Annotated in this window: 55 protein-coding genes and 1 tRNA gene (1 of these 56 cut by a window edge); 35 read left to right on the top strand and 21 right to left on the bottom strand. The window is 71.7% G+C overall.

The annotated features are described in order from the left end of the window. Together ACGFYQ_RS36795 and mshD are read right to left on the bottom strand one after the other, a co-directional pair. Positions 1-260, bottom strand: the 5' portion of a protein-coding gene (locus ACGFYQ_RS36795; RefSeq protein WP_393750810.1) for an RNA degradosome polyphosphate kinase. Its footprint begins 2,014 nt before the window's first position; only the first 260 of its 2,274 coding nucleotides appear in the window; the start codon lies at positions 258-260; the stop codon falls past the left edge of the window. A 296-nt stretch (positions 261-556) separates the two neighbouring features. After that, entirely contained in the window at positions 557-1,489 is a 933-nt protein-coding gene (mshD, locus tag ACGFYQ_RS36790; protein WP_393750808.1) for a mycothiol synthase, read from the bottom strand. A 170-nt stretch (positions 1,490-1,659) separates the two neighbouring features. Here mshD and ACGFYQ_RS36785 point away from each other — a divergent pair, with 170 nt between their 5' ends. Next, positions 1,660-3,474 carry a bifunctional metallophosphatase/5'-nucleotidase gene (locus ACGFYQ_RS36785; RefSeq protein ID WP_393750806.1) on the top strand — a complete coding sequence of 605 codons (1,815 nt, stop codon included), beginning with the start codon at positions 1,660-1,662 and terminating at the stop codon, positions 3,472-3,474. Between the two features lie 116 nt (positions 3,475-3,590). Here ACGFYQ_RS36785 and ACGFYQ_RS36780 read toward each other — a convergent pair whose 3' ends face one another. Then, positions 3,591-4,370, bottom strand: coding sequence for an alpha/beta fold hydrolase (locus ACGFYQ_RS36780; RefSeq protein ID WP_393750804.1), 780 nt, complete (start codon positions 4,368-4,370; stop codon positions 3,591-3,593). Between the two features lie 122 nt (positions 4,371-4,492). Here ACGFYQ_RS36780 and ACGFYQ_RS36775 point away from each other — a divergent pair, with 122 nt between their 5' ends. After that, positions 4,493-5,062 carry a TetR/AcrR family transcriptional regulator gene (locus ACGFYQ_RS36775; protein ID WP_393750802.1) on the top strand — a complete coding sequence of 190 codons (570 nt, stop codon included), beginning with the start codon at positions 4,493-4,495 and terminating at the stop codon, positions 5,060-5,062. Positions 5,063-5,163: 101 nt separating this feature from the next. Next, the gene (locus tag ACGFYQ_RS36770) at positions 5,164-6,042 is read left to right on the top strand and encodes a phosphatidylinositol-specific phospholipase C (RefSeq protein WP_393750800.1); all 879 of its coding nucleotides are present in this window, start codon (positions 5,164-5,166) and stop codon (positions 6,040-6,042) included. Here ACGFYQ_RS36770 and ACGFYQ_RS36765 read toward each other — a convergent pair. From ACGFYQ_RS36765 to ACGFYQ_RS36745, 5 genes are all read right to left on the bottom strand, one after another. Then, on the bottom strand, positions 6,022-7,458 hold the full coding sequence (locus tag ACGFYQ_RS36765) for a sensor histidine kinase (protein ID WP_393750856.1): 1,437 nt from the start codon (positions 7,456-7,458) through the stop codon (positions 6,022-6,024). The two genes, ACGFYQ_RS36770 and ACGFYQ_RS36765, sit on opposite strands and share 21 nt — an antisense overlap. A 5-nt stretch (positions 7,459-7,463) precedes the next feature. Further along, positions 7,464-8,198: a response regulator transcription factor gene (locus ACGFYQ_RS36760; RefSeq protein ID WP_393750798.1), complete on the bottom strand. Its 735-nt coding sequence runs from the start codon at positions 8,196-8,198 to the stop codon at positions 7,464-7,466. A 50-nt stretch (positions 8,199-8,248) separates the two neighbouring features. Next, positions 8,249-9,427, bottom strand: a complete 1,179-nt coding sequence (locus tag ACGFYQ_RS36755) for a S1C family serine protease (RefSeq protein ID WP_393750796.1) — start codon at positions 9,425-9,427, stop codon at positions 8,249-8,251. Between the two features lie 230 nt (positions 9,428-9,657). Continuing rightward, entirely contained in the window at positions 9,658-10,680 is a 1,023-nt protein-coding gene (locus tag ACGFYQ_RS36750) for a LacI family DNA-binding transcriptional regulator (RefSeq protein WP_362395952.1), read from the bottom strand. A gap of 96 nt (positions 10,681-10,776) precedes the next feature. Next, a complete protein-coding gene (locus tag ACGFYQ_RS36745; RefSeq protein WP_393750793.1) occupies positions 10,777-11,565 on the bottom strand; it encodes a response regulator transcription factor in 789 nt (262 codons plus the stop codon). Positions 11,566-12,036: 471 nt separating this feature from the next. On the opposite strand from ACGFYQ_RS36745, the gene ACGFYQ_RS36740 reads away from it, so the two are divergent. The 13 genes from ACGFYQ_RS36740 (at position 12,037) to ACGFYQ_RS36680 (ending at position 21,897) form a co-directional block, all read left to right on the top strand. Further along, positions 12,037-12,291, top strand: coding sequence for a MoaD/ThiS family protein (locus ACGFYQ_RS36740; protein WP_328926396.1), 255 nt, complete (start codon positions 12,037-12,039; stop codon positions 12,289-12,291). Between the two features lie 10 nt (positions 12,292-12,301). After that, positions 12,302-13,825 (top strand): hypothetical protein, encoded by a 1,524-nt coding sequence (locus ACGFYQ_RS36735; protein WP_393750790.1) that lies wholly within the window; start codon positions 12,302-12,304, stop codon positions 13,823-13,825. A gap of 64 nt (positions 13,826-13,889) precedes the next feature. Continuing rightward, positions 13,890-14,606, top strand: coding sequence for a DUF2993 domain-containing protein (locus ACGFYQ_RS36730; RefSeq protein WP_393750788.1), 717 nt, complete (start codon positions 13,890-13,892; stop codon positions 14,604-14,606). Positions 14,607-14,761: 155 nt separating this feature from the next. Next, positions 14,762-14,851, top strand: coding sequence for an Ms5788A family Cys-rich leader peptide (locus ACGFYQ_RS36725; RefSeq protein ID WP_353962781.1), 90 nt, complete (start codon positions 14,762-14,764; stop codon positions 14,849-14,851). Between the two features lie 202 nt (positions 14,852-15,053). Then, positions 15,054-15,899, top strand: a complete 846-nt coding sequence (locus tag ACGFYQ_RS36720) for a sulfurtransferase (RefSeq protein WP_393750786.1) — start codon at positions 15,054-15,056, stop codon at positions 15,897-15,899. A 64-nt stretch (positions 15,900-15,963) separates the two neighbouring features. Next, the gene (locus ACGFYQ_RS36715; RefSeq protein ID WP_393750784.1) at positions 15,964-16,254 is read left to right on the top strand and encodes a DUF1416 domain-containing protein; all 291 of its coding nucleotides are present in this window, start codon (positions 15,964-15,966) and stop codon (positions 16,252-16,254) included. Between the two features lie 147 nt (positions 16,255-16,401). Further along, positions 16,402-16,665: a DUF3099 domain-containing protein gene (locus ACGFYQ_RS36710; RefSeq protein WP_393750782.1), complete on the top strand. Its 264-nt coding sequence runs from the start codon at positions 16,402-16,404 to the stop codon at positions 16,663-16,665. A 124-nt stretch (positions 16,666-16,789) separates the two neighbouring features. Continuing rightward, positions 16,790-17,557, top strand: coding sequence for a hypothetical protein (locus ACGFYQ_RS36705; protein WP_393750780.1), 768 nt, complete (start codon positions 16,790-16,792; stop codon positions 17,555-17,557). Next, complete coding sequence (locus ACGFYQ_RS36700) at positions 17,554-18,459, top strand: hypothetical protein (protein ID WP_393750778.1); 906 nt, start codon at positions 17,554-17,556, stop codon at positions 18,457-18,459. Before ACGFYQ_RS36705 ends, ACGFYQ_RS36700 begins: the two co-directional genes overlap by 4 nt. Then, positions 18,456-19,475 carry a hypothetical protein gene (locus tag ACGFYQ_RS36695; protein WP_393750776.1) on the top strand — a complete coding sequence of 340 codons (1,020 nt, stop codon included), beginning with the start codon at positions 18,456-18,458 and terminating at the stop codon, positions 19,473-19,475. The genes ACGFYQ_RS36700 and ACGFYQ_RS36695 overlap by 4 nt, the downstream gene beginning before the upstream one ends. A 270-nt stretch (positions 19,476-19,745) precedes the next feature. Next, entirely contained in the window at positions 19,746-20,318 is a 573-nt protein-coding gene (locus ACGFYQ_RS36690; RefSeq protein WP_215139645.1) for an FABP family protein, read from the top strand. A gap of 101 nt (positions 20,319-20,419) precedes the next feature. Further along, entirely contained in the window at positions 20,420-20,875 is a 456-nt protein-coding gene (locus ACGFYQ_RS36685; RefSeq protein ID WP_393750773.1) for a Fur family transcriptional regulator, read from the top strand. Between the two features lie 53 nt (positions 20,876-20,928). Beyond that, positions 20,929-21,897: a YgfZ/GcvT domain-containing protein gene (locus ACGFYQ_RS36680; protein WP_393750771.1), complete on the top strand. Its 969-nt coding sequence runs from the start codon at positions 20,929-20,931 to the stop codon at positions 21,895-21,897. A gap of 27 nt (positions 21,898-21,924) precedes the next feature. Here ACGFYQ_RS36680 and dtd read toward each other — a convergent pair whose 3' ends face one another. Continuing rightward, the gene (gene dtd, locus ACGFYQ_RS36675) at positions 21,925-22,350 is read right to left on the bottom strand and encodes a D-aminoacyl-tRNA deacylase (protein WP_328299532.1); all 426 of its coding nucleotides are present in this window, start codon (positions 22,348-22,350) and stop codon (positions 21,925-21,927) included. 137 nt (positions 22,351-22,487) lie between these two features. On the opposite strand from dtd, the gene ACGFYQ_RS36670 reads away from it, so the two are divergent. From ACGFYQ_RS36670 to ACGFYQ_RS36660, 3 genes are all read left to right on the top strand, one after another. Beyond that, the gene (locus ACGFYQ_RS36670; protein WP_393750768.1) at positions 22,488-23,087 is read left to right on the top strand and encodes an AmfC protein; all 600 of its coding nucleotides are present in this window, start codon (positions 22,488-22,490) and stop codon (positions 23,085-23,087) included. A gap of 51 nt (positions 23,088-23,138) precedes the next feature. Then, positions 23,139-24,383, top strand: coding sequence for a GNAT family N-acetyltransferase (locus ACGFYQ_RS36665; protein ID WP_393750766.1), 1,245 nt, complete (start codon positions 23,139-23,141; stop codon positions 24,381-24,383). Between the two features lie 118 nt (positions 24,384-24,501). Next, the gene (locus ACGFYQ_RS36660; RefSeq protein WP_393750764.1) at positions 24,502-25,263 is read left to right on the top strand and encodes a putative protein N(5)-glutamine methyltransferase; all 762 of its coding nucleotides are present in this window, start codon (positions 24,502-24,504) and stop codon (positions 25,261-25,263) included. A 120-nt stretch (positions 25,264-25,383) separates the two neighbouring features. Here ACGFYQ_RS36660 and ACGFYQ_RS36655 read toward each other — a convergent pair whose 3' ends face one another. Beyond that, positions 25,384-26,109: a HEAT repeat domain-containing protein gene (locus ACGFYQ_RS36655; protein ID WP_393750761.1), complete on the bottom strand. Its 726-nt coding sequence runs from the start codon at positions 26,107-26,109 to the stop codon at positions 25,384-25,386. Between the two features lie 135 nt (positions 26,110-26,244). Between ACGFYQ_RS36655 and ACGFYQ_RS36650 the strand changes: the two genes are divergently transcribed. The 3 genes from ACGFYQ_RS36650 (at position 26,245) to ACGFYQ_RS36640 (ending at position 27,758) form a co-directional block, all read left to right on the top strand. Then, positions 26,245-26,679 carry a helix-turn-helix domain-containing protein gene (locus tag ACGFYQ_RS36650; protein WP_393750759.1) on the top strand — a complete coding sequence of 145 codons (435 nt, stop codon included), beginning with the start codon at positions 26,245-26,247 and terminating at the stop codon, positions 26,677-26,679. Positions 26,680-26,702: 23 nt separating this feature from the next. Beyond that, positions 26,703-27,293, top strand: a complete 591-nt coding sequence (locus tag ACGFYQ_RS36645) for a hypothetical protein (RefSeq protein WP_393750757.1) — start codon at positions 26,703-26,705, stop codon at positions 27,291-27,293. Between the two features lie 126 nt (positions 27,294-27,419). Next, positions 27,420-27,758 carry a DUF2516 family protein gene (locus ACGFYQ_RS36640; protein ID WP_393750755.1) on the top strand — a complete coding sequence of 113 codons (339 nt, stop codon included), beginning with the start codon at positions 27,420-27,422 and terminating at the stop codon, positions 27,756-27,758. 62 nt (positions 27,759-27,820) lie between these two features. On the opposite strand, the gene ACGFYQ_RS36635 is transcribed toward ACGFYQ_RS36640, so the two are convergent. The 3 genes from ACGFYQ_RS36635 to ACGFYQ_RS36625 form a co-directional block, all read right to left on the bottom strand. Further along, positions 27,821-29,167: a PP2C family protein-serine/threonine phosphatase gene (locus ACGFYQ_RS36635; RefSeq protein WP_393750753.1), complete on the bottom strand. Its 1,347-nt coding sequence runs from the start codon at positions 29,165-29,167 to the stop codon at positions 27,821-27,823. A gap of 1,109 nt (positions 29,168-30,276) precedes the next feature. Then, entirely contained in the window at positions 30,277-31,344 is a 1,068-nt protein-coding gene (locus ACGFYQ_RS36630) for an NlpC/P60 family protein (protein WP_393750750.1), read from the bottom strand. Positions 31,345-31,609: 265 nt separating this feature from the next. Continuing rightward, positions 31,610-32,440 carry a class I SAM-dependent methyltransferase gene (locus ACGFYQ_RS36625; RefSeq protein WP_393750748.1) on the bottom strand — a complete coding sequence of 277 codons (831 nt, stop codon included), beginning with the start codon at positions 32,438-32,440 and terminating at the stop codon, positions 31,610-31,612. A gap of 219 nt (positions 32,441-32,659) precedes the next feature. On the opposite strand from ACGFYQ_RS36625, the gene mshA reads away from it, so the two are divergent. Next, positions 32,660-34,030 (top strand): D-inositol-3-phosphate glycosyltransferase, encoded by a 1,371-nt coding sequence (gene mshA, locus ACGFYQ_RS36620; protein WP_393750746.1) that lies wholly within the window; start codon positions 32,660-32,662, stop codon positions 34,028-34,030. Next, positions 34,023-34,523: a YbjN domain-containing protein gene (locus ACGFYQ_RS36615; protein ID WP_393750744.1), complete on the top strand. Its 501-nt coding sequence runs from the start codon at positions 34,023-34,025 to the stop codon at positions 34,521-34,523. The genes mshA and ACGFYQ_RS36615 overlap by 8 nt, the downstream gene beginning before the upstream one ends. Before the next feature lie 18 nt (positions 34,524-34,541). Here the strand turns inward: ACGFYQ_RS36615 and ACGFYQ_RS36610 are convergent, their stop codons facing one another. Then, on the bottom strand, positions 34,542-35,876 hold the full coding sequence (locus ACGFYQ_RS36610; protein WP_393750742.1) for an MDR family MFS transporter: 1,335 nt from the start codon (positions 35,874-35,876) through the stop codon (positions 34,542-34,544). Between the two features lie 152 nt (positions 35,877-36,028). On the opposite strand from ACGFYQ_RS36610, the gene ACGFYQ_RS36605 reads away from it, so the two are divergent. Beyond that, positions 36,029-36,790 (top strand): phosphoglyceromutase, encoded by a 762-nt coding sequence (locus ACGFYQ_RS36605; RefSeq protein ID WP_362395876.1) that lies wholly within the window; start codon positions 36,029-36,031, stop codon positions 36,788-36,790. A gap of 94 nt (positions 36,791-36,884) precedes the next feature. On the opposite strand, the gene ACGFYQ_RS36600 is transcribed toward ACGFYQ_RS36605, so the two are convergent. Both ACGFYQ_RS36600 and phoU read right to left on the bottom strand, forming a co-directional pair. Continuing rightward, positions 36,885-37,370, bottom strand: coding sequence for a hypothetical protein (locus ACGFYQ_RS36600; RefSeq protein WP_393750739.1), 486 nt, complete (start codon positions 37,368-37,370; stop codon positions 36,885-36,887). Between the two features lie 811 nt (positions 37,371-38,181). Next, positions 38,182-38,859: a phosphate signaling complex protein PhoU gene (phoU, locus tag ACGFYQ_RS36595; protein ID WP_190187206.1), complete on the bottom strand. Its 678-nt coding sequence runs from the start codon at positions 38,857-38,859 to the stop codon at positions 38,182-38,184. Positions 38,860-39,073: 214 nt separating this feature from the next. On the opposite strand from phoU, the gene ACGFYQ_RS36590 reads away from it, so the two are divergent. Together ACGFYQ_RS36590 and ACGFYQ_RS36585 are read left to right on the top strand one after the other, a co-directional pair. Continuing rightward, positions 39,074-40,312, top strand: coding sequence for a sensor histidine kinase (locus tag ACGFYQ_RS36590; RefSeq protein WP_393750737.1), 1,239 nt, complete (start codon positions 39,074-39,076; stop codon positions 40,310-40,312). After that, entirely contained in the window at positions 40,309-40,989 is a 681-nt protein-coding gene (locus ACGFYQ_RS36585) for a response regulator transcription factor (protein WP_030387286.1), read from the top strand. Before ACGFYQ_RS36590 ends, ACGFYQ_RS36585 begins: the two co-directional genes overlap by 4 nt. A gap of 276 nt (positions 40,990-41,265) precedes the next feature. Here the strand turns inward: ACGFYQ_RS36585 and ACGFYQ_RS36580 are convergent, their stop codons facing one another. Then, on the bottom strand, positions 41,266-41,946 hold the full coding sequence (locus ACGFYQ_RS36580; RefSeq protein ID WP_393750734.1) for a DUF461 domain-containing protein: 681 nt from the start codon (positions 41,944-41,946) through the stop codon (positions 41,266-41,268). A 647-nt stretch (positions 41,947-42,593) separates the two neighbouring features. On the opposite strand from ACGFYQ_RS36580, the gene ACGFYQ_RS36575 reads away from it, so the two are divergent. The 6 genes from ACGFYQ_RS36575 to ACGFYQ_RS36550 all read left to right on the top strand — a co-directional run bounded on the left by ACGFYQ_RS36575 (position 42,594) and on the right by ACGFYQ_RS36550 (position 48,825). Further along, positions 42,594-43,076, top strand: a complete 483-nt coding sequence (locus ACGFYQ_RS36575; RefSeq protein ID WP_003953493.1) for a CarD family transcriptional regulator — start codon at positions 42,594-42,596, stop codon at positions 43,074-43,076. A gap of 264 nt (positions 43,077-43,340) precedes the next feature. Next, positions 43,341-44,096 (top strand): 2-C-methyl-D-erythritol 4-phosphate cytidylyltransferase, encoded by a 756-nt coding sequence (ispD, locus tag ACGFYQ_RS36570; RefSeq protein WP_393750732.1) that lies wholly within the window; start codon positions 43,341-43,343, stop codon positions 44,094-44,096. Next, positions 44,086-44,589, top strand: coding sequence for a 2-C-methyl-D-erythritol 2,4-cyclodiphosphate synthase (gene ispF, locus ACGFYQ_RS36565; RefSeq protein ID WP_393750730.1), 504 nt, complete (start codon positions 44,086-44,088; stop codon positions 44,587-44,589). Before ispD ends, ispF begins: the two co-directional genes overlap by 11 nt. A 94-nt stretch (positions 44,590-44,683) precedes the next feature. Then, the gene (gene cysS / locus ACGFYQ_RS36560; RefSeq protein WP_393750728.1) at positions 44,684-46,084 is read left to right on the top strand and encodes a cysteine--tRNA ligase; all 1,401 of its coding nucleotides are present in this window, start codon (positions 44,684-44,686) and stop codon (positions 46,082-46,084) included. 95 nt (positions 46,085-46,179) lie between these two features. Continuing rightward, on the top strand, positions 46,180-47,151 hold the full coding sequence (rlmB, locus tag ACGFYQ_RS36555) for a 23S rRNA (guanosine(2251)-2'-O)-methyltransferase RlmB (protein ID WP_393750726.1): 972 nt from the start codon (positions 46,180-46,182) through the stop codon (positions 47,149-47,151). Between the two features lie 171 nt (positions 47,152-47,322). After that, on the top strand, positions 47,323-48,825 hold the full coding sequence (locus tag ACGFYQ_RS36550; protein WP_393750724.1) for a DoxX family membrane protein: 1,503 nt from the start codon (positions 47,323-47,325) through the stop codon (positions 48,823-48,825). A gap of 147 nt (positions 48,826-48,972) precedes the next feature. On the opposite strand, the gene ACGFYQ_RS36545 is transcribed toward ACGFYQ_RS36550, so the two are convergent. The 3 genes from ACGFYQ_RS36545 to ACGFYQ_RS36535 form a co-directional block, all read right to left on the bottom strand. Then, a complete protein-coding gene (locus ACGFYQ_RS36545) occupies positions 48,973-49,749 on the bottom strand; it encodes an NDP-sugar synthase (RefSeq protein ID WP_393750721.1) in 777 nt (258 codons plus the stop codon). A 26-nt stretch (positions 49,750-49,775) separates the two neighbouring features. After that, positions 49,776-50,189: a hypothetical protein gene (locus ACGFYQ_RS36540; protein ID WP_393750719.1), complete on the bottom strand. Its 414-nt coding sequence runs from the start codon at positions 50,187-50,189 to the stop codon at positions 49,776-49,778. Between the two features lie 210 nt (positions 50,190-50,399). Beyond that, positions 50,400-51,488 carry an ABC transporter ATP-binding protein gene (locus tag ACGFYQ_RS36535; RefSeq protein WP_393750717.1) on the bottom strand — a complete coding sequence of 363 codons (1,089 nt, stop codon included), beginning with the start codon at positions 51,486-51,488 and terminating at the stop codon, positions 50,400-50,402. Between the two features lie 397 nt (positions 51,489-51,885). Here ACGFYQ_RS36535 and ACGFYQ_RS36530 point away from each other — a divergent pair. Next, positions 51,886-51,963 (top strand) — tRNA-Thr (locus ACGFYQ_RS36530). 85 nt (positions 51,964-52,048) lie between these two features. On the opposite strand, the gene ACGFYQ_RS36525 is transcribed toward ACGFYQ_RS36530, so the two are convergent. Continuing rightward, entirely contained in the window at positions 52,049-53,431 is a 1,383-nt protein-coding gene (locus tag ACGFYQ_RS36525; protein ID WP_393750714.1) for an NAD(P)/FAD-dependent oxidoreductase, read from the bottom strand. A gap of 307 nt (positions 53,432-53,738) precedes the next feature. On the opposite strand from ACGFYQ_RS36525, the gene ACGFYQ_RS36520 reads away from it, so the two are divergent. Further along, entirely contained in the window at positions 53,739-54,668 is a 930-nt protein-coding gene (locus ACGFYQ_RS36520) for an aminoglycoside phosphotransferase family protein (RefSeq protein ID WP_393750712.1), read from the top strand. The last annotated feature ends 86 nt before the right edge of the window (positions 54,669-54,754 follow it).

Genomic DNA, 54,754 nt, shown 5'->3' with positions numbered 1-54,754 from the left:
TCGTTGAAGGCCAGCCAGCTGCGCTCACGGTCGAGGAAGCGGCCGGCCGGGAGCTCGCCGCCGTCCTTGTCGTCGTAGGCGTCCAGGTCGGCGTCGAGATCGGGCTCGAGATCGACGTGCGGGCGGTGCGCGGAGATGGAGCCTATCCGCGCGTGGGCGCCGGTGACGGCGTTGGCGGTGCCGTTGCCTGCGGCGCCGGGCGTGTGCGACGGGTGCTGGGCGGGGACCTCGGTGGGACCTGCGCTGGGCTGGTGGCTCATGACTCCATTCTTCCGCGTACGCGGGAGGACAGGCGCGTCGGAAGTGTCGGCCGTCAGTCGGAGTCGGGGGTACATGCGGGGAGGGTCGCAAGCGTGTCTTAATGCCCGGTTAATGGCGTGTGGCTTCCCGGGTCTCGCTGGCGCACGAGTCCGTCGTGTGTGCGCCGGGGTGTGCGGGGGTGCGGGGTGCGCGGGGGGTCCGGTGCGGCGCCGTTGCCGGGGCTCCGCCCCGGACCCCGCGCCTCGAACTCCCCCGGCTACCGCTGGGAGGAGCCCCCGGGCGGGGCTGAAAGAGCTCAGCTCTCCGTGCGGTACATCAGGTCGACCTCGTGGGTCGTGAAGCCGAGGCCTTCGTAGACGGCGAGGGCCGCCGGGTTGTCGGCGTCCACGTACAGCATCGCCGTCGGGAGGCCCGCGGCGGCGAGGTGGCGCAGGCCGATCGCCGTGAGGGCCTTGCCGAGGCCGCCGCCCTGGGCGCCGGGGCGGACGCCGATCACGTAGACCTCGCCCAGCTGCTCGGCCGCGTGGATCTTCGTCCAGTGGAAGCCGACCAGCTCTCCCTCGCGCTCGGCGAGGAAGAAGCCCTTGGCGTCGAACCACGGCTGCGCGATCCGGTCGTTGAGGTCACGCTGGGTCAGCGCGCCCTGCTCGGGGTGGTGGGCGAAGGCGGCCGCGTTCGCCGCGAGCCAGGCCGCGTCGTCGGTGCCGGGTACGAAGGTCCGTACGGTCACACCCGGCGGGAGCACCGGCTCGGGCAGCGGGTCCGCGTCCGGGCCGAGCGGCCGGCGCAGCTGGCGCAGCTCGCGGAAGAGGGTCAGGCCGAGCACCTGGGCCAGGTGCCGGGCCGCCGACTTGCCGCCGTGGGCCCAGACCCGGATCCGCTTCCCGGAGGCGGCCAGCAGGGCCGTGCCGAGCGCCCGCCCGTGGCCGCGCCCGCGCAGCGCCGGGTGGATGACCAGCTCGGCGGCCGGGGCCTCCACCGGGTCGGTGTCCTCCAGTTGCCCGTATCCGGCGAGCCGGCCGCTCTCGGTGAGCAGGAAGTGCCGGATGCCCTCGCGCGGCCCGCCACGCAGCTGGAGCCGCCCCTGCTCGGACACGGCGGTGGTCCCGTCGGTACGGGCCGCGTCCTCGATCAGGGCGAGCACGGCTTCGGCCTGTTCCTCCGTCAGCTCGTCGAGGGTCTCAATCTGCCGTCCCGGCTCCAGGGCCGCTGCTGCTGCGTCAGTCATACCCCGAGCCTACGACCGCCGGGGGCGCATGGCGGAGTGCGGGCCCGGCGGCGATCCGTCTTCTGCGCGTAACCAGCTCGATACCGGTTACCCCCTGTCGTGCTACGCGCGTTGACAATAGGCTTCGGCGGACCTCCCAAGTTTGTCTCGCTGTCCACAAAGGGGACTAAATGTCAGCGACGCCACAACGGCACCCCCGCGCCCGCCGGTTGACCCTCACCGCCCTCGCCGTCACGGCCGGGGCCGGGGCGATGGTCGCCGCCGCACTGCCGGCCGGAGCCGCGAGTGGTGGCGGTGCCGCCAAGAGCCGGACCGTCGACGTGCAGCTGCTGTCGTTCAACGACTTCCACGGCACGCTCGAGCCCCCGCAGGGCTCCTCCGGCAATGTGACCGAACGTCAGGCCGACGGCACCACCAAGGCCATACCCGCGGGCGGGGTCGAGTACCTCGCGACCAGCCTGCGCGAAGCCCGCAAGGGCCACGAGTACTCCGTCACCGCAGCAGCCGGTGACATGATCGGCGGCAGCCCGATGCTGTCCGGGCTCTTCCACGACGAGCCGAGCATCGAGGCGCTGAACAAGCTCAAGCTGGACGTCACCAGCGTCGGCAACCACGAGTTCGACGAGGGCAAGACCGAGCTGCGCCGCATGGCGTACGGCGGCTGCCACCCGGTCGAGGGCTGCTTCGAGATGGGCAAGGAGTTCACGGGCTCCGAGTTCAAGTTCCTCGCCGCCAACGTCACGGACGCGAAGACCAAGCGTCCGATGATGAACCCCACCTTCATCTGGAAGAAGGGGGACGTGAAGATCGGCTTCATCGGCGTCACCCTGGAGGGCACTCCGGACGTCGTGACCGCCGAGGGCGTCAAGGGCCTCAAGTTCGGCGACGAGGTCGAGACGATCAACAAGTACGCCGCCGAGCTGAACAAGCAGGGCGTGAAGTCGATCGTCGCGCTGATCCACGAGGGCGGCCTGCCCGCGAACGGCGCGTACAACTACGACTGCGACGTCCCGGGCGCTGGCGCCGGCGTCTCCGGTGCCATCGTGGACATCGCCAAGAACGTGGACCCGAAGGTCGACGCCCTGGTCACCGGCCACACGCACCAGGCGTACGCCTGCAACATCCCCGACCCGGCGGGCAACCCGCGCATGGTGACCTCCGCCGCCTCGTACGGCCGGCTGTTCACGGACACCACCCTCACCTACGACCGGCAGACCAAGGACATCGTCCGTACGCCGGTCAGCGCGCCCAAGCCGGTCAACAAGGTCGTCACCCGCGACCAGCCCAAGGCCGCGGACATGACCGAGCTGATCCAGCGCTGGAGCGCGCTGGCGGCCCCGGTCGCGAACCGCCCGCAGGGCTTCATCTCCGCCGACATCCCGGGCCGTGGCTCGGAGGCGTACGAGAAGCCGCTCGGCGACCTGATCGCCGACGCGCAGCTCGAAGCGCTGGCCCCGGCCGACAAGGGCGGCGCGCAGCTGGCCGTCATGAACCCGGGCGGCATCCGCGCCGACCTCGCGTACAAGGCCTCGGGGGCCGAGGGCGACGGTGTGGTGACGTACGGCGAGTCCTACACGGTCCAGCCGTTCAACAACATGATGAACATCGTGGACCTGACCGGCGCGCAGCTGATCACCGCGCTCCAGCAGCAGGTCAGCGGCCCGGTCAACGGCCCGAACCCGAAGATCCTCCAGGTGTCGAAGGGCTTCACGTACACCCTGGACATGACGAAGACCGGTGCGGACCGCATCGTCGTGGACTCGGTCAAGCTGAACGGCGCGGCGATCGACCCCGCCAAGACCTACCGGGTCGCGATGAACGAGTTCCTCGCGGGCGGCGGTGACGGCTTCACCGTCCTGAAGGAGCACAAGAACAAGCTGGTCGGCGCGCCCGACCTGGAGTGCTTCAACGCCTTCCTCGGGAAGTCGACGGCGGCGAGCCCGATCGCCCCGCCGGCGGCGGACCGGATCACGGTCATCAAGTAGCACCCGGCAACACCCGCGTACAGCACGCCCGGAGGGGCGGTGGGCCCATCGGCCCGCCGCCCCTCCGGCTTTCCCCCGCTCCGTACCCCCGTGACGGAGCGGTCGGACCGGGTCGGTCAGAGGGTCGACAGGAACGTCGCGACGGCCTTGTGGAAGCCGTCCGGGTCGGTGAACGGTACGAAGTGGTCCCCCTCCAGGGGCGTGTACGAGGTTCCCGGGCGCCGGGTGACCATGGCCGAGGCCGTCGCCGACGGGAGGGCCGCGCTGTGGGTGCCGTTGATCACCAGGGCCGGGCAGGTGCTCGCGAGCCAGGCCGCCCAGTGGTCGCCGCGGCACTGCTCGATGGAGTCGAGCATGTCCTGGGGGTGGAACGGCATCCGCCAGCCCTTGCCGTCGACCAGCGGGCGCAGTCCCGGGGCGACGAGGTCGGCGGCCGCTCCGGCGGCGGCGATGAGCTCTTCACGGGTCGGCGCGGTGTAGGGGAGGCCGCGAAGGAAGTCGAACCAGTTCGACTCCGCGGGGTGGACCTCCACGGTGGCGTCGACGTCGATGAGCGCCGAGACCCGGTCCGGGTGGGTGGCGGCCAGGTAGCAGGCGTTGAGCCCGCCGAGGGAGTAGCCGAGGACGGCCGCGGGGGCGCCCTGGCCCAGGTGGTCGAGCAGCGCGACGGCGTCGGCGACGTAGCCCTCACGGCGGTAGTCGGGCGCGCGGTCGGAGTCGCCGTGGCCGCGCTGGTCGGGGGCGATGACCCGCCACTCGCCGCGCAGGGTCTCGGCGAGGCCGGCGAAGGCGAGGCCTTCGGACATGCCGCCGTGCAGGGCGAGGAGCGGGCGGCCGGCGCCGCCGAAGTCCAGGTAGGACAGGGTCCGGTCGTCGATCTTCAGCTCGTGGCGCATGGCTCGTGCCTCCCGTAGGCCCGTGGATCTTCCGATGGCTCCACCCTGCCAGGGGTTGGGCAAGCGCGCAATACGAATGTCTTGGGCGGTTGCCTAAATCCTGGCGCGGCTACGATCCCGGCATGGGAAATCGCGAGGACCTGCTGGCCGGAGCCCGCCGCTGCCTGGAGGAGAAGGGCTACCTGCGCACGACCGTGCGCGACATCGCCTCGGCGTCGAACGTGAGCATGGCCGCGATCGGCTACCACTTCGGGTCCCGTGAGGTGCTGCTCAACCAGGCGCTGTTCGCCGCCATGGACGAGTGGGCCGCGGGGTCCGGCCGGCTCGCCGGGCAGGGCGACACCGCCGAGGAGCGGTACGCCGACACGTGGGACCGCAAGATCCAGGACTTCGCCGACATGCGCTGGCTCTGGACCGCCAACGTCGAGGCCTTCGTGCATGCGCAGTCCTCGCCCGAGCTGCTCGCGACCCTGGCCGAGGGCCAGCGCCGGTCCCGGCGCATGGTGGCCGCCCAGCTGCGCGGCGTGCCGCAGGATGCGGTCGCCGAGGAGGACGTACAGGCCCTCGGGTCGCTGCACATCGCGCTGCTGAGCGGGGTGATGGTGCAGTGCCTGACGGACCCGGAGCACGCGCCGAACGGGCACGACATCGCCCAAGGCCTGCGCACCATGGTGGAGTTGCTGGACCGCTAGGTGTGGTCCATGCGCTCAAGATGGCCGCTACCGACAGGTAGTAAAGGTGACGTGGGCACGCCATAATCCGGTCCCATCACTGGGTCGGCAAAGGGGCGGGCATGGGCATGGGACCGGGACTGGACCGGCGGGCGTTTCTGGTCGGAGCACTGGCTACGGGCGCTGCCGTCGGGCTCGGCGCACCACCCGCCGCGGCCACGGCACTCGGCACCCAGGACTGGATGGCGGGTCTGGCCGACTCCACCGCCCTCCAGCGGATGACCATCCCCGGTACGCACGACTCCGGCGCCCGCCAGGGCGGGCTCTACGTGGCCTGCCAGAACACCTCGATCGCCGAACAGCTCGACTCGGGCATCCGGTTCCTCGACGTCCGCTGCCGGGTGACGGGCGGCTCCTTCGCCATCCACCACGGGTCCTTCTACCAGAACCTGATGTTCGGCGACGTGCTCGCGGCCTGCTGGAACTTCCTCGCCGCGCACCCCACCGAGACCGTGCTGATGCGGCTCAAGCAGGAGTACTCCGAGGACAGCGACGCCACCTTCCGTGCCGTCTTCGACGACTACCTCGACCACCGCGGCTGGCGCCCGCTGTTCCGGATCGCCGACACCCTGCCCACGCTCGGCCAGGCCCGCGGCAAGGTGGTCCTGCTCGCAGACAACGGCGGACTGCCCGGCCTGCGCTACGGGGACGGCAACGTCTTCGACATCCAGGACGACTGGAACGCCGAGCCCTTCGCCAAGCGCGGCAAGATCGAGAACCACTTCCGCAAGGCCGTCCAGCAGCCCGGCAAGCTGTTCGTGAACTACACCAGCACCTCGGCGTACATGCCGCCGCGCTGGAACTCCGACCGGCTCAACCCCCAGGTGCACGCCTTCGTGGACGGCGGGGAGCTGGCCGGCCGGACCGGGCTCGGGATCGTCCCGATGGACTTCCCGAACACCCGCTCCGGCCTGGTCGCCTCACTGATACGGCACAACTGACGGCTCGGGCGGCGGTGGTGTCGGCGCCCCCGGGATGCGGAGCACCGCCTCCGTGCCCGGGCCGCCGGCCGCCGCCCGCAGCTCGGCGCTCCCGCCCGCGCGTGCCACGGTACGGGCCACGATCGACAGGCCCAGGCCGCTGCCGGGCAGGGCGCGGGCCGACGGGGAGCGCCAGAACCGCTCGAAGACGTGCGGCAGGTCCTCGTCCGGGATGCCCGGACCGTGGTCCCGTACGGTCAGCTCGCCCGCCCGCAGCGTCACCTCGACCGCGCCGCCCGGCGGGCTGAACTTCACCGCGTTGTCCAGGACGTTGACCACCGCGCGCTCCAGCGCGGCCGCCTCGCCCCGTACGTACCAGGGCTCCAGCGCGGAGCTGAAGCTCAGCTCCGGACCGCGCAGCCGGGCCCGGGACAGCGCGGCCCCGGCGATCTCGTGCAGGGCCACCACCTGGAGCGGGCCCGGGGACACCGCGTCCGGGCGGGACAGCTCCTGGAGGTCCCCGATGAGCGCGGCCAGCTCCGTCATCTGCGCCTTGACCGAGTCCAGCAGCTCCTTGCGGTCCTCGGGCGGGATGGCCCGGCCGGTTTCCTCGCTGTGCGCGAGCAGCTCGATGTTCGTACGGAGCGAGGTGAGCGGGGTGCGCAGCTCGTGCCCGGCGTCGGCGATCAGCTGCGCCTGCCGGTCCTGGGAGGAGGCGAGCGCGGCGGTCATGGAGTTGAAGGACCGCGACAGGCGCGCGATCTCGTCGTCGCCCTCGTCGGGGATCCGTACGGTCAGGTCCTCGGTCCGGGCGATGTGCTCGACGGCGCCGGTGAGTTCGTCGACCGGCCGCAGCCCCGTACGGGCCACCCACAGCCCGGCCGCGCCCGCGCCGACCACTCCGATGCCGGAGACCAGGAGCAGCACCCAGGCCAGGGTGGACAGGGGCTTGTCGATGTCGGCGAGCGGCTTGGCGACCGCGATCGCGAAGAGCGGGCCGCCGGGCTGGGCCCGCGCGGGGATGGTGTAGACGCGCATGTCGACGCCGTCGTCCGTCGTCTCGTCGTGCAGGACCCTGCCGAGCCGTCCGGCCGCCACGTCCTTGTCGGTCTGCGTGACCGGCAGGTCGGTCCGGCCGCTCACCCAGCAGTGGCTGCCGTCGGCGGCGAGGATCTGGACCGTCGCGTTGAGGTTTCCGGCGATGTCCGGCTGGGTCTGGGCCGGCGGAGACGCACAGCCCTGGTTCAGGCGGCGGAGCACCTGCTCGTTGGGGTTCGTGGCCCGCAGGGACTGGTCCAGCTGGTCGCGGAGCTGGGTGCGCACCATCACCCAGGACACGGCGGTCACGGCCGCCACGGCGAGCGCCACCGCCACCGTGACCAGCAGCGCGAGCCGGGAGCGCAGCGGCAGGGCGCGGAATCTGGCCGCCGGGTTCATGCGGCTCACTCGGGCCCGCTCTCGCCGGCCCGCAGGACGTAGCCCACCCCGCGCACGGTGTGGACCACGCGCGGCTCGCCGCCCGCCTCGGTCTTGCGGCGCAGGTACATCACGTACACGTCCAGGGAGTTGGAGCTGGGTTCGAAGTCGAAGCCCCAGACGGTCTTGAGGATCTGCTCGCGGGTCAGGACCTGGCGCGGGTGCGCGAGGAACATCTCCAGCAGCGTGAACTCGGTGCGGGTCAGCTCCACCGGGCGCCCGGCCCGGGTGACCTCGCGGGTCGCCAGGTCCATGCGCAGGTCGCCGAAGGTCAGCGCGTCCTCGTGGCTCGGCTCGCCGGCCTGCGGGACGGCGTAGGAGCTGCGGCGCAGCAGGGCGCGGACGCGGGCGAAGAGCTCGTCGAGCTCGAAGGGCTTGACGAGGTAGTCGTCGGCGCCCGCGTCGAGGCCGGTGACGCGGTCGCCGACGGTGTCGCGGGCGGTGAGCATCAGGATCGGGGTGACACTGCCGGCGGCGCGCAGCCTGCGGGCCGCCGTCAGGCCGTCCATCCGGGGCATCTGGATGTCCAGGACGATCAGGCCGGGGGCGTACGAGGCCGCCTTGTCGAGGGCGTCCAGGCCGTCGACGGCGGTCTGTACGGCGTACCCCTCGAAGGCGAGGCTGCGGCGCAGGGCCTCGCGGACGGCCGGCTCGTCGTCCACGACGAGGATCCGCTGCTGGTCGCCTTCGGCAGGATTCATCTCGGTTCCCCAGGGGTGGTGGTCGGTGGCACGTACCAGGGTCCAGGGTCTCAGTAGGAGGTGCCGAAGCCGTTGGCGGCGGTGCCGCTGCTGTTGCCGCCGGAGCCCGAGCCCGTGCCGCCGGGGCCGCCCTTGCGGAGGGAGTCCAGGTCGGCCTTGATCGTGTTGACCGGGATGGCGAAGCCGAGGCCGACGCTGCCGGCGGTGGAGCTGTCGCCGGCGGGGGAGTAGATCGCGGAGGGCATGCCCACGATCTCGCCGTTCAGGTTGAAGAGGGCGCCGCCGGAGTTGCCGGGATTGAGCGAGGCGTCCGTCTGGATGGCCTTGTACGAGGTGGTGTCCGAGCCGGTGTTCCCGTTGAACTGCTGTCCGTCGTACGAGAACGGCCAGCCGCCGCTGCCGCCCTGCTGGCGCTGGGGGGACTGCTGCTCCGACTTCGGTACGTTCACCTCGCGGTCGAGCGCTGAGACGATGCCGCTGGTGACGGTGCCGGTGAGGCGGTCGGGGGAGCCGATGGCGACGACCTGGTCGCCGACCTTCAGGTTGCCGGAGTCGCCCAGCTTCGCGGGCTTGAGGCCGCTCGCGCCCTGGAGCTTGATGAGGGCGAGGTCCTTGTCCGGGTCGGTCCCGACGGTCTTGGCGCCGTACTTCTTGCCGTCGCTCATCGTCACCTGGATCTCGGTGGCGCCGTTGACGACGTGGTTGTTGGTGACGATCTCGCCGTCGGCGGTGACGACGATGCCGGAGCCGGTGCCCTGGCCGGAGCCGGTGCGGGTGTCGATGCGGACCACGGAGGGGCTGACCTGCTCGGCGACGCCGGAGACGGTGCCGTTGCTGGACTGCGAGACGTTGGTGCCGTTGACGCCGCTGCCGCTGGTGCCGTTGTGGGTGCCGATCAGTTGCTGGACGGCCGCCGCGGTGCCGCCGCCGACCACGGCCGCGGCGAGGGCGACGGCGGCGAGCAGCGCGACCGGGCGCTTGGCGCGGGGGGCGGCGTGCGCGGCCGGGGCTGGGGCCGGCGGTACGGTCTCGCCCTGGATGACCGGAGGCTGGTGCGCCTCGTGCCACCCCGGCGCGGCGGGCGGGTACACGGGCGGCGGCGGGTAGCCCCCTGCCGCGGCGCCCTCCGCCGACTGGTCGTGCTCCCGCTGCCAGTCCTCGCCGAGCGGCGTGTGCTGGGTCGGGCGGTTCTGCGGGTACTCGCCTTCGCGGCGGAAGCTGTCGGTCATGTCTATGACCATGTCCGCGGATCATGAGAGCTTCCTGAGTCCCCGCTGAGAAGCCCGACAGAACCGCGTATGCCCGACATAAGCGCGCCTCAAACGCCGGCGGGGCTGGATTGCCCACAGGGCAATTTCAGCCCCGCCGGCGTTTGAGGCGTGGGGTCTGGGGCGGAGCCCCAGGAAGGCGGGCCGCAGGCGAGGGGCCGGCCCCTGCCCGGGCGGGCAGGGCGTCGGGCCTAGCGGCAGCCGCAGGACCGGCGGATCACCAGCGCCGACGGGAACTGCTTCAGCCGTTCCCGTCGCGAGCCGGCCACGCGCAGGGCATCGTCCAGCACCAGGTCCACCGCCGCGCGGGCCATCGCCGGGCGGTCCGAGGCGATGGTGGTGAGGGGCGGGTCCGTGAGGGCCGCCTCCTTCACGTCGTCGAAGCCGGCGACGGCCAGCTCCCCGGGCACGTCGATCCGCAGCTCCCGCGCCGCCCGCAGCAGACCGATCGCCTGGTCGTCCGTGGCACAGAAGATGGCCGGCGGGCGGTCCGGCCCGGCCAGCACCTCAAGGGCCACGCGGTACGCGTCGTAGCGGTTGTACGGGGCCTGGAAGAGCCGGCCCTCCACCGAGCGGCCCGACTCCAGCATGGCCCGGCGCCAGCCCTCGACGTGGTCGGCCACCGGGTCGCCGACCTCCGGGGTGGTCTCGACGCCGCCGAGGCAGGCCACGTACTCGTGCCCGTGTTCCAGCAGGTGGCGGGTGGCGAGCTGCGCGCCGCCGATGTCGTCCGTGACGACGGCGACGTCGTCGATCGCCTCCGGACGCTCGTGCAGCAGCACGACCCGCGCGTCCCACGCCTCGATCTCCGACGCCGCGCGTTCGCTCATGCCCTGGCTGACCAGGATCAGGCCCGAGACCCGCATGCCGAGGAAGGCCCTCAGGTAGTGGACCTCGCGCTCGTCGCGGTAGTCGGAGTTGCCGACGAGCACCATCTTTCCGCGCTCGGCGGCGGCCTGCTCGACCGCGTGCGCCATTTCCGCGAAGAACGGCTGCCGGGCGTCGGGGACGATCATGCCTATGAGGTCGGTGCGCCGCGAGGCCATCGCCTGGGCGACCCGGTCCGGGCGGTAGCCCAGATCCTTGATCGCGGCGAGGACACGCTCGCGCGTGGCCGGGGCAACCGGCCGGGGTCCGTTGTTGATGACGTAGCTCACGACGGCGGTAGAGGTACCCGCAAGTCGCGCCACGTCATCCCGCGTCACCTTGGCCACGCGCGAAGTCTACGCGGGGTGACCTACCTCTGGGCAGGGCGTCCGTCGAGTGGATGCTCACAGGGTCTTCCGCCGACCGGGTGACGGCCGCGCGGACTACGCACCGGTCTGGGCGGCGACCTGTGCGGCCGTCTGCGTGGTCGTCTGCACGGCTGCCTGGGCCGCCGCCTTCGCCGCCGCCTGTGCCGCGGCCTCCGCCGCCGCCCGCTCGACCTTCTCCGGCGTGACGAAGCGGTAGCCGACGTTGCGGACGGTGCCGATCAGCGACTCGTGCTCGGGACCGAGCTTCGCGCGCAGCCGCCGTACGTGGACGTCGACCGTCCGGGTACCGCCGAAGTAGTCGTAGCCCCACACCTCCTGAAGCAGCTGGGCGCGGGTGAAGACCCGGCCCGGGTGCTGCGCGAGGTACTTGAGCAGCTCGAACTCCTTGAAGGTGAGGTCCAGCACCCGCCCCTTGAGCTTGGCGGAGTACGTCGCCTCGTCCACCGACAGGTCGCCGTTGCGGATCTCCATGGGGGAGTCGTCCGAGCCCAGCTGCTGGCGGCCGGTGGCCAGCCGCAGCCGCGCCTCGACCTCGGCGGGGCCGGCGGTGTCCAGGAGTACGTCGTCGATGCCCCAGTCGGCGGTGACGGCCGCGAGGCCGCCCTCGGTGACGACCAGGATGAGCGGGCAGCCCGGCCCGGTGGAGCGGAGCAGCTGGCACAGCGACCGCACCTGCGGCAGGTCGCGGCGGCCGTCCACGAGGATGACGTCGGCGCCCGGGGTGTCCACGAGGGCCGGGCCCTCGGCGGGGGCTACCCGCACGTTGTGCAGGAGCAGGCCGAGGGCGGGCAGCACCTCGGTGGACGGCTGCAGGGCGTTGGTCAGCAGCAGGAGTGAGCTCATGCCCGACCACCCCGCCCGGTGCCGGTGGGTCGGTCGAACACGGTTCGCTGGTCCATCACGTCGGTTCCTCCTCGGTCCCGTCGAGGACGTGCGCGGTACTGCTTCGTACGTGGTGCGTCTGGTGCGGTTTCCGCCTGGCCCCGCGCCCTGAGGCCCGGACGGATGCCGTCGTTCTCGGTTGTTCTCGGTTCGTTCAACGCGCTGAAAGCACAAAAGGACCCGGGGGCAACGTTGCCCGGATCCTCTCGCAGCAGAATAGCCCACTGGCGCTTTCGTGGCCGAGGCTTCCATCACTCCCTCTTCTGTGGTTCCTGCCACGCCCCTGCCCTGCGTATGCCCCGGTTTCACCGGATCGATGGACCTCCCGCGGGCCGCATGGGCGCATACAGGGCGCGCGGAGGCACGCTGGAGTGCGGGGTGGGAGGCGTCATCATGGAGGCCGACGGTAGAGAGCCGACGATAGGAGCTGCAGTGGCAACCGGAACCATCCGCTACTGGGCGGCGGCCAAGGCCGCGGCCAAGACGGCGGAGGAGCCGTACTCGGCGCGCACACTGGCCGAGGCGCTCGACGGCGTGCGGGAACGCCACCCCGGGGAGCTGACCCGGGTCCTGCTGCGCTGCTCCTTCCTCGTGAACGATGAGCCTGTGGGCAAGCGCCCGCACGATTCCGTCCTGCTGACCGAGGGGGGCACCGTCGAGGTGCTCCCGCCGTTCGCGGGCGGGTGAGCGGGAGCCGATGAGCACGCCTGAAGAACAGCAGAACCAGCAGCACCAGAACCAGAACCAGCAGCAGGAGTACGCGCAGCAGCAGGACCCGTACGGGACCCAGACCTGGCAAACCGACACCTGGGACACCGGTTACCAGCCGGTGCCGCCGCCGCTGGGCGCGGTGCCGGGGCAGCCGGTCGCGCCCGAGGGCTGGTTCCGCGACGAGGTCGCGGCTGCTCCCGCCCCCGCTCCCGCCCCCGCTCCCGCCCCCGCTCCCGCCCCCGCTCCCGCCCCGGCCCAGGAGTGGGCCGAGACCGCGTACCTGCCGCCGTACCCGGGTCCCGCGCAGCAGCAGCCGGCGCAGCACCAGCAGCCGGCGGCGCCGGAGGGTTGGTTCCGGGACGAGGTCGCGGCTCCGGCTCCGGCCCAGGACTGGTCCCAGGCACCGGCGGCCGAGCAGACCGCCTACCTCCCGCCCTACCAGGCCCCGGCCCCGGCCGAGGAGACCGCGTACCTCCCGCCGTACCCGGGTCCCGCGCAGCAGCAGCCGGCGCAGCACCAGCAGCCGGCGGCGCCGGAGGGGTGGTTCCGGGACGAGGTCGCGGCCCCCGCCCCGGCCCAGGACTGGTCCCACGAGGCCCCGGCCGAGCAGACGGCCTACCTCCCGCCCCAGGCCGCCGCCGAGGTCCCCGCCCCGGCCTCGGTTCCCGCCCCCGCCCCCGCCCCGGTCCTGCCGGACGCGCCCGAGGAGGAGCCGGAGTACTCCCCGCCCACCCTCGCCGGCAACACCCTCCGCGCCGTCGACCCGGCCCAGGCCCGCGCCGAGGGCCGGTCGCCGATCATCGACCCCGGTCCGCAGTCGGCCATACTGACCGCCGTCCTCGGGGTGCTGCTCGCCGTGGCCGCGGCCCTGGGGCAGTACGCGCTGCTCCTGCCGCTGGTCGCCCTCCAGGGCCTCACCGCGGCCGGCTGGTTCCGCCTCAACGGCATGTGGCCCGCCCGCCAGGGCATCGCCCTCGCCTTCGCCGGAGCCGTCGTCGCCGACGTGGCCGTGCTCGCCGTGGACGACTCGTACGGCCCCGGCGCGATCGTCGGCACCCTCGGAGCCTGGGTGCTGCTCACCCTCGTGCTCCAGTTGCGCAGCCACGCCGACCCCGACGAGCGGATGTACGGCCTGATGGCCTCGGTGGCCTCGGCCGCGCTCGCCATCGTCTGCGCCGGCTACCTGGCCGCGGACACCGACGCCGTCACCGTCGGCGCGGCCGCCGTCGCGGTCGCCGTCTTCGCCCGCGCGCTGCCGCTGCCCACCCCGGCCTCCGTCGGCGTCTCGCTGGCCGCGGCCACCGGTGCGGGCATCGCCGTCGGCGGGCTGACCGGCATCGGGGTGGGCGGGGCGCTGCTCGGCCTCGCCGCCGGGGTGTGCGCGCTGATCGGGCTGCGCGTGGCGGCGTACGACTACCCGTCGAAGTTCGTCCACATGACGGCCGGTGTGGCGCTGCCGCTGGCGGCCGCCGCACCCGCCGTGTACCTGATCGGCCGGGTGGTGGGCTGATCTGTCCCCGACAACGGGCATGGTCCACTAGAACGCACGTACCGACTAGTAGGGGGAGTGGCACGTGCGTTTCCTGCGCGTCTTCGTGATCATCGGAGTGGTTCTGGGGGCCCTGTTCGTGGGCGTGGACCGCTGGGCGGTCGGCTATGCCGAGAACCGGCTGGCCGACCGGATCCAGGCACGGCAGGGGCTGGCCGGCACCTCCGAGGTGGAGATCCACGGATTTCCGTTCCTCACCCAGGCGCTGAGCCACGACCTGGACCGGGTGGACCTGAAGCTCCGCGGCGTCGACGTCGCCGCTGAGGGCCGCAAGACGCGGCTCTCCGAGCTCGACGCGAGCTTTCACAGCGTGAAGCTGAACGGGGACTACAGCGGCGGCACCGCCAAGCGCGCCGAGGGCACCGGACTCATCACGTACGCGGACCTGACCGCGGCCTCGCAGACCGGCGCGACCCTCTCCTACGGCGGGGCGCCGGGCAAGGTGAAGGTGACCGCGGCGGTGGACGTCCTCGGCAAGACGCTGACGCGCAGCGTGGTGTCGACCATCACACTGGAGGACGCGCAGGACGGCAAGGGCGGCCGGATCGTCCGGGTGCGCGCCGACGAGGTGCCGGGCGAGGGGATCCCCGGCGTCGAGAAGCTGGTCCGCAGGAAGACCGACTTCGACCGCAGCCTCGACGGCGGGCTGCCGGCCGGGCTGCACCTGTCCGCGCTGACCTCGGACGAGGCCGGTGTGCACCTCACGCTGGGCGGTACGGACGTGGTGCTGGCCGGATCGTGAGACGGAGCGGTCCGATCCGCAGAAGGACGGGCCGCACGGCGGCTCCGACAGGCGGCGCAGCGGCCGCCCACGGAGCCTTGATCCCACTATCCGGACGATCCTGTCTCGGAATATGACACACCGGTGACAGGGCGGCCGATTCGTCCCTACGATCCATGGCTATGAAGCAACAGCAGGCGGACCTCACGAAGCGGCGGGCAGTAGACCTGTGTCGCGTCGCCGCCATGCTCTGTCGATCCATGTGACGTGTGAGCGCATCCGCTCCATCAGCCGGACGACGGCCTTTCCCGCGTGACCGCATCTGCCGCCTCCTGATCCCCTGACGCCTCCCCGCGCCGGGGTCGTGAGGCACCCGGACACACGCACGAGCAACACCTGCAGCCAGCCCAGCTGGTTCTCAGCAGTACCCGCACAGCCCCGCCGCACACTGCCCCGGAGGAGAACACCATGAGCCGCAGCGACGTCCTCGTAGACGCCGACTGGGTCGAGGCCCACCTGAACGACGCCGACGTCGTCATCGTCGAGGTGGACGAGGACACGTCCGCGTACGACAAGAACCACATCACCAACGCCGTCCGGATCGACTGGAAGCAGGACCTCCAGGACCCGGTCCGCCGTGACTTCGTGGACCAGGAGGGCTTCGAGAAGCTCCTCTCCGCCAAGGGCATCTCCAACGACGACACCGTCGTCCTCTACGGCGGCAACAACAACTGGTTCGCGTCCTACGCCTACTGGTACTTCAAGCTCTACGGCCACCAGGACGTGAAGCTCCTCGACGGCGGCCGCAAGAAGTGGGAGCTCGACTCCCGCGACCTGGTCGACGGCAAGGACGTCCCGAACCGCCCGGCCACCCAGTACAAGGCCAAGCCGCAGGACACGTCGATCCGCGCCTTCCGCGACGACGTCGTGGCCGCGATCGGCTCCCTGAACCTGGTCGACGTCCGTTCGCCCGACGAGTTCTCCGGCAAGCTGCTCGCCCCGGCGCACCTCCCGCAGGAGCAGTCGCAGCGCCCCGGCCACGTGCCGAGCGCCCGCAACATCCCGTGGTCGAAGAACGCGAACGACGACGGCACCTTCAAGTCCGACGAGGAGCTGACCGCCCTCTACCAGGAGGAGCAGGTCGACCTGGCGAAGGACACCATCGCCTACTGCCGCATCGGTGAGCGCTCCGCGCTCACGTGGTTCGTGCTGCACGAGCTCCTGGGCCAGGAGAACGTCAAGAACTACGACGGCTCGTGGACCGAGTACGGCTCGCTGGTCGGCGTGCCGATCGAGCTCGGCGCCAACAAGTAATCCCGGCCGGGCACGCGACGCCCGCCCCGTAGCAGCAGAACCTCTCTAGGACAGGACAGAGAACATGTGTGGAGCACAGATCGGCGGGCCCGACCTCGCGACGCTCAAGCCCGGTGAGACCGCGATCCAGGGTCAGGTGACCAAGGAGGGCGAGCCGGTGTCCGGCTACGTCCGCCTGCTGGACTCGACCGGTGAATTCACCGCCGAGGTCCCGACCTCGGCGACCGGCCAGTTCCGCTTCTACGCGGCCACCGGCTCCTGGACGCTGCGGGCGCTCGTCCCGGGTGCCACGGCGGACCGCAACGTCGTGGTCGCCGAGGCCGGCGGCGTGACGGACGTGGCGATCGCGGTCTGATCGACAGCTGAACCGGCCGAAGGGCCGCACCCCCGGGGGTTGGACGCCACTGGACCGGGGTGCGGCCCTTCGTGCCGTCGTCGTGCCGTCGTGGCGGAATGCCGTCCGCGCGGTTGTGCTTGCGGTGCCCGGCTCTACGCTGGAGTCATGTACGCCCGGCGCCGGCGCGCCTACTTCCTGCTCATGGGCGGATGCCTCTTCCTCTTCGTCTCCGCCTGGACCTTCGTGCGCCTGCTCTCGGTGGAGGCCGCGGTGGCCATGTGCGTCGTCGCCATGGTCATCCCGCCGGTCGCCGCGATGATCGCCAACCGGCGCGGCCCGGACGACCGCTGGTGGGACGACCCCTCGGGCGACCCCAAGTCCGACGAGTGGTGGGACGAACTGGACGGAAAGCGCCGCCACGAGGACTGAAGCGCGGCCGGAACCAGGCGAGATAAGAATGTAATAAGCATTCATACAACTGCTTCCCCCAAGATCGGGTCATGGGTACGCGCGGGTAATGAGCCAGCGCCTCCAGTCCTGTGGGGGGACCCTTTTGGAACACGAACAGACCGCCCCTGAGCAGCAGAAAGGGGCGGAAACAGGGCCACGCCGTCCCCGCCGCCGCACTCTCCTGCTGATCGCGGGCGCGGCCACCCTCGGCATCCTCGCGGGCACGGTCACCGGGTACGCGATTCAGTACCACCGCGCACCCACCCCACTGCCGCCCCTGGCCCAGCAGTCGGTGGACGTGCCGGAGCCCCTGCCGGCGGACGAGTCGACGAGCCTGCGCACCATCAATGCCAACCGGTGGCACAAGACCGACGACGACCTGACCAAGCTCCTGGTGGAAGCCCCGGGCGGGGTGGAGGTCAGCTACTCCGGAGCGGAACCGCTGGACGAATTCGCCGCGGACTACTACGAGAATCCCGGGTCGGGGCTGCGCGGCATCCTCACCAGGCACGTGCGGCGCATCGCGACACTGCGGTGGAAGGACGGCGACCACAACGTCGTCACGGTGCGGCTGAAGCAGTTCTACGAGCGGGCGGGGGCCGAGGACCACCGGGTCGGCTACTCCTTCATGTCGGAGCCGAAATTCGCCGGGAACCCGGGCAAGGACCTTCCCGGCGTGCCCGCGGCCTTCGGTCACCTCTGGGTCGACTCGAAGGTCCGTCAGACTCCCGGATATCAGCCGGTGCAGTCGGGCCGGGCCGTCGCCCGGCGCGGCGACATCGTCATGGACGTGAAGATCCAGAACAACCGGGGCGACCTGGACGAGACCGCCCTGGCCGAGCTGGCCAAGCGGCAGTGGGAGCGGCTGTGAGCGACGAGCAGAACCACCGGCCGGACGCCCGGAACCACCGGCCGGACGCCGCGACCGACGAGGGAGACGGGGCCGACGGGTCGCCGGCGGCCGTGCCCGCTCCCTTGCGCCGGACCCGGCGGACGACCGTGGCCGTGCTCGCCGGCGTACTGTCCGTCGCCGTGCTCGCCGGCGGCGGCTTCTGGGCGTCCGCCGCGATGGACCGGGCCGACCGCACCGCACCGACGCTCTACTGGGCCGCCGAGGACGCGCCGGAGCCCTCGGGCTCCGAGCCGCCGGTTCCGACCGTGCCGCCGAACGACCTCGTGGCCAAGCTGCTGCCGTACACCACCGTCCTCTCCCCCGGCCCGGACATCGATGTGGAGGGCCACGATTTCTACGTCCCCGCGGAACGGGCGCTCCAGTCGCTGAAGGACTCCGAGACCGGACTCTCCGACGAGCGGCGCGCCGAGCGGGACAAGACGCTGGCCGAGCTGAAGCTCAAGGGCCTGGCGGCACGCAGCTACCTCGCGGGTTCCCACGCGGCGCCGGCGGGCGTGGAGATCAGGCTGACGCAGGCCGATCCCCAGGCCCTCGCGTCGCTGTCCGCCCTCACCGGGAAGCTCCTCGAACTGCTCCAGTCGCTCCGCGACGGCGACGCCCGCGAGGCGCCGAAGGTGGAGGGCTTCGACAACGCGAAGTGCGTGCTGAGCACGGTGCGCGCGCCGAGGAGGGAGGACAAGGAGGACAAGGAGGACAAGGTCTTGAGCACGGTCGAGAACATCGAGTGCGTCGCGGTCCAGGGTGATGTCCTGGTGGACTTCAAGGTGTACACAGGGGCCCGTCAGTTCTCCGCGACCGATGCCGTGAACCTCTTCAAGGAGCAGCTGAACCGACTGAAGTCCCCCGGGGAGTCCGTGTGAGCGAGCAGAACACCACCGAGACCGAAGCGGCTCCCGCGCCCGAGGCACCGACCGCGGCCGTACCGGAAACCGTGCCCGCGGCCGTGCCGGAAACCGTGCCTGCGGCCGTGCCGGAAACCGTGCCTGCGGCCGTGCCGGAAACCGCGCCCGAGGCCGTGCCGGAAACCGCGCCCGTGCCCCTGCCGGAGGCCGTGCCCGAGGCCGCTCCCGCCGCGCCCGAGGATCGCCGCCGTCTGCGTGCCCTCCTGCGCTGGACGGCCGCCGTCGTCGTCTTCGCCGCCGCCGGCACGGGAGCCGCGTACGGGATGGTCCAGGCCGAGCGCACCGACCTTCCCGGCCTGTCCACCGAGGGCGACGGCCGCTGGGCCTACCCGCCGCTGTCGTGGCCAACGCTGCCGCCGGGTGCGCCCCTGCCGGGGGCCGAGGACAACAAGGCCGAAACGCACTACGCCGCGCTTTCGGCCCTGCTGCTGCCAGGCCCCGGGACCGCCCGGCCCGACGACGGGTTCAAGGCGGACAAGGACGGGAACGTGTCCACCGACGCGTTCGTGGAGGAGTACGCCCCTGCCGCCCGGGCGAAGATCAAGGAGAGCCTCGACCACGACGGGCTGCGCCAGATCGTCGGCCGCGGCTGGACGATGCCGGACGGCACGAGGACCCGTATCTACCTGCTGCGCATCCACTCCAAGAGCTTCAGGGACTCCTACCAGGTCTGTAACAGCAACAGCAGCTTCCTCGGAGCCGAGGCGCTCACGGTGGACATGGACTGGAGGAAGGCCAAGTTCGAGCAGACGCCCACGCTCGGGCACAGCGGCCCCGGCCGGCCCGCCATCGTCTACAAGAGCGACACCGTCGGCGTCTACCTGGAATCCAAGCCGTACGGCGACGAGCAGACCAAGGTCGGCTGCCTGCAGGCGGGTGACGTCCAGGCCGTGATCATCCAGACCAGGAAGGGCGAGGTGGCCAGCGTCCCATTCCACCAGACGGTGATCCTGCAGAGCCAGATGCTGAGCTGACCTCCGGCGGAGCGCGGAACGGCCGACCTCACAGAGTGCGCCGGTCCCCGGGCCAGTAGGCTTGGGGACCGGCCGTACCTCCCCCGAACGAATCCTCCGAGGAGCACCCCGTGCTTGAGGCAGTCTTCACCTCCCTGCTGGTCCTGGTCTGCGTCGGCGTCCTCGCCTTCACCGTTCTGGCCGTCAAGAAGCTGTACCAGGGTCAGCGCTGAGCGTCCGCGCAGCAGACCGCCCCGGAACCCCTCCCACAGATCGCCTGAGCAGCCATTCATGATCCAGATCCCGTCCGACCTGAACCCGGGCCTCGTCCCGCTCGCCTTCCTCCTCGGCAACTGGGAGGGTGCGGGAGTCTTCGACTTCCCCGGTGAGGAGAAGTGCAACTTCGGCCAGGAGGTCGTCTTCAGCCACGACGGCCGGGACTTCCTGGAGTACACCTCCCACACCTGGGTCCTCGACGCCGAGGGCAAGAAGGTGCGGCCGCTGGAGTCCGAGTCGGGTTACTGGCGCATAGACAAGGACCGCAAGGTCGAGATCGTCATGGTCCGCGACCAGGGCGTCGTCGAGGTCTGGTACGGCGAGCTCGCCGACCAGAAGCCCCAGATCGACCTGGCCACCGACGCGGTCGCCCGCACCGCGGCCTCCGGCCCGTACAGCGGCGGCAAGCGGCTCTACGGCTACGTGAAGAGCGACCTCATGTGGGTCGGCGAGAAGGCCACCCCGGACGTCGAGCTGCGCCCGTACATGTCGGCCCAGCTGAAGAAGGTCGTCACGCCCGAGGAGGTCGCCGAGATGGCGCGCAACCTCCCGGACATGCCGGACGACGGCATCGCCTTCTTCCGCTGACCGGATCTCATCGGCCGGACCGGCCGGACATATCCACAGGCTGTGCACGAAGGGGACCGCGGGGCAGCCCGCGGTCCCCTTCGCGCGCTTACACTGGCCGGGTGGTGAGCACCGAGAGCACCGAAGGCACCGACTGGAAGACCGACCTGCGGCAGCGCGGATACCGCCTGACCCCGCAGCGCCAGCTTGTCCTGGAAGCGGTCGACGCCCTGGAGCACGCCACCCCGGACGAGATCCTCGCCGAGGTGCGCAAGACCGCCTCCGGCGTCAACATCTCCACCGTCTACCGCACGCTGGAGCTGCTGGAGGAGCTGAAGCTCGTCTCGCACGCGCACCTCGGCCACGGCGCGCCCACGTACCACCTCGCCGACCGGCACCACCACATCCACCTGGTCTGCCGCGACTGCGGCGACGTCATCGAGGCCGATGTGGACATCGCCGCGGAGTTCACCGCCAAGCTCCGCGCGACGTTCGGGTTCGAGACCGACATGAAGCACTTCGCGATCTTCGGACTGTGCAAGAAGTGCGCCGCCAAGCACCGCGACGGCCACGCGTAGGCCACGCGCGGGCACCGTAGGCCCTGTCCTGGCCGGGTCGTACGCTTGGTCCCATGACCAGCAGCCCTTTGCTCCATCTCCCCGGCGCCGTGCAGGCCGAAGGCCGTGACGAGGGCGTCGCCGCCCACTACGGAGAGCTGTACGGCGAACAGCGCGCCCTCGCGGACGGCCGCGGCTTCGTCGACCTCTCGCACCGCGGAGTCGTCACCGTCACCGGACCGGAGCGGCTGAGCTGGCTGCACCTGCTGCTGACCCAGCACCTCACCGAGCTGCCGGCCGGGCAGGCCACCGAGGCGCTGATCCTCTCCGCCCACGGTCACATCGAGCACGCGCTCTACCTCGTCGACGACGGCGAGACCACGTGGGCGCACGTGGAGCCGGGCACCCAGGGCGAGCTGATCGCCTACCTGGAGTCCATGAAGTTCTTCTACCGCGTCGAAGTCGCCGACCGCACCGAGGAGTTCGCGGTCGTGCACCTGCCGGCCGGCTCCATCGCCGAGGTCGCCAAGGAGCACGTCGTACGGGAGACCCCGCACGGCCGCGACGTCTTCCTGCCCCGTGCCGAGCTGGAGGCCTTCGCCGCCTCGCACGGCCCGGCCGCGGGCCTCCTCGCGTACGAGGCCCTGCGCGTCGAGGCGCACCGGCCGCGGCTCGGCCTGGAGACCGACCACCGCACCATCCCGCACGAGCTGGGCTGGATCGGCACCGCCGTCCACCTCCAGAAGGGCTGCTACCGAGGCCAGGAGACGGTGGCCCGTGTCCACAACCTGGGCAAGCCCCCGCGCCGCCTGGTCTTCCTGCACCTGGACGGCTCCGAGGTGCTGCTCCCGGCGCACGGCGCGCCCGTCCGGCTCGCCGCCGACGGGGAGGAGGGCCGGCAGCTGGGCTTCGTGACCACCGCCGTCCGTCACCACGAGCTGGGCCCGATCGCGCTCGCGCTGGTCAAGCGGAACGTCCCGGTGGACGCGCCGCTGCTGGCCGGGAAGACCGCCGCCGCGCAGGAGGTCGTCGTAGCGCCCTGACCCGCTGTGGCGCCCTGACCCACAGCACTAGATGTCGATGACGATGGTGAACGGGCCGTGGTTCGTGAGCGAGACCCGCATGTCCGCGCCGAACCGGCCCGTCTCCACCGTCGCCCCCAGCGCCCGCAGCTGCGCCACGACCTCGTCCACCAGCGGCTCGGCGACCGGCCCCGGCGCGGCCGCGTTCCACGTGGGCCGACGGCCCTTGCGGGCGTCTCCGTAGAGCGTGAACTGGGAGATCACCAGCAGCGGCGCGTCCACGTCGCTGCAGGACTTCTCCGCCTCCAGGATCCGCACGGACCACAGCTTGCGCGCCAGCAGCGCAGCCTTCTCCGGTGTGTCGTCGTGGGTCACCCCCACCAGCACGCACAGCCCCTCGCCGACGATCTCGCCGACCGTCTCGCCGGCCACGACGACGCTCGCGCCGTCCACCCTCTGCACCACAGCTCGCATACCACCTGTGTACCAGCCGTGCACCCGTCCGGGGCCGATCGGGTGGACTGGGACTGCATCGGGACCACGGAGAGTGGCACGATGCACGCAGGCGGTGCGGGTGCGCCGCACCGGTCGAGGGGACGGACTACGTTCGTATGAATACTTCTGGTACCTCCGTACCTGCATCACCCGCGTCCATGTCCGCTGCCGCGGTACGACCGCCCGCGCAGCGCACCGCCGACGTACCGGGGGCGGCCCCGGCCGTCGCCCCGGCCGGGACCGCGCCGACCAGCGCGCTCGGGCTGCCGGAACTGCGCGCGCTGCGCCGTGACGCGCAGCGCGACGAGGCCGACCTGAGCTACGTACGCAGACTGCTCCAGGGCCGCATCGACATCCTGCGGGCCGAGCTGGCCCGGCGTACCGATCCCGAGACGCCGGTGGTGGACCGGCTCTCCGAGATCCTCGCCGACGCTCCCTCCAGCCGCAGCGCCTCGGCCCGGCACGTCACGCTCGGCACCCCGCACAGCGAGGAGTACCGGCTGCTGGCGGCGGAGATGCTGGCCGACGTGGAGCTGTCGGACCTCGGCGCGCGCACGGACGGCGAGCTGTACGACGGGATGGGCAAGCTGATCCGCTACGAACAGCAGGTCTCGCGGCGCCGCCAGCAGCTCCAGCGCACGGTGGACGACTGCAGCGCGGAGATCACCCGGCGGTACCGGGAGGGCGAAGCACAGGTGGACGACCTGCTGGCCTGAGCCGGAAAAACCGGGCGACTTGGGCCGGTCCCACGATTAGCGTGGCCCGTTATGAGTGCTGACGTCCGGCCGATCGCCGAATCCGAACTCCACGAGTGGCTCAACACCCTGAACACAGGGTTCCTCAGCCCGGCCAAGGCGACGGAGACCGATGTCGCCCAGCGGGCCAAGTACAGCGACCTCACCCGTATCCAGGGCGCGTTCGACACCGACACCGGCCGCTGCGTCGCCGCCTTCCGTTCCTTCGCGCAGGAGCTGACCGTGCCCGGCGGGGCGACCGTGCCCGCCAGCGCCGTCTCGAACGTCGCGGTGCTCGCCACGCACCGCCGCCAGGGTCTGCTGACCCGGATGATGGCCGCCGAGCTCGCCGCCGCCCACGCGCGCGGGGACGTGCTGTCGACGCTGATCGCCGCCGAGTACCCGATCTACGGGCGGTACGGGTACGGGCCCGCCGCCTCGATCTCGGAATGGGAGATCGACGTACCGAGGACCGGACTGGACCGGCGCCTGCCCCCCGACCTGGACGGCGGGCGGATCGACTTCGTGGACGCGGCCGAGGTCCGGCGCGTGGGCCCGGAGCTGCACGAGCGGCTGCGCGCGGTCACGCACGGCGCGGTGGACCGGGACGAGCGCTGGTGGAGCCTGACGACCGGCCTGGAGGAGATGTCGCACCGCCCGTACAAGGACAAGTTCCAGGCCGTGTACCGCACGGCGGCCGGCGAGGTGGCGGGCCTGGTCGTCTACCAGGCCGACGACCACTGGACGGACGCGAAGGTCCCGCAGAACACCGTGCAGGTCAGGGACCTGCTGGCGGTCACCCCCGAGGCGCAGCGGGCGCTGTGGCACTTCCTGTGCTCCATCGACTGGGTGCTCAAGGTCCGTACGGGCTACCGGGCCCCCGACGACCTGGTCACGCAGCTGCTGCCCGACCCGCGCTCCGCCCGGACCCTGACTGCCGCGGACTTCCTGTGGGTGCGGCTGCTGGATGTCGTACGGGCGCTGAGCGCGCGGACGTACGCGGTGCCCGGGGTGCTCGTGCTCGACGTGACGGACGCGGCGGGTCCGGCGGCCGGCCGCTACCGGCTGGACGCGGGCGCCGGCACCTGCGAGCGGACCGAGGAGGCGGCGGACCTGCGGCTGGACGTGTCCGTACTGGGCTCCCTGTACCTCGGCGACGAGTCGGCGGTGCGGCTGGGCGCGCTCGGCCGGGTGGTCGAGGAGCGGCCGGGGGCGCTGGCACTGGCCGACGCGGTGTTCCGCACGGCGCGCCGTCCGTGGTGCCCGGACGTCTTCTGAGCCCTGGCCGGCCCCGGCGAGTACCTTGCGGCGAGGTTCGAGGAGAAGCGCGGGCGGCTGTGGGCGGTGGCCCGCCGGATGCATAGTCATGAGTAGTGAGCACTGAGGACTGAGGTATTTGACGACTGTCGTGGAACAACTGCGTGCGGCGGGCTGCGTCTTCGCGGAGGAGGAGGCGGACCTGCTGGTCGCGGCCGCGCGGGACGACGGCCACCTGGCGGAGCTGCTGGGCCGCCGGGTCGGCGGCGAACCGCTGGAACACGTGGTGGGCTGGGCCGAGTTCTGCGGACTGCGGATGGAAGTGGGTGCGGGGGCGTTCGTACCGCGCAGGCGCACCGAGTTCCTGGTGGCGGAGGCTGTGGCGCTGGCCCGGCCGGGCGCGGTCGTGCTGGACCTGTGCTGCGGGGTCGGCGCCCTGGGCGCGGCGGTGGCGGCGCGGGTGCCGGGCGGCGTGGAGCTGCACGTGGCGGACATCGACGCGGCGGCGCTGGCCTACGCCCGGCGCAACGTGGCTCCGTACGGCGGCAGCGTCTGGGAGGGCGACCTGTACGCCCCGCTCCCGGAATCGCTGCGCGGGCGGGTGGACGTGCTGGTGGTCAACGCCCCGTACGTGCCGACGGAGGAGATCGGTTTCATGCCGTCGGAGGCCCGGGACCACGAGCCCCTGGTCTCCCTGGACGGCGGAGCGGACGGCCTGGACGTCCACCGCCGGGTGGCGGCGGGCGCCCTGCCCTGGCTGGCCCCGGGCGGCCACCTGCTGATCGAGACGAGCGCCCGCCAGTGCCCGACGACGGCCGCGGCCATGACCTCGGCGGGCCTGACGGCCCGGGTCGCCACCTCGGAGGAGCTGTACGCGACGGTGGTGATCGCCGCGGCCTGACCGCGTGTGACTGCTCGCGATGGTTGGCATCAGGCGGGGGGCCACGCGCCGCTGGACGGCGACCTTTGGAGGACCGGGTCGGTACCGGGCGGACGCAGCCGCTGTGGCAGGCGGATGACATCACAGGTCCGCGGCATCGATCCAGCAGATCGTCGCCACCAGATCCGAGGACTCATCGGTTGCTTCGGCAGCCAGCAGGGACCATTCCCGGCACTCGGACACGATCTCAGGCCAGGGCCTCAGGCGGTCGACGTCCCAGTCGATGCCCGGGCCACGGCCTGCGAAGACCCGTCCGGCAGGTGTGATCTGCCAGATCTGGAAATTCAGAACGGCCTGGTTGTGGGCAGCGAGATCGTCGATGACTTCGGCGAGATCAGCCGTGGGCCATGCAGGGTCCAGGTTCTCCAGCGGTCGCCGCAGCGCGGCGGTTCGGAGAGGGAGTACGACCCTCCGGGCACCAAGATCGGTGAGAGCCCAGCGCAGCGCCTCGCCTTCGCAGCTGTCGGGGGCCTCGCCTCGCCCCCGGAACGCCTCATAGACCCGCCACAGATCCGGCACGGCACGCTGGACCCCAAGTTCTGCCAAGGCTTCGGCCGCCCACTCGCGGACGGTTGCGTTCTCACTCTCCAGCAGGCCGATGAGCACATCTCCTGGCCTGGGATCTTGCAGAGCGGTGAAGACTTCAACGGCACACAGCTGGCCGAAGGCATTCAGGCCCGGCACTGCAGCGATCAGCTGATCCAAAACCTGTGGCCCCATGGCGATCAGCGCATGCTGTGCGTCCTCGGCCACCTCGCTCGAATCCGCATCCAGCTCACCTACCCGCTGAGCGATCACCGTGTCCATGGGGCCCGAGTCTGCCTTGGCAGCGACGGCCTCAGTCATCGGATATCCCGCTCACCCCTCGTCCCAGTGGGCACGGGTGGGAGATGTTGCAAGCGCCTGCTTGCAATAGTTAGCAGGATCGGGCAGGATCGAGTCATGGCATCGCTCAACGTCGGAAACCTCGGCGAGTACCTCCGTGAGCAGCGTCGGCAGGCCCAGCTTTCGCTGCGGCAGCTTGCCGAGGCGGCGGGGGTGTCGAATCCGTACCTGAGCCAGATCGAGCGCGGGCTGCGCAAGCCGAGCGCGGACATCCTCCAGCAGCTGGCCAAGGCGCTGCGGATCTCCGCGGAAACGCTGTACGTGCAGGCCGGGATCCTGGATGAGCGGGACCGGGACGAGGTGGAGACGCGGGCCGTCATCCTCGCCGACCCGTCCATCAACGAGCGGCAGAAGCAGGTGCTGCTCCAGATCTACGAGTCGTTCCGCAAGGAGAACGCGCTCGACGCGCCCGCCGAGGCCGAGGCCGGGACCGATGGGACCGACGCGGCCGCCAGGGCCGACGAAGAGATGCCGTCGAAGACGACGAACTGAACTTGATCCGGGAGGACCAGCACATGGCCATCGCCGATGACCTGAAGAAGACCCTCACCGACCCCACCCCGCTCTACTTCGCGGCCGGCACCGCCGACCTCGCCGTGCAGCAGGCCAAGAAGGTGCCGGGGCTCATCGAGCAGCTGCGCGCCGAGGCCCCCGCGCGCATCGAGGCCGTGAAGAACACCGACCCGAAGGTCGTGCAGGAGAAGGCCAAGGAGGCCGCCAAGGAGGCGCAGGAGGCGGTCACCGCCAAGGTCGCCGAGGTGTTCGGCGCGATCGACCCGAAGAAGCTCGGGGAGACCGCGCAAGACTTGGCGCTGCGCGGCGTCGGTGTGGCCGCGGAGTACGCGGTCCGCGCCAAGGAGACCTACGACAAGGTCGCCGAGCACGGCGAGCAGGCCGTCCGCGCCTGGCGGGGCGAGGTCTCCGAGGAGATCGTCGAGATCGCCGTGGCCGTCGAGCCGGCCGCTGAGCCCGCCGCCGAGCCGGCCGCCGCCGACGCGTCCGCCGCCGACGCGTCCGCCGGTGAGGAGAAGCCCGCCGCGAAGAAGCCCGCCGCGCGCAGGAGCACGGCCAAGAAGGCCTCCGTCACCGCGGGCGACGAGAGCTGAACCGCATGACCGACGGCGGGCCGGGCACCTTGTGGGTGTCCGGCCCGTTGTGGTTCGTGAGGGCGCTTGTGCCGGTAGCGTGGAATCAGGTGTGCGCAACACAAGCATGAGAAGGCGGTCGAAGCGATGTTGATGGACGGGTTCGATCGAGGGGTGATCCCGCTGCTCGGGCTCGCCATGCTGGTGCTGGCGGTGGTGGCCTTCGTGTTCGCGCTGCTGGCGCGCGAGGACGCGTACCGGGCGGCCGACAAGCAGACCAAGACCTTCTGGCTGGTCATTCTCGGCATCACCGTCCTCGTGGACTTCTTCCTGGGGATGCTGTTCCTGGAGATCGCCGGCCTGGTCGCGACCATCGTGTTCTTCGTCGACGTCCGCCCCGCGCTCAAGCAGGTCTCGGGCGGCGGGCGGCGCAGGGGCGGCAGCAGCAGCGACGGACCGTACGGGCCGTACAACGGCGGGCGGTAAGCCCTCCGGTACCGCGCCGACAGCCCCGTACCGACCCGTTCGGCTCGTTCGGCTTGTTCGGCTCAGCCTTCGGCGCGGGAGAGCAGGACCACGGCGACGTCGTCGGTGAGCTCGCCGCCGTTGAGGCGGCGCGCCTCGGTGACGGCGGCCTCCAGCAGGCCCTCGCCGCTCAGCCCGCGGTCCAGGTGGCGGTTGATCATCTCGACCATGCCGTCCTGCCCGAGGCGTTCCTTGCCCTCGCCGATCCGGCCCTCGATCAGCCCGTCGGTGTAGAGCATCAGGCTCCAGGTGCCGCCGAGCTCGACCTGGCGCCGGGGCCAGCGGGCCTTGGGCAGCAGTCCCAGTGCCGGGCCGCTGTTCTCGTACGGGAGGAGCCGCGCGGGGCGGCCCGGCCTGGATATCAGCGGGGCCGGGTGCCCAGCCAGGCACAGGCCCGCGCGGCGGCCGTCGGGGGAGATGTCCACGGTGCACAGCGTCGCGAAGATCTCCTCGCAGGGACGCTCCACCTCCAGGACCTCCTGGAGCGTGGCCAGCAGGTCGTCGCCGCACAGGCCGGCCAGGGTCAGGGCGCGCCAGGCGATGCGGAGTTCGACGCCGAGGGCGGCTTCGTCGGGGCCGTGGCCGCAGACGTCGCCGATCATGGCGTGGACGGTGCCGTCGGGGGTGCGGACGGTGTCGTAGAAGTCGCCGCCCAGGAGGGCCCGGCTGCGGCCGGGGCGGTAGCGGGCGGCGAAGCGGAGGTCGGAGCCCTCCAGGAGGGGGTTGGGGAGCAGCCCGCGCTCCAGGCGGGCGTTCTCCTGGGCGCGCAGTTTCGATTCTGCGAGCTTGTACTGGGCGATGTCCGCCCGTTTTCTCTCCACCGCGTAGCGGATGGCGCGGCTCAGCAGCCTGCCGTCCAGCTCGTCCCGGAAGAGGAAGTCCTGGGCGCCGACCCGGACGGCCTCGGCGGCGCGCTCGGCGTCGGCCTCTGCGGTCAGGACGAGGACGGCGTGGCCGGGGGCGATCCGGAGCACCTGGCGGAGAGCGGCCAGCCGGTCCACGGTGGTCGCGGTGGTGGCTGCGGCCGACGGTGACGGTGTACGGGGGCCCGTGTCCGGGAGGGACAGGTCGAGCAGGATGCAGTGCACGTCGGGCGTGAGCAGTCGTGCGGCCTCGGTGAGGTTGCGGGCGGTGCGGAGCCGGATGCGGTGGCCGTCGGCGTCGAGGATCTCGGGGACGGTGAGGCCGCCCGCGGGGTCGTCCTCGATGACCAGGAGGGTCAGCGCGGTCGTGTGCGAGGTCGCCTGCGCGGTCGCCTCGGCGGCCGCCGGCGGGGTCGCTCCCGCGAGGGGCGGTGCGGCGGTGTGCAGAACGGCCTGACCGCTCTCCGTGGCCGGGGTGTCCCTCTGCCGCGGTACGGGTACGGGCATCGTCTCCGGTTCCTTCCCTCCCCCCGAGGGTGCGCTCGTCCGGCAGACCCTAGCGGTCCCGGCCCGGCGAGCGGAATGCCGTTCTGGGCCAAGGCCTCCGTCATATGCCGTTATCGCGGGGGAAAATCGGCCTCACTGGATGACAAAGGTCACGCGGGGGCCGTGTCCGTCCCGTCCACCGAGACGCGCCGCAGGCCGGATCGGTTGCCTGTACCGGCCGGCCCGTAGCCCTGCGGACGGTTGGCGCGTGCGGCTGCGGCAGGGCCGCCGGTGCAGGCCGGTGCAGGCCGGTGCAGGCTCCGGCGGCCCGGAGCCCGGCCGGGCGCTGCCCTTGGCGGGACCGCACACGGACCGCCCGGCCTGCCTGGCCGATTCCGGGGCAGCGGCATGCCCGCCGGAAGCCGTGCATCGGCCGCGCTTCGGCGGCACCGCCCCCCCGACCGACGGGGTCAGGGAGCGCCCTGGGGACCCACTGCCTTCCGCGGGCGGGCCGCGCGCAACGGCAGCCCGGCGCCTGCGGCCCGCTCGGGGTCAGTCCGTCCGGGCGGCTGTGAGCTCCCGGAAGCCGGGCTCGGCCGGGCCGCTCGGCCAGGCCGTGGCCGCCGGCGGCGCGCCGGGAGGTCGGTACCGGGCCCAGGGGTCGGCACCTCAAGCCGCCCCGCCAGCGGCGGGCCTGGGTCGGGGGCCCGCTTCGGGCGGGCTGCGAGTTCCCGCGGCGCGGGCCCGCGGGGTTGTGTGCCAGGGGGTATGCGTCCGTGCCCGGGCTGGGGCCCGCGCACGCCCGCCAGGGGCTGCCCGGGCCGGGGCCCGCTTCGGGTTGCTGGGAGTTCCCGCGGCGCCGGCCCGCGAGGTTGCGCGCCAGGGGGGCACGCGTCCGGGCCCCGCCAGCGGCGGCCCCCGGCCGGGGCCCGCTTCGGGCCGCGCGGGTGTTCCGGAGCCCGGACCGACGCGGCTCCGTGCAGCAGGGCAGTCGTCGGCGGGGCCGGTCCTGGTGCTGGCCCGGCAGGGGCAGGCCTGGCCGGGGCCCGCGGCGGGCCGGTGGGGGAGTTCCCGCAGCCCGGGCTCGCCTGGCTGCTCGCCAAGGAGCCCGCGCCGCTGCCCGCCCAGGGCTACGCGTCCGGGCGGACGACCGCCTTGATCGGCATGGAGCCCGCGCCCGCTATCGTCACGTTTCGGCCGGGGCGTGGGGCGTGGACCATCGCGCCGTCGCCGACATACATCCCGACATGGCTCGCGTCGTCGAAGTAGATGATCAGGTCGCCCGGGCGCATGTCCTTGAGCGCGACCTTCGGCAGCAGCCGCAGCTGCTCCTGCGAGGTGCGCGGGATCCCCCTGCCCGCCGCCAGCCAGGCCTGCGAGGTCAGGCCGGAGCAGTCGAACGAGCCCGGACCCTCGGCTCCCCAGACGTACGGCTTGCCGATCTGGGCGGTGGCGAACTGCACCGCCCGCTTCCCGGCCTCCGTCGCCGCGCCGTTGACGTCCTTCATCGCGCCCGTCGACAGCCACGCCGTCTGCGCCTTGTACTGCGCTTCCTGCTCCAGCTGGATCAGCCGGGCCTTCTCCTCGGCTTCGAGCTTGTTCTCCAGCTCCTCCGCCGCCTTGATCTTCTCCTCGATCTGCTTCTTCGAGGCTTCCTGCTTGAGCCGGTTGGCCTCCAGCGTCGCCCAGTGCGCGCTCGCCTCCTGCGCGTACCGCTTCAAGTCGTTCTGCGTCCGGTCCAGTTCGGCCAGCAAGTCCGACGCGGCCTTCTCGCCCTGTTTCAGCCGGCCCGCCCCGTCGAGGAACTTGCCCGGGTCATCGCTCAGCGCCAGCTTCGCGCCCGCCGGCAGCCCGCCCGAGCGGTACTGGGCGCGGGCGGCCGCGCCCGCGCGGCTCTTCAGGGTGGTGATCCGCTCCTGGCCGGCGACGATCAGGTTGGCGATCTCGACGATCTTGTCCGACTGGGCCTTGGCCTCGGCCTCGGCGAGGTTGTACGCGTCGGTGGCGGCGCCCGCCTGGCGGTAGAGGTCCTCTATCTCCTTGCGGACCTGCTCCAGGGACTTGGCGCCCGGCTCGGGCGCGGGCGCCGCCGGCGCTCCGGGTGCGGCCGGGGCAGCGGGGGTTGCCGGGGCAGCGGGTGCCGCCGGCGCCGCGTACGCCATGCCCGCCGCCAGGCCCGGTGCCGTCAGTATCGCCATCGCGCACAGCAGTACGAGAGCACTTGCGCCTCGCTGTCGCCTTTCGGCCCCCATGGTCCCCCCAGGCACCCGAGTCAGACCGCACGTCACTGTGCATGAGATCTGACTATTCGTCAGTAACTTATCGCTGCCTTCGGGATGGTGCCACGAGTCGATGAATTGCAACACCCTCACGGGTGTTCGTCCGATCTTGTCCGCCCCAACGGACCCCATCCCTGCCCGCTCAACGGGCGATCCGTAGCACCGGTTCCCCACGGCGCCGCTTTCACCCCGTCGGGCGCAACGCCTCCCAGCGCACCGTCAGTTCCCCCTGCCGCCACCGCCCCGGCCCGTCCGCCAGCGGCCAGTCGCCGGACAGGGCCCGCGCCGTCCGGATCCAGCGCTGCCGAGCCCCGTACGAGGCGTACGGAGCCGCCGCCGCCCACGCCCGGTCGAAGTCGCGCAGGAACGCGTGCACCGGCTCGCCCGGCACATTGCGGTGGATCAGCGCCTTCGGCAGCCGCTCCGCCAGGTCCGAGGGGCGCTCCAGGGAGCCCAGACGGGTCGCGAACGTCACCGTGCGCGCCCCCTCCGGCCCCAGCGCGACCCACACGTGCCGCCGCCCGATCTCGTCGCAGGTCCCCTCCACCACCAGCCCCTCCGGGGCCAGCCGTGCGCACAGCCGCTCCCACACCGCCGCGACCTGCTCCTCGTCGTACTGGCGCAGTACGTTCGCCGCGCGGATCAGCGCCGGCCGCTCCCCGCCGCCCGGCCCGTCCAGCGGGACCTCGAAGCCGCCGTGCCGGAAGCTCAGCCCCTCCCGCTCGAACGGCTTCGCCGCGGCGACCCGCGCCGGCTCGATCTCGATGCCGACCACCCGTACCCGCGGCGCCGCCTCGCGCAGCCGCGCCAGCAGCTCGACCGCCGTCCAGGGCGCGGCCCCGTACCCCAGGTCCACCGCGACCGGCGCCTGCGCGCGCCGCAGCGCCGCCCCGTGCGTGGCGGCGATCCAGCGGTCCATCCGGCGCAACCGGTTCGGGTTCGTCGTCCCGCGCGTCACCGAGCCCACAGGGCGGCCGGGGACGCGGCTCGGGGTCGGCGTGGTGCGGGAGGCCATGAGCCGAGCGTAAGCGGAGCGCCCTCGCCGGATGAAAATCCGGCGTCTCCCCATGACCCATCAAGAAACATCGAGGAAAACCGGAGACCCCGGAATGCGAGGGGCGGCCATCCGGGTTGCACTGCTTGCAGGGCGCCGAGCGGTGCTCCTGCAGTCATGCCGTCCGTGTGGCCGGTCCGACCGTCCGAGTGGCCCGTCCGAGCGAGAGGAACTGCTCCCTTGAGCCAGTACGTGTCCCGCATCAGCGGCCGTCTCGCCGCTGCCCGCGCCACCCGCCACGAGCCTCCGCGCATGCGCCTGCCGGCCGTGGGCCACCACCGCAAGCCCCGCCGCGTGGCCATGCTCAGCGTGCACACCTCACCGCTGCACCAGCCCGGGACCGGCGACGCCGGCGGGATGAACGTCTACATCGTGGAGCTGGCCAAGCGCCTCGCCGCGATCAACATCGAGGTCGAGATCTTCACCCGGGCCACCGAGGGCGGCCTGGCGCCCGTGGTCGAGCTGGCCCCCGGCGTCCTCGTACGGCACGTGGACGCGGGCCCGTACGAAGGCCTCGCCAAGGAGGAGCTCCCGGCCCAGCTGTGCGCCTTCACCCACGGCGTGATGCAGGCCTGGGCCGGGCACCGCCCCGGCTACTACGACCTCGTTCACTCCCACTACTGGCTTTCCGGCCACGTCGGCTGGCTCGCCGCCGAGCGCTGGGGCGTACCGCTCGTGCACGCCATGCACACCATGGCCAAGGTCAAGAACGCTGCGCTGGCCGAGGGCGACACGCCCGAGCCCGCCGCCCGCGTCATAGGCGAGACCCAGATCGTGGCCGCCGCGGACCGGCTCATCGCCAACACCGCCGAGGAAGCCGACGAACTCGTCCGCTACTACGAGGCCGACTCGGGCAAGGTCGCCGTCGTCCACCCCGGCGTGAACCTCGACCGCTTCACGGTCGGCGACGGCCGGGCCGCCGCCCGCGCCCGCCTGGGCCTGCCGCAGGACGCCGTCATCCCGCTCTTCGCCGGCCGCATCCAGCCCCTCAAGGCGCCCGACATCCTGCTGCGCGCCGTCGCCGAGCTGGTCGACCGGGACCCCTCGATGCGCGGCCGCCTCTTCGTCCCCGTCGTCGGCGGCCCCAGCGGCAGCGGCCTCGCCAAGCCGGAGGGCCTGCAGAAGCTCGCCGCGAAGCTGGGCATCGCCGATCTCGTGCACTTCCACCCGCCGGTCGCGCAGGACGGGCTCGCCGACTGGTTCCGGGCGGCGTCCGTGCTGGTCATGCCCTCGTACAGCGAGTCCTTCGGGCTCGTCGCCATAGAGGCGCAGGCCAGCGGTACACCGGTACTCGCCGCCGAGGTCGGCGGCCTGCCCGTCGCCGTCAACGACGGGGTCACGGGCATCCTCGTACCGGGCCACGACCCCGTGGACTACGCGCGGGAGCTGCGCCGCTTCGTCGACGAGCCCGGTCTCGCCGACCGGATGGGCGCCGAGGCCGCGCGGCACGCGCAGTTCTTCGGCTGGGACACCGCCGCGAGCGGCACGGCCGACGTGTACACCGCGGCCATGCATGATCATCGCCGTCGCGTACGCTCCCACCATGGCTGACGCTGACACCGACACCGCCGCGATCATCGAGAGCGTCCTGACCGGCTCGGAGCTGAGCTGGGAGAGCCCCGAACCGGGCTCGTACGTCGTCCAGCTCCCCGGCACCCGCAAGCTGAGCACCACGTGCTCGCTGCGGGTCGGACGGCACTCGCTGTCGGTCAACGCCTTCGTGATCCGGCACCCGGACGAGAACGAGGCCGGCGTCCACCGGTGGCTGCTGGAGCGCAACCTCAAGCTGTACGGGCTGAGCTACGCGGTGGACCGCCTCGGCGACATCTACCTGACGGCCCGGCTCCCGCTGTCCGTGATCACCCCGGACGACCTGGACCGCCTGTTCGGCACGGTCCTGGAGGCGGCGGACGGCGCGTTCAACACCCTGCTGGAGCTGGGGTTCGCGAGCGCGATCCGGCGGGAGTACGAATGGCGGGTCTCCCGTGGGGAGCCGACGTACAACCTGGACGCGTTCAAGCACCTGACGCAGCCGTCGTCCTGACCCGCCGGGGCGGCGCCGTTATGCGCCCGCCGCCTCCGGCAGGCCGACCGGAGCTCCAGCCGTAGCCGTACCGCCGGTCCCCGTCCCCGTACCCGTACCCGTACCCGTACCCGTACCCGTACCCGTACCCGTACCCGTACCCGTACCCTCCTCCGGCAGGCTCCTCATCAGCAGCCAGTACCCGAGTCCCGCCACCGTCCCCAGGACCGCCGTCGTCCCCCACAGCCAGCCCGCCCCGAAGCGGTCGATCACGAAGCCCGCCAGCAGCGGCGCGATCAGCGAGGCCACCGCCCAGGACATCGTGTACATCCCCTGGTAGCGGCCGCGCCCGTGCAGCGGGGACAGCCGGGCGACCAGGCCCATCTGGGTCGGCGAGTTGATGATCTCGGCCAGGGTCCACACGCAGACGGTCAGTGCGAGGACCCCGATCGAGCCGCCGAAGGCCGTGAGCCCGAAGCCGTATCCCGCCAGCAGCGCCGAGATCACCAGCAACTTCTGCGGGTCGCGGTGCTCGATGAGCCGGGTGACCGGGATCTGCAGCAGCACGATCAGGACCCCGTTCACGGCGACGACCAGGCCGTAGTCGCCGGTGGAGAAGCCCGCCGAGCCCATCGCGAGCGGCAGCCCGAACGAACCCTGCATGAAGATCAGCGAGATCAGGAACGACAGCCCGACCACGCCCATGAAGTGCCCATCGCGCAGGACCGTGCCCAGCCCGACCTCCGCCTCGGCGGCCTCGTGCGCCGCGTCGCCCTTCTCGGGCCGCGACTCGGGCAGCTTCACGTAGACCAGGACCGCGCAGAGCAGCGTCAGCGCCGCCTCGCCCAGGAATCCCGCCAGGTAGCTGTACTCCGCCACGAAGCCGGCCACCGTCGCGGAGACGGCGAAGCCGAGGTTGATCGCCCAGTAGTTGAGCGCGAAGGCCCGTACCCGGTCCTCGGGGCGGACGATGTCCGCCATCATCGCCTGCACGGCCGGCCGGGACGCGTTCGAGGTCATACCGACCAGCAGCGCGACGGCCGCGATCGATGCCGGGTGCTCCATGAAGCCCAGCAGCGCGACGGAGAAGGCGGTCGAGGCCTGCGCGGCCATCAGCGTGGGCCGCCGGCCCAGCCGGTCGGTCATCACGCCCGCGACGAGCGAGGAGATCACACCGCCGAGCCCGTGGAGGGCGACCACGAGTCCCGCGAAGGAGGCCGAGTAGCCCCGGTCCACGGTCAGGTACAAGGTCATGAACGTGGCGACGAAGGCCCCGAGCCGGTTGACGAGCGTGCTCGTCCACAGCCACCAGAACTCGCGGGGCAGCCCCGACACGCTCTCCCGGGCGGCCCGTCTCAGACTGGCAACGGACATAAGGAATCCCCCCGGGCGTGTAAGTGGCTCTATGGCTCCCCGCATATTACGAGTGGGGCGCCTTCCGATGCCACTCAATTGACGCCCGCCGTCAATCGGCGGGGGCGGACACCGCGCGCGAGCGGTCCGGGCCGTCCATTAGGCTCGTACGCATGGCCGACGCACCGTACAAGCTGATCCTCCTCCGCCACGGCGAGAGCGAGTGGAACGCGAAGAACCTGTTCACCGGCTGGGTGGACGTCAATCTCAACGAGAAGGGCGAGAAGGAGGCGGTCCGCGGCGGTGAGCTGCTCAAGGACGCCGGCCTGCTCCCCGACGTCGTGCACACCTCGCTCCAGAAGCGCGCGATCCGCACCGCGCAGCTGGCGCTCGAGGCCGCCGACCGTCACTGGATCCCGGTCCACCGCTCCTGGCGCCTGAACGAGCGCCACTACGGCGCCCTCCAGGGCAAGGACAAGGCCCAGACCCTCGCCGAGTTCGGCGAGGAGCAGTTCATGCTGTGGCGCCGCTCGTACGACACCCCGCCGCCGGCCCTCGAGGACGGTACGGAGTTCTCGCAGTCCGAGGACCCGCGCTACGCCTCGATCCCGCCGGAGCTGCGCCCGCGCACCGAGTGCCTCAAGGACGTCGTCGTCCGCATGCTCCCGTACTGGTACGACTCGATCGTCCCGGACCTGCTGGACGGCCACACGGTGCTGGTCGCCGCGCACGGCAACTCCCTGCGCGCCCTGGTCAAGCACCTGGACGGCATCTCCGACGCCGACATCGCGGGCCTGAACATCCCGACCGGCATCCCGCTCTCCTACGAGCTGGACGCCGACTTCAAGCCCCTCAACCCGGGCGGCACCTACCTCGACCCGGCCGCGGCCGCGGCCGCCATCGAGGCCGTCAAGAACCAGGGCAAGAAGAAGTAAGCAGCGCGATCACGCCCCTGACCAGCACGCACGGTGCAGGTCAGGGGCTTTCGTCTGCTCCGGGCGCCACCGAGCGGCGCTCTCGCACCCGGGCTCAGTGGACGACGGGGCCGGGGTTCGGGTCGGTCCAGACGGCGTAGTCGCTGTCCTGGCGAGGCCCGCGGTCGTCCGTGCCGGGCTCGGGCTCCGGCTTGGGGCTGGGGACGCCACCAGTGCTGCCCCCGGGGTCAGGCGGCGCTACGTTGCCGCCCCCGCCTTCGTGGGTCTCGTCGGTCATGATGGGGTCGGAGCCCTTGGGAATGTCGACACGCTTGATGACGGAGATGCGGCCGATCTTGTAAACGTTGGGGATGGCGGGAGGTTCGGTGTCGCCGCCGGCGGCGGTGTTCGGGCCGATCTTGGTGAGTGCTCCCACCTTGCTGAGGCCTGTAAGGAGGCCGGTGCCGGGACGGGGCTTGTCCTCGGTGGTGACGCCGGTGGTGGTGGTCGGTGCGGCGTGCGCGGTGGTGGTGAGGGAGATCGCTCCTGCGGCGAGCAGGGGGGCGATCATGAGGGGGGCGAGGGTTCGGATGCTGGCCATGAGGAGGGGGTCCTTACGGGATTCGCGGGCATTTCCGGATCAGGCATGCGGTCTGTCCGCGCTGTGTGCGCCTTGACCGTGACTCCATTGGGCCCCGGACAGAGGCCGGGAGTCATGGCCCGGAGATTCGGAACTTGACGACGCTCGTACGCCACCCCCGACGCCGCCGCTCCGTCCCGTCAAGTCACGTTCTTCCGTGTCGTGACGGGAGTGTCGCCGTCACGACTACTTGAGTCCCAACCGCCAGCCCGGCGGCGCCTACGGGCCGAGCAGGTGTAAGCCGGGCTACGTCTGGCGTGACAGTTTCGACGGCGACGTCCTGTGCGTCACGCCGGAAGAACGCCAGAAGGCCAAGACCGCGGCCGGCTGATCGACAACGGCACGCACCTCACCCGTATTCCGGGGAAGTGATCCCTCACCAGGGCAGGGCGAGCAGTGGCTCCCCCGCACGGAACGGGCCCCGGCCGAAGGAATTCGGACGGGGCCCTTCGCGTGCGTCGAGCCGGGGCGGGCGGGTCAGCCGCCGCACTGGCAGGGGGCACCGGACTGGCAGCCGCAGCCGCAGCCCGAGCCGCAGCCGCAGGCTGCGAGCAGCGGGAGGCGCAGTGGTTCCGGCCTCGGCGGCTGCTCCTGCTCCGGAGTGATGGGTACGGGGGAATCGGGCATGGTTCCTCCTCGCGGGCGGCGTACGGGACTTCGCACGATGGACCGCCTCGCCTCATTCATGCCCAGCCACACCGGCGCGTCAACGGCGCATTGGGGCTCGCCACCCCGCCCGTGCCCGGTCGCCGCCCGGCCGGTGCCCGTACGGTCAGACGCCCTCGACCTGGGTCGGCGGCTGCAGCTCGTCCGCGTGCTCTCCCGTCACCAGGTAGACCACGCGCTTGGCCACCGACACCGCGTGGTCCGCGAAGCGCTCGTAGTAGCGGCCCAGCAGCGTCACGTCCACCGCGGTCTCGATGCCGTGCTTCCAGCGGTCGTCCATCAGGTGCTGGAACAGCGTGCGGTGCAGCTGGTCCATCTCGTCGTCGTCCTGCTCCAGCTGGAGCGCGAGGTCGACGTCCTTGGTGATGATGACCTCGGCGGCCTTCGCCATCAGCCGCTGCGCCAGCTGGCCCATCTCCAGGATGGTGGCGTGCAGGTCCCGCGGCACGGCGGTGTCCGGGAAGCGCAGCCGGGCCAGCTTGGCCACGTGCTGGGCCAGGTCGCCGCTGCGCTCCAGGTCCGCGCTCATCCGCAGCGAGGTCACGACGATGCGCAGGTCGGTGGCGACCGGCTGCTGCCGGGCCAGCAGAGCGATGGCGCGGGCCTCCAGGTCGTGCTGGAGGTCGTCGACCTTCTGGTCGGCGGCGATGACACTCTCGGCGAGCTTCAGGTCTGCGTCGAGCATGGACGTCGTGGCCCGCCCGATCGCGGAACCGACCAGCCGGGCCATCTCGACCAGGCTCTCACCGATCGAGTCCAGTTCCTCGTGGTACGCGTCACGCATGTCTGGTGTCCCTCTCTTGACCTACAGCACTACTGCCCGGGGGCCGGCCGGGGTGGCCTCTTGCCCCACGTTGACACGGTGAGCCGGAAACGCGTCCGACTCCGGCACCACAAGTGAATCAACCCCGTCGCCAGGGTGAACTCTGGGCGACGACTGTTCGAGGTGCCACCCGAACGGCTGTGGAAGTGTCGTTGCGCCTGCTTAACCTGGATGCATGGACGTGAACGCGGCGGTCGCCGCAGCTGCAGCGATAGCCGGTCTTTGCACCGGTGTCATCGCCATGCTGGCGTTCCGCTGGAGCGAGCGCGACCAGGCCCGCCCCACCCGGAGCTCCATGCGCCCCGACATCAACGCGGTACTCCCGCCCGGCGTGGACACCGTCCTGTCCGTGCTCCGCTCCTCCGCCGTCGTACTGGACGAGGGCGACGCGGTGGTCAAGGCCAGCTCGGCGGCGTACGCCCTCGGGCTGGTCCGCGGCGGGAAGCTCGCCGTGGAACCCATGCTCCACATGGCCCGCGACACCCGCCGCGACGGGGAGATACGCCAGGTCGAGCTGGACCTCCCCCGGCGCGGCACCGGCCGTGGCGAGGCCCTGGCCGTCTCGGCGCGCGTCGCTCCGCTCGGCTCCCGCCTCGTGCTCCTCCTGGTCGAGGACCTCACCGAGGCGCGCCGCATCGAAGCCGTACGCCGCGACTTCGTCGCCAACGTGTCGCACGAGCTGAAAACGCCGGTCGGCGCGATCTCCCTGCTGTCCGAGGCCGTCATGGACGCTTCGGACGACCCCGAGGCGGTCAGCCGCTTCGCGGGCCGCATGCAGATCGAGGCCACCCGGCTGATCAACCTCGTGCAGGAGCTCATCGACCTCTCCCGGGTGCAGAACGACGACCCGCTGGAGGACGCCGAGCCCGTCCGCGTGGACACGCTGGTCGCCGAGGCCATCGACCGCTGTCGCCACACGGCGTCCTCCAAGCAGATCACCATGGCCGCGGGCGGCACCGCCGACCTGCGCGTCTGGGGCAACCGCGGACAGCTCGCCGCCGCCCTCGGAAATCTGGTCGAGAACGCCGTCAACTACAGCCCCGCCCGCACCCGCGTCGGCATAGCCGGGCGCAGGGTGGCGGCACCCGGGGGAGACTTGATCGAGATCGCCGTGACCGACCAGGGCATCGGCATCCCGGAAAAGGACCGCGAGCGCATCTTCGAGCGCTTCTACCGCGTGGACCCGGCCCGCTCCCGTGCCACGGGAGGAACGGGCCTCGGCCTTGCGATCGTGAAGCATGTAGCGGCCTCGCACGGCGGGGAGGTGTCGGTGTGGAGCTCGGAGGGCCAGGGCTCCACGTTCACGCTGCGACTCCCCGAAGCGGCCGCGCCGGCCCCGGCGACGGCCCCCGCCTCCGCACCGTCCCTGCCTGAATCAGCAACAGCCATTCCTGCCCCGGAGGTCCTTCCGTGACCCGAGTGCTCGTCGTCGAGGATGAGGAATCATTCAGCGACGCCCTGTCCTACATGCTCCGCAAGGAGGGCTTCGAAGTCGCCATCGCCGCGACGGGGCCCGACGGACTGGACGAGTTCGAGCGCAACGGCGCCGACCTCGTCCTCCTCGACCTGATGCTCCCCGGCCTGCCCGGCACGGAGGTCTGCCGGCAGCTGCGCGGCCGCTCCAACGTCCCCGTGATCATGGTGACGGCCAAGGACAGCGAGATCGACAAGGTCGTCGGGCTGGAGATAGGAGCCGATGACTACGTCACCAAGCCCTTCTCCTCGCGGGAGCTGGTCGCCCGCATCCGCGCGGTCCTGCGCCGCCGCGGCGAGCCGGAGGAGGTCACCCCGGCGGCCCTGGAGGCGGGCCCCGTACGCATGGACGTCGACCGTCACGTGGTCACCGTCGCCGGCGGGAAGGTGGACCTCCCGCTGAAGGAGTTCGACCTGCTGGAGATGCTGCTGCGCAACGCGGGCCGCGTACTGACCCGTATGCAGCTGATCGACCGGGTCTGGGGCGCCGACTACGTCGGTGACACCAAGACCCTGGACGTCCACGTCAAGCGCCTGCGCGCCAAGATCGAGCCGGACCCGGGGGCGCCGCGCTACCTGGTCACGGTGCGTGGCCTCGGCTACAAGTTCGAGCCGTAAGCCGACGTCGTCCCCGAGGTCCCACGGCCGGCCGGAGGCCGGCGCAGCGTCCCGAAGCCGGTGAGGCCCCCTGGGCCTCGCCGTGCGAGGGGCGCACGCGGGAGGGGGTTCGAGCCGGACCCGGGCGCGCCGCGCTACCTGGTCACGGTGCGTGGCCCCGGCTACACGTCCGAGCCGTAAGCCGACGTCGTACACAGCTGTACATGCGGGAAGGGCCCCGGTCGCCGTTGCGACCGGGGCCCTTCCCGTGTGCGTACGCGTACGCCGCTCCGTGCCTCAGTGGCCCGCGCTGTGCGAGGCGGCACCCGACGGCGTACCGGCGGCGCTGCCCGACGGGGAGCCGGAGGGGCCCGAGGCCGCGCCGGTGGCGGCACCCGAGGGGCTGCCGGACGGGCTGCCGGAGGGGCTGCCCGACGGGGTGGAGCCGGCGGCCGGGGCCGGGGCCGCGGTCGGGCCGAAGCCCGCGTACATGCCGGTGGCGGGAACCACGAAGGCCTCCAGCGCGACGTCGCCGGTGCTGCTCAGCTGGAAGACGACGGCCTGAACGTCGCCGTCCTTGGCCGCCTCGGCGCCGTTCTCGATCACGGCGGAGGGGTTGCCCTTGCCGCCCAGCACCACGGAGCCGCCGGCCGGCACGGTGACCTTGCCGCTGCCCTCGGCCGCCTTCAGCACGACCTTGCCCTTACCACCCGGGAGGGTGATGCCGTCGAGGGTCTGCGGCTTGGCGCCGGCGTTGAAGACCGTCGCCGAGACGGAGGCGGGGCCCTTCTTGTCCTTCTGGCCCTGGGTGATCACCAGTGCGTTCTGGACCTTGATGTCGCCCTTGGTGACGGCGGCGTTGTCCGGCTTGATCTGGAGAGTCTGCGCGTCGTTGCCCGCACCGCACGCGGCCAGCGAGGCGATCGAGAACACGACGGCGGTGGCGGCGAGGGCGCCGCGTCGAAGGCTGCGGCTCACGGCGGCGGCAACTCCTTGGACGAACGGAAGGGGCGGGTGGGCTCTCGGAACGGCCGAGGTAAAGCCGCTCTAAGGGTGTGTCAGCGCGCTTAGGTTACCGAGCCGCCGCCCCGCCCCCGCACCCGACCCTCCGCAGCGCGGCGGCCGCTCCGGGCGGGCTGTCCCGCCCGCCCCGCGATCTTGCATTCGCGTGCCGTTCCCCGTGCCGTTCCCCGTGTCGTTCCCCGCGCCGTTCCCCTTGCCCTTCGCCGCGCCGATCTTGTGGCGCGCGCATATCGTGCGCTTGGTGCCCCGTGATCAATTTCCGGATTCCCCGAACGCCACTTCGTGATCAATTCAGGATTGGGCCGGAACCCGCTGCGTACGGGCGCCCGCCAGCCCAACGGAGTAGTTCGGTTTCCCGACTCCAAAACCGGCAAAACGGGACGTACGTCACACTGGCGGCCGTGCCCGGCGGGTGTAGCGTGGCCCTTTCGCCTGGTCCGCACAGCACCCCCGACCTGCGAATACCCCCTTCCGGAAGCCTTCCGCAGCACGTTCCTGTCGCTGTTGTCAAGCCCCGAGATGTGCCCTGACCTGCGAAAACGCCATTCATAACGGTCAGTTCTCGTGTTACCCTGGATAGCCACGGAAGGGGTACCTGTCACATGACGTTCAAGGTTGGCGACACCGTGGTCTATCCCCATCACGGGGCCGCGCTGATCGAGGCCATTGAGACTCGTCAGATCAAAGGCGTGGACAAGACCTACTTGGTGCTCAAGGTCGCCCAGGGCGACCTGACGGTTCGTGTGCCTGCGGACAATGCGGAGTTCGTCGGCGTTCGCGACGTAGTCGGCCAGGACGGGCTGGACCGGGTCTTCGAGGTGCTTCGCGCACCGTATGCAGAAGAGCCGACGAACTGGTCCCGGCGCTACAAGGCAAATCTGGAGAAGCTCGCTTCTGGCGATGTCATCAAGGTCGCCGAAGTGGTGCGTGACCTGTGGCGTCGTGAGCGTGAGCGCGGGCTTTCCGCGGGTGAGAAGCGCATGCTCGCGAAGGCGCGTCAGATTCTGGTGAGCGAGCTCGCGCTCGCCGAGAACACGAACGAGGACAAGGCCGAGGCCCTCCTCGACGAGGTTCTCGCGTCCTGACGCGAGTTCCCGTTCATTGAAGTTCATCAAAACAGTGTGTACACAGTTGTGCCGTGGTGCCCGATGACACTGCCTCTCCTCCACGAGGGGCCTGTCGCCGGGCGCTGCGGCATGTCTGTTTTCATGATCTTCTGGTGACCGCTACCTCAACCCTGCTACCTCAAACCTGCTGCCTCAAACCTGCTACCTCACTGGCGTGCCGGGGGGTACCCCCAGGGCCATACCCATGTCGGCCGAAGTCACAAACCTGGCTCGGAGCTACTGATGTCTGACGAAACGCGCCCCCACCGCACCGCCGCGGTGATCCCGGCCGCCGGCCGCGGGGTACGCCTCGGCCCCGGCGCCCCCAAGGCCCTGCGGGCCCTCGGCGGTACCCCGATGCTCATCCACGCCGTCCGCGCGATGGCCCGCTCCCGCGCGGTCTCCCTCGTGGTCGTCGTGGCCCCCTCCGACGGCGCCGCCGAGGTGCGCCTCCTGCTGAACGAGCACGCGCTGCCCGACCGCACCGAGATCCTGGTCGTCCCCGGCGGGGAGACCCGCCAGGAGTCCGTACGCGCCGGCCTGGACGCGCTCCCCCCGGACGTCACCTCCGTGCTCGTCCACGACGCGGCCCGCCCGCTGGTCCCCGTCGACACCGTGGACTCCGTCGTCGACGCCGTCCGCGACGGAGCCCCCGCCGTGGTCCCCGCCCTGCCGCTGGCCGACACCGTCAAGGAGGTCGAGCCCGGCAAGCCCGGCGAGCCCGAGCCCGTCCTCGCCACCCCCGAGCGGGCCCGGCTGCGCGCCGTACAGACCCCCCAGGGCTTCGACCTCGCCACCCTCCGGCGTGCCCACGAGGAGTTCGCGGCGGGCACGGCGGACGGCGAGGGCGCCACCGACGACGCCGGCATGGTGGAACGCCTCGGTGTCACCGTCGTGGTCATCCCCGGCCACGAAGAGGCCTTCAAGGTCACCCGCCCCCTCGACCTGGTCCTCGCCGAGGCCGTACTCGCCCGCAGGAGGGCCACCGATGCGTACTAGTCCCGCTGGTCCCCTGATCCCGCTCGTCGGCATCGGCACCGACGTGCACGCCTTCGAGACCGGCCGCGAGCTGTGGTGCGCCGGGCTGCTGTGGGAGGGGGAGGACGGCCTGGCCGGACACTCCGACGGCGACGTCGCCGCGCACGCCGCGTGCGACGCCCTCTTCTCCGCCGCCGGCGTCGGAGACCTCGGCGCGCACTTCGGCACCTCCCGCCCCGAGTGGTCGGGCGCCGCCGGCGTCACCCTCCTGGCGGAGGCCGCCCGTATCGTCCGCGCCGAGGGCTTCGAGATCGGCAACATCGCCATCCAGGTGATCGGCGTACGCCCGAAGATCGGCAAACGGCGCGAAGAGGCGCAGAAGGCGCTCGCCGCCGCGGCGGGCGCCCCCGTCTCCGTCTCCGGCACCACCACCGACGGACTGGGCCTCACCGGCCGCGCCGAAGGGCTCGCCGCCATCGCCACAGCCCTCGTGTACCGGACGAACCAGACCTGAAAACACCCGGAGGCGGCACTTCTTCGGCAACAAAGGTGCCCCGGGGCCCCAAAGGGTCGCGGGGCACTGCTATACGCGCACTACCCTGGATGCCGTGACTATTCGCCTGTACGACACCAGCGCCCGGCAGATCCGCGACTTCACCCCGCTCGTCCCGGGCTGTGTCTCGATCTACCTGTGTGGCGCCACGGTGCAGGCAGCCCCGCACATCGGGCACATCCGGTCGGGCCTCAACTTCGACATGATGCGCCGCTGGTTCGAGTACCGGGGCTACGAGGTCACCTTCATCCGCAACGTCACGGACATCGACGACAAGATCATCGCGAAGTCCGGCGAGCAGCGCCGCCCCTGGTGGTCCATCGGCTACGAGAACGAGCGTGCCTTCAACGACGGCTACGCCGCCCTCGGCTGCCTCCCGCCCACCTACGAGCCCCGCGCCACCGGCCACGTCACCGAGATGGTCGAGATGATGCGCGGCCTCATCGAGCGCGGCCACGCCTACGAGTCCGAGGGCAACGTCTACTTCGACGTGAAGTCCTACCCGGACTACCTCGCGCTCTCCCGCCAGGAGCTCGACAACATCCGCCAGCCCGAGAGCACCGGCGAGACCGGCAAGCGCGACGCCCGCGACTTCGCCATGTGGAAGTCCGTCAAGCCCGGCGAGCCCTCCTGGGAGACCCCGTGGGGCCGGGGCCGCCCCGGCTGGCACCTGGAGTGCTCCGCCATGGCGCACAAGTACCTCGGCGAGGCCTTCGACATCCACGGCGGCGGCCTGGACCTGATCTTCCCGCACCACGAGAACGAGATCGCCCAGGCCAAGGCCTTCGGCGACGAGTTCGCGAAGTTCTGGGTCCACAACGCCTGGGTCACCATGTCCGGCGAGAAGATGTCCAAGTCCCTCGGGAACTCGGTCCTCGTGTCCGAGATGGTCAAGCAGTGGCGTCCGATCGTCCTGCGCTACTACCTCGGTACCCCGCACTACCGGTCGATGATCGAGTACAGCGAGGAGGCCCTGCGCGAGGCGGAGTCCGCCTTCGCCCGCATCGAGGGCTTCTACCAGCGCGTCATCGAGAAGGCGGGCGGGGCCGTCGAGCCCGCCGCCGAGGTCCCGCCCGCCTTCGCCGAGGCCATGGACGACGACCTGGGCGTCCCGCAGGCGCTCGCCATCGTCCACACCACCGTCCGCCAGGGCAACAGCGCGCTCGCCGCCGACGACAAGGACGCGGCCATCGCCCGGCTGTCCGAGGTGCGGGCCATGCTCGGCGTCCTCGGCCTGGACCCGCTCGACCCGCACTGGGCCGAGGAGACGGACCGCGGCGAGGACCTCCACGGCGCCGTCGACACGCTCGTACGCCTCGTCCTGGAGCAGCGCGAGTCCGCCCGCGCCCGCAAGGACTGGGCCACCGCCGACGCCATCCGCGACCAGCTCCAGCAGTCCGGACTGGTCATCGAGGACAGCCCGACGGGCCCGCGCTGGACGCTCGGCCCCCGCTGAGCCCCGGCAGCTGAGCTTGGTGTGCTGCCCGGCGTCCCGGGCGGCACACTCTTCATACGTACATATCGCAGCATCAACGAAAACAGGTAGAAGTCATGGCCGGGAACAGCCAGCGCAGGAACCGCCGCACGTCCAACAAGAAGGGCGCGACGGTCGGCAGCGGTGGCCAGCGGCGCAAGGGCCTGGAAGGCAAGGGCCCCACGCCCAAGGCCGAGGACCGCAAGAAGCACAAGGCGAACCGCATCAGCAACGCCATCGCGCGCCAGGCCGCCAAGCGCCGCCCGGCCCCCCGCCGCGGCGGCCCCAAGGGCACCAGCGAGATGGTCGTCGGCCGCAACCCGGTCTTCGAGGCGCTGCGCGACGGCGTTCCCGCCACCACCCTCTACGTCCAGCAGTTCATCGACAACGACGAGCGCGTCCGCGAGGCCCTCCAGCTCGCCGCCGAGCGCGGCAACATCAACCTGATGGAAGCCCCGCGCCCCGAGCTCGACCGCATGACCAACGGGCTCAATCACCAGGGCCTGGTCCTGCAGGTCCCGCCGTACGAGTACGCGCACCCCGAGGACCTCACCGCGGCCGCGTACGACGACGGCGACGACCCGCTGATCGTCGCCCTCGACGGTGTCACCGACCCGCGCAACCTCGGCGCGATCGTCCGCTCCGTCTCCGCCTTCGGCGGCCACGGCGTGGTCATCCCCGAGCGCCGCGCCGCCGGCATGACCGCCGGCGCCTGGAAGACCTCGGCCGGCACCGCCGCCCGTACCCCGGTCTCCCGCGTCACCAACCTGACCCGCGCCCTCCAGGACTACAAGAAGGCCGGCATCACCATCGTCGGCCTCGCCGCCGAGGGCACGCACACGGTGAGCGACCTGGACGCGCTCGGCGGCCCGGTCGTCATCGTCGTCGGCTCCGAGGGCAAGGGCCTCGGCCGCCTCGTCGGCGAGAACTGCGACTACCTCGTCCGCATCCCGATGCCGGGCGGCGCCGAGTCCCTCAACGCCGGTGTCGCCGCCGGCGTCGTGCTCTACGAGGCCGCCCGCCGCCGCGCGGACCGCGGTCGCGTCTGATCTGCCCTGACCGGCCCCGATCCGCGCGATCCGCTTGATCCACTTGGCTCACGGAAAGTGACCCGTGAGCGTGTCACCCCGCCCGTTATGGGCGGGGTGGCTTGATCTTGACGGGTCTCGGACACATCCCTGGTGTCAAGGCAGTGTCCTAAACACTGATCACTCGGTTAGATGAGTGTGGACACCAGAACGTCAGGGTTCGACGACCAGCCCGCGCTGAGCATGGTCAAGGTGCCGTGCGACCCCGCACAGGTCATCGTCAACCACGCCAGCTTCCGCGTGCGGCTCGCACCGAGCCCGAGCGCGCGTTCCAAGCCCGCGAACGCCCCGGGCCGGGCACCCGTCCTGGGCGGCGCGGTGGTCGCCGCCGGGGCGACCCGCCGCAGATCCCCCGTGGTCTGGAGCGGCAGGTCGGAGGCCGGTGACTCCGCTGCCATGGGCGGACTCCTCCAGGCCGTACGGGAGGCCGGCCGCGGCCACGACGAGTACGACGGCGGCGCCACCCAGGTCATCCCGCGCCTCGACCTGGCCCACGACCTCGCCGACGACACCCTGGCCAGGCCGACCGTCATCGGCCAGCGCACCTACGGGTCCCCCGACGAGACGCGCCCCATGGCCGCCGTACGGGACCTGCCGTACGGGAACCCGCCCGGAGCCGGCACCGGCCCCGGCGCGGACTCCCGGCGGCCCGGCCCCGACACGCGCGCACAGGCCTCCTACTACCCCGGCCGCCGGATGAACCTCGGCGTCGTGCTGCTCCCGCTGCGCGTCTTCCTCGGCTTCATCTCCATCTACGCCGGCATGGGCAAGCTGTGCGACCCCGTCTACTTCGACGGCGGCGAGCGCGGCTCCATGGTCACCTGGCTGCGCACCCTCCACCCCTGGGCCCTCGCCGAACCGCTGCGCGACTTCGCGCTCGCGCACCCGGTCGGAGCCGGTCTCACCGTGGCGTTCCTCCAGGTCATCGTGGGCGTGCTGACCGTGTTCGGCCTGTGGCAGCGGTTCGCCGCCTGCTTCGGGGCGCTGCTCTCCGCCGCGCTGCTGATGACGGTGAGCTGGAAGACCGTCCCGGCCTACGACGCGCCCGACATCATCTACCTCGCCGCCTGGAGCCCGCTGATCATCGCGGGCGCGCCGGTCTACTCCCTCGACGGGCGCCTCGCCGGCGAAGCCTGGCGCACCCTCGGACCGCGTTCCGAGGTCTGGCAGCTGCGCCGGCGGGTCCTGCGCCGCGGAGCCGTCATGGCCACCGTCGTGTGCGGGCTCACCCTGCTCGTCGGCTCGCTCCTCGGCGGCGCCGTCCGCTCCACCACCGTGGTCACCGTGCCCGGACCGGGGCAGGCCCCCAGCAACTACCTGCCCGGCCGCCCGCTGCCGCAGGCACCGGCCAGGCAGCAGCCCACGCAGCAGCAGCCCTCCAAGGCGCCGCAGCCCTCCGCCACCCCCACCGAACCGGCCGCGAAGTCCGGCAAGACCGCTTCCGGCGCCCCCGCCCGCGAGACCGCCGGAACCCGCTCCGAGTCGCCCACCGCGACGAAGGGCACCACCGGCAGGCAGACCCCGCGCAGCACACCGCGGCAGTCCACCTCACCGAAGGCGCCGACCACCTCGGGGTCCACGAGCGGAGGGACCCCGACGAAACAGCCCGGCCTCATCGGCGGAATCATCGGCTGAGCACTCCCGACAGCCTCGACAGGCTCGACAGCCCGGACGGAACGAGGGGCCCGGCACGCCGCACGGCGTGCCGGGCCCCTCCGCGTGTGCCGGGCGCGCGAAGCACCGTACGGCACGTGGCATACGACATATGGCCCGTGAAGGGCCTCAGGGGCCCGTCTGAGCCGCCAACTCCCGTGCGGCCTCGGTCAGGTCTTTCGCCGTGTCGATCGCCCGCCAGTAGGCCCCCTGGGGCAGCGGGAAGCCCGCCAGGCGGCGCTCGCGCGCCAGCCGCGGGAACGTGGTCCGCTCGTGGTCCCCCAAGTCCGGCAGCAGCGCGGCGAATTCGGGCCCGAAGACGTACACGCCCGCATTGACCGGATAGGGCGACGGCGGAGCCTCGATGAAGTCCAGCACCTGCCCGAACTCGTTCGTCTCCACCACCCCCCACGGAATCCGCGGACGGGCCAGCGCGAGCGTCGCCACGGCGCCGCGCTCCGCGTGGAAAGCGGCCATCTCGCGCAGCGAGAAACGCGTCCAGATGTCGCCGTTCGTCGCGTACCAGGCCCGGTCCGGGTGCGGGAGACGGCGTGCCGCGTGCTTCAGGCCCCCGCCCCGCCCGAGCGGCTCCTCCTCCACCACCGTCGTCACGCGCAGCGGCAACACCGCCCCCGCCAGCCACTCCTGGAGCACACCGGCGAGATGCCCGCACGAGACCACGGCGTCCGTGACCCCCTCCGAGGCCAGCCAGGCCAGCTGGTGCCCGATGATCGGCACGCCCGTCCCCGGGATCTCGACCATCGGCTTCGGACGGTCGTCCGTGTACGGCCGCAGCCGCGAACCCTGGCCGCCCGCCAGGACGACTGCCTGGGTGGGGGCGGCGGGGAACGCGGCTGCGGGAGGGGCGGATCGGGGTGCGGAGAGTGCGGGTTCGGCGTCGGTCATGCCGGCCAGCGTAGGGACGCGGCGGGTCAGCCCATGGAGGCGACGCCGGTCGCATAGGAGGTGTCGCAGACGGGACGGGCGAAGGACTGGGCCTTCGTCGGACCGTACGCGTCGACGGCCGCCCGTCCCAGCGCCCGCGCGATCCCCACGCAGTGCTCGGCCAGCGACGGCCGCTTGTTCACCTCCTGCTGGAGGTGGGTCAGGACGTCACCCGGCTCCTGGCCCTGCTGGATCTCGCCGACGAGCTTGTCGCGCAGCAGGTCCTGCGTCGCGCGCGGCTTCGCGGGGACGGAGACGTCCTCGGCGGAGGCGGTCAGGATCTGGGAGGAGGAAGTGTCCGCCCAGGGGACCATGGTGACCGCGAGGGTCCCGGACAGGACCAGGACGACGGGCAGGACCAGGGCGAGGGAACGGCCGATACGGCGGGCAGTGTGGGTCACGAGGGCGAGAGTAGCGCTCGGTGAAGATATGGCGACATTTAGTCACCCTGACGAGGGATGGTTCGACGTGGCTTTTCGAATTACGGGTTGACGGGTCGGGGCTGAATGGCCCGGTCTGCCGGAGTTGCCGCGCGGCGCCGAGCGGTCGCGGGAAGGGGCGTCCCGTCAGACGGAACGCCCCTTCTCACTGCCTCAGTCGCCCCGGCGGTGTCAGCCGGAGAGCCGCTCGCCGGAGGAGGTCGAGAACACGTGGATCTCGCCGGCCCGCGGCACCACGTGCAGGCTCGAACCCTTCTCGGGCACCTGACGGCCGCCCACGCGGACCACGAGGTCCTGCGAACCCGCGGCGGAGGTCGCCGATCCGTACACGTACCCGTCGGCTCCGAGCTCCTCGACCACGTTCACGACCATCGTCAGACCGCCGGACTCGGCGATGTCGAAGTGCTCCGGGCGCACGCCCACCGTGACGGTACGGTCGCCCGCGTCGGCCGCGGCCGACAGCGCCTCGCGCGACACCGGGACCACGCTGTCGCCGAACTTCACACCGCCGTCGGTGATCGGGACCTCGACCAGGTTCATGGCCGGGGAGCCGATGAAGCCCGCGACGAACAGGTTCGCCGGGCGGTCGTACATGTTGCGCGGGGTGTCGACCTGCTGGAGCAGCCCGTCCTTGAGGACCGCCACGCGGTCGCCCATCGTCATGGCCTCGACCTGGTCGTGGGTGACGTAGACGGTGGTGATGCCGAGGTCGCGCTGGAGCGCCGCGATCTGCGTACGGGTGGACACGCGGAGCTTGGCGTCGAGGTTCGACAGCGGCTCGTCCATCAGGAACACCTGCGGCTTGCGCACGATGGCGCGGCCCATGGCGACGCGCTGGCGCTGGCCGCCGGAGAGCGCCTTCGGCTTGCGGTCGAGGTACTGGGTCAGGTCCAGCATCTTCGCCGCGTCCTCCACCTTCTTGCGGATGGTGGCCTTGTCCTCGCCGGCGATCTTGAGCGCGAAGCCCATGTTGTCGGCGACGGACATGTGCGGGTAGAGCGCGTAGTTCTGGAACACCATCGCGATGTCCCGGTCCTTGGGCGGCAGGTGCGTGACGTCGCGGTCACCGATGCGGATGGCACCGCCGTTGACGTCCTCCAGGCCGGCGAGCATGCGCAGCGAGGTGGACTTGCCGCAGCCGGACGGACCGACGAGGACGAGGAACTCGCCGTCCTCGATCTCCAGCTCCAACTGGTCGACGGCGGGCTTGTCGCCGCCGGGGTACAGCCGGGTCGCCTTGTCGAAAGTGACAGAAGCCATGGTGATGAATCCCTTCTACCGGCAGGAACGTGCCGGACGATCCGAGTGGAAGGTCTAGTCCAGCTGACTGGACTCCGCCCGACGCTACCTGCCGCGACGCCTCCTGTCAGCACCCGAGCGCCCCGGATTGCCGGACCCGGCTGCTTCCATGCCACCCGTGACCGTCTACGAGATCCTCCCGGCCCTGCCCGACATCCCGACCGGGTCGGGTACCCGGTGGGTTTCTGAACACCTCCGGGAGGGGCCTCGCGATCTCGGCTTGAGCGGCACGTCAGTTCGTCCGGTGAACGTGCGCGTGGGTGGTTTCGGGTGCGACTTCAATGTGATGGCCTGGGGAATCGGGCCCTGTGTAGAGTGATGGCGGCTCCGCGCGCAGTGGGTTTGCGGGTGGTGTTGTGCCTCCTTAGCTCAGTCCGGCCAGAGCAACGCACTTGTAATGCGTAGGTCGTCGGTTCGAATCCGACAGGGGGCTCCATCCCGGGTCGGAGGCGTGGCGATCAAGGGAATGTGTACGGACGAGGAAGGCCCCGGGTGATCACCCGGGGCCTTTTTCCGTGGGGTCAGTGGCGGCCTGAGATGCGGTCGGCCAGGCGGGCCAGGGGGGTTGTGGCCGGGGTGTGGGTGAGGGTTTCGCGGCGGTCCGCCTCGCGGTAGGCGGCGTAGAGGGCCTGGACGCCGAGCCAGCGGAAGGGTTCCGGTTCCCAGCGGCGGACGCGGTGGCCCACCCACGGGAGGGTGGTCAGGTCCGTGGAGTTGCCGAGGACCAGGTCGCGGAGGGTGCGGCCGGCGAGGTTGGTGGTGGCGACGCCCGAGCCGACGTAGCCGCCCGCCCAGCCCAGGCCCGTGGTGGCGTCCAGGGCGACGGTGGCGCACCAGTCGCGCGGGACGCCGAGGACGCCCGACCAGGCGTGGGTGATCTCCGTGCCGGTGAGGGCCGGGAAGAAGGAGAAGAGCAGGTCGCGGAGGGAGTCGATGGTGGCCGGCTGGGTGCGGCCGTCATGGTCCGTGCGGGAGCCGAAGCGGTACGGGACCCCGCGGCCGCCGATCGCGATGCGGTCGTCGGCGGTGCGCTGGGCGTACATGTAGGCGTGGGCCATGTCCCCCAGGAGTGACGAGTCCGACCAGGCCAGCTGCTTCCAGGTCGACTCCGGGATCGGGGCCGTCACGATCATCGAGGAGTTCATCGGGAGCCACGAGCGCTTCTGGCCCTTGAGGGCGGCGGTGAACCCCTCCGTGCAGCGCAGGACGTACGGGGCACGGACCGTCCCGTAAGGGGTGACCGCCTTCCCGGCGGAGATTTCCGTGACCGGGGTGGATTCGTGGATCACCACGCCGAGGCGTTCGCAGGCCGCGGCCAGGCCCTTGGCCAGCTTCAGCGGGTGGACGCGGGCGCCGTGCGGGGTCCAGGTGGAGCCGACGGCGTCCGCGATGTCGATGCGGGCGCGGGTGTCGGTGGCGTCGTAGAGCTCGCGGTCGGTCTCGCCGAAGGAGAGTTCGCCGGCGTGGAAGGCCTTGAGGCGGGTGAGCTGGGCGGGGGTGCGGGCGACTTCGAGGACGCCGCCGCGGTGGATGTCGGCGTCGATGCCTTCCTTGGCGGCGATGTCGATGACCTCGGTGACGGTGTCGTTCATGGCGCGCTGGAGGCGGAGGGCGGCCTGGTGGCCGTGGAGCGTGGCGTAGCGGTCGCGGCCGGCGATGCCGTTGTAGAGCCAGCCGCCGTTGCGGCCGGAGGCGCCGTAGCCGCAGAACTTCTGCTCCAGGACGGTGACGCGGAGGTCGGGTGCGGATTCCTTGAGGTAGTAGGCGGTCCACAGGCCGGTGTAGCCGCCGCCCACGATGACGACGTCGGCCGTGGCGTCGGCGGTGAGGGGTGCGCGGGGTGGGGTGGCCGGGGTGGTGTGGTCGGTCGCGTACCAGAAGGAAATGCCGCCGTTGATCGTCATGGGGGAGTTGCTACACCCCGTTTCGGAGGGGTGTCCAGGGACTGGTTGTCGTGCTTCGGGGTGTGTTTCCAGGCCGGATGGTCGATGTGGGAGGGGTGGCCGGGGCCGTAGGGTGGTGAGGGTTTTGTCGTGTTTTGGTGCGAGCGGTTCGGTTCGTGGTGGGCATGCTGGGCGGGCGGACGCGCCGCGGACCGCGCAGGTGCTGGTGGATCCGTGGTGCGGCGTTCGACGAGGCCGTCGCGGAGACCTAGTACGGGGGATGGGTCGCGGAGGCCGACACGACCTAGGGGTGTCGTAGCCTCGGGGCATGGTGGACGTGGTGGAGGTGCCGGAGGGACTGGCCGAGGCGCAGATCAGGTTCAACGGGGCTGCGGGGCGGGAGTTCATCGCCGGGCTGCCCGCGCTGGCGGGCCGGTTCCTGGAGCGGTGGGAACTGCGGCGCACGGGGGCCGGGATGCACGGGGTGACGGCTCTGGTGCTGCCGGTGGAGCGGCTGGACGGGACGCCGGCCGCGCTGAAGCTGCAGTTGGTGGACGAGGAGAGCGTGGGGGAGCCGGTCGCGCTGCGCGCGTGGGGCGGGGAGGGCTCCGTACGGCTGCTGGAGCACGACGGGGCGACCGGGGCGATGCTGCTGGAGCGGCTCGACGAGGGACGGCACCTGTCGGCGGTCGCCGAGCGGGATTCCCGTGCGGCGGTCCAGGTGGTCGCGGAGCTGCTGGCCCGGCTGACGGCGGTGCCGGCGCCGGCGGGGCTGCGCGGGCTCGGGGGGATGGCCGCCGGGATGCTGGACGCGGTGCCCGGGGCGCTGGCGCGGCTGGGCGACGAACGGGACCGGCGGGTGGTACGGGACTGCGCGGCGGCGGTGGCCGAGGTGGCGGGGGAGCCGGGGGACCGGTTGCTGCACTGGGACCTGCACTACGACAACGTGCTGGGCGGAGGCGAAGGCGGCCGGGAGGAGTGGCTGGCGATCGATCCGAAGCCGCTGGCCGGGGATCCGGGGTTCGATCTGCTGCCGGCCATCGTCAACAACTTCGCGGTGGACGAGGTGCGCCCGCGGTTCGACCTGCTGACGGACGTGCTGGCGCTGGACCGCGAGCGGGCACGGGCATGGACGCTGGGGCGGGTGCTGCAGAACTGCCTGTGGGACGTGGAGGACGGGGAGGCGCGGCTCCAGGAGGAGCAACTGGCCGTGGCCGGTGTGCTGCTGGGGCGGCGTACCGGTGTGGCTCTAGCTTGATCTTTAACTCTTGCGGCGTGGGCGAGGGGTCGTGGGCTTCTTCGTTTTCGGTTTCGCGGCGTCTGTTTTGCGGACTGTGTGCACGT

This window comes from Streptomyces sp. NPDC048258 (assembly GCF_043201995.1).
In the GTDB taxonomy this organism is placed as follows: domain Bacteria; phylum Actinomycetota; class Actinomycetes; order Streptomycetales; family Streptomycetaceae; genus Streptomyces.
This window is presented reverse-complemented; position numbering and strand designations above follow the sequence as displayed.

Excerpts from the sequence above, each read along its gene's own strand:
- ACGFYQ_RS36725 (WP_353962781.1), top strand. The coding sequence starts at position 14,762 with ATGGCTATGAAGCAACAGCAGGCGGACCTCACGAAGCGGCGGGCAGTA.
- ACGFYQ_RS36600 (WP_393750739.1), bottom strand. The coding sequence starts at position 37,370 with ATGGCCAGCATCCGAACCCTCGCCCCCCTCATGATCGCCCCCCTGCTC.
- ACGFYQ_RS36710 (WP_393750782.1), top strand. The coding sequence starts at position 16,402 with ATGTACGCCCGGCGCCGGCGCGCCTACTTCCTGCTCATGGGCGGATGC.
- ACGFYQ_RS36755 (WP_393750796.1), bottom strand. The coding sequence starts at position 9,427 with ATGACCGACAGCTTCCGCCGCGAAGGCGAGTACCCGCAGAACCGCCCG.
- ACGFYQ_RS36770 (WP_393750800.1), top strand. The coding sequence starts at position 5,164 with ATGGGCATGGGACCGGGACTGGACCGGCGGGCGTTTCTGGTCGGAGCA.
- ACGFYQ_RS36635 (WP_393750753.1), bottom strand. The coding sequence starts at position 29,167 with ATGCCCGTACCCGTACCGCGGCAGAGGGACACCCCGGCCACGGAGAGC.
- rlmB (WP_393750726.1), top strand. The coding sequence starts at position 46,180 with ATGGCCGGGAACAGCCAGCGCAGGAACCGCCGCACGTCCAACAAGAAG.
- mshD (WP_393750808.1), bottom strand. The coding sequence starts at position 1,489 with ATGACTGACGCAGCAGCAGCGGCCCTGGAGCCGGGACGGCAGATTGAG.
- ACGFYQ_RS36655 (WP_393750761.1), bottom strand. The coding sequence starts at position 26,109 with ATGGACACGGTGATCGCTCAGCGGGTAGGTGAGCTGGATGCGGATTCG.
- ispF (WP_393750730.1), top strand. The coding sequence starts at position 44,086 with ATGCGTACTAGTCCCGCTGGTCCCCTGATCCCGCTCGTCGGCATCGGC.
- ACGFYQ_RS36775 (WP_393750802.1), top strand. The coding sequence starts at position 4,493 with ATGGGAAATCGCGAGGACCTGCTGGCCGGAGCCCGCCGCTGCCTGGAG.
- ACGFYQ_RS36715 (WP_393750784.1), top strand. The coding sequence starts at position 15,964 with ATGTGTGGAGCACAGATCGGCGGGCCCGACCTCGCGACGCTCAAGCCC.
- ACGFYQ_RS36735 (WP_393750790.1), top strand. The coding sequence starts at position 12,302 with ATGAGCACGCCTGAAGAACAGCAGAACCAGCAGCACCAGAACCAGAAC.
- ACGFYQ_RS36575 (WP_003953493.1), top strand. The coding sequence starts at position 42,594 with ATGACGTTCAAGGTTGGCGACACCGTGGTCTATCCCCATCACGGGGCC.
- ACGFYQ_RS36630 (WP_393750750.1), bottom strand. The coding sequence starts at position 31,344 with ATGGCGATACTGACGGCACCGGGCCTGGCGGCGGGCATGGCGTACGCG.
- ACGFYQ_RS36645 (WP_393750757.1), top strand. The coding sequence starts at position 26,703 with ATGGCCATCGCCGATGACCTGAAGAAGACCCTCACCGACCCCACCCCG.
- ACGFYQ_RS36550 (WP_393750724.1), top strand. The coding sequence starts at position 47,323 with ATGAGTGTGGACACCAGAACGTCAGGGTTCGACGACCAGCCCGCGCTG.
- ACGFYQ_RS36520 (WP_393750712.1), top strand. The coding sequence starts at position 53,739 with ATGGTGGACGTGGTGGAGGTGCCGGAGGGACTGGCCGAGGCGCAGATC.
- ACGFYQ_RS36765 (WP_393750856.1), bottom strand. The coding sequence starts at position 7,458 with ATGAACCCGGCGGCCAGATTCCGCGCCCTGCCGCTGCGCTCCCGGCTC.
- ACGFYQ_RS36535 (WP_393750717.1), bottom strand. The coding sequence starts at position 51,488 with ATGGCTTCTGTCACTTTCGACAAGGCGACCCGGCTGTACCCCGGCGGC.
- ACGFYQ_RS36590 (WP_393750737.1), top strand. The coding sequence starts at position 39,074 with ATGGACGTGAACGCGGCGGTCGCCGCAGCTGCAGCGATAGCCGGTCTT.
- dtd (WP_328299532.1), bottom strand. The coding sequence starts at position 22,350 with ATGCGAGCTGTGGTGCAGAGGGTGGACGGCGCGAGCGTCGTCGTGGCC.
- ACGFYQ_RS36650 (WP_393750759.1), top strand. The coding sequence starts at position 26,245 with ATGGCATCGCTCAACGTCGGAAACCTCGGCGAGTACCTCCGTGAGCAG.
- ACGFYQ_RS36525 (WP_393750714.1), bottom strand. The coding sequence starts at position 53,431 with ATGACGATCAACGGCGGCATTTCCTTCTGGTACGCGACCGACCACACC.
- ACGFYQ_RS36690 (WP_215139645.1), top strand. The coding sequence starts at position 19,746 with ATGATCCAGATCCCGTCCGACCTGAACCCGGGCCTCGTCCCGCTCGCC.
- ACGFYQ_RS36640 (WP_393750755.1), top strand. The coding sequence starts at position 27,420 with ATGTTGATGGACGGGTTCGATCGAGGGGTGATCCCGCTGCTCGGGCTC.
- ACGFYQ_RS36680 (WP_393750771.1), top strand. The coding sequence starts at position 20,929 with ATGACCAGCAGCCCTTTGCTCCATCTCCCCGGCGCCGTGCAGGCCGAA.
- ACGFYQ_RS36760 (WP_393750798.1), bottom strand. The coding sequence starts at position 8,198 with ATGAATCCTGCCGAAGGCGACCAGCAGCGGATCCTCGTCGTGGACGAC.
- ACGFYQ_RS36665 (WP_393750766.1), top strand. The coding sequence starts at position 23,139 with ATGAGTGCTGACGTCCGGCCGATCGCCGAATCCGAACTCCACGAGTGG.
- ACGFYQ_RS36625 (WP_393750748.1), bottom strand. The coding sequence starts at position 32,440 with ATGGCCTCCCGCACCACGCCGACCCCGAGCCGCGTCCCCGGCCGCCCT.
- ACGFYQ_RS36610 (WP_393750742.1), bottom strand. The coding sequence starts at position 35,876 with ATGTCCGTTGCCAGTCTGAGACGGGCCGCCCGGGAGAGCGTGTCGGGG.
- ACGFYQ_RS36780 (WP_393750804.1), bottom strand. The coding sequence starts at position 4,370 with ATGCGCCACGAGCTGAAGATCGACGACCGGACCCTGTCCTACCTGGAC.
- ACGFYQ_RS36615 (WP_393750744.1), top strand. The coding sequence starts at position 34,023 with ATGGCTGACGCTGACACCGACACCGCCGCGATCATCGAGAGCGTCCTG.
- ACGFYQ_RS36745 (WP_393750793.1), bottom strand. The coding sequence starts at position 11,565 with ATGAGCTCACTCCTGCTGCTGACCAACGCCCTGCAGCCGTCCACCGAG.
- phoU (WP_190187206.1), bottom strand. The coding sequence starts at position 38,859 with ATGCGTGACGCGTACCACGAGGAACTGGACTCGATCGGTGAGAGCCTG.
- ACGFYQ_RS36545 (WP_393750721.1), bottom strand. The coding sequence starts at position 49,749 with ATGACCGACGCCGAACCCGCACTCTCCGCACCCCGATCCGCCCCTCCC.
- ACGFYQ_RS36670 (WP_393750768.1), top strand. The coding sequence starts at position 22,488 with ATGAATACTTCTGGTACCTCCGTACCTGCATCACCCGCGTCCATGTCC.
- ACGFYQ_RS36785 (WP_393750806.1), top strand. The coding sequence starts at position 1,660 with ATGTCAGCGACGCCACAACGGCACCCCCGCGCCCGCCGGTTGACCCTC.
- ispD (WP_393750732.1), top strand. The coding sequence starts at position 43,341 with ATGTCTGACGAAACGCGCCCCCACCGCACCGCCGCGGTGATCCCGGCC.
- ACGFYQ_RS36605 (WP_362395876.1), top strand. The coding sequence starts at position 36,029 with ATGGCCGACGCACCGTACAAGCTGATCCTCCTCCGCCACGGCGAGAGC.
- ACGFYQ_RS36720 (WP_393750786.1), top strand. The coding sequence starts at position 15,054 with ATGAGCCGCAGCGACGTCCTCGTAGACGCCGACTGGGTCGAGGCCCAC.